42 protein-coding genes, 2 tRNA genes and 1 pseudogene (2 of these 45 running past the window's edge) are annotated in these 57671 nt (G+C 72.0%); 38 read left to right on the top strand and 7 right to left on the bottom strand.

Going from position 1 to position 57671, the window contains the following annotated elements:
* The 13 genes and pseudogenes from mrdA to IE142_RS02200 all read left to right on the top strand — a co-directional run.
* Nucleotides 1–1188, top strand: partial view of a penicillin-binding protein 2 gene (gene mrdA, locus IE142_RS02260; RefSeq protein WP_191884131.1) — the 3' portion only. The gene continues 1110 nt to the left of window position 1, outside the view; the window shows 1188 of its 2298 coding nt (coding positions 1111–2298); its start codon lies off the left edge, out of view; it ends in the stop codon at nt 1186–1188.
* Nucleotides 1185–2384, top strand: a complete 1200-nt coding sequence (rodA, locus tag IE142_RS02255) for a rod shape-determining protein RodA (protein ID WP_191884130.1) — start codon at nt 1185–1187, stop codon at nt 2382–2384. The genes mrdA and rodA overlap by 4 nt, the downstream gene beginning before the upstream one ends.
* 105 nt (nt 2385–2489) lie before the next feature.
* The gene (locus IE142_RS02250; RefSeq protein WP_191884129.1) at nt 2490–4448 is read left to right on the top strand and encodes a TIGR03960 family B12-binding radical SAM protein; all 1959 of its coding nucleotides are present in this window, start codon (nt 2490–2492) and stop codon (nt 4446–4448) included.
* 251 nt (nt 4449–4699) lie between these two features.
* Nucleotides 4700–5365 (top strand): annotated as a pseudogene (locus IE142_RS02245) (hypothetical protein); the annotation flags it as partial.
* A 153-nt stretch (nt 5366–5518) separates the two neighbouring features.
* Nucleotides 5519–6295, top strand: coding sequence for a TIGR03936 family radical SAM-associated protein (locus IE142_RS02240; RefSeq protein ID WP_191884128.1), 777 nt, complete (start codon nt 5519–5521; stop codon nt 6293–6295).
* Nucleotides 6296–6568: 273 nt separating this feature from the next.
* The gene (locus tag IE142_RS02235; RefSeq protein WP_191884127.1) at nt 6569–10849 is read left to right on the top strand and encodes a ribonuclease E/G; all 4281 of its coding nucleotides are present in this window, start codon (nt 6569–6571) and stop codon (nt 10847–10849) included.
* A 168-nt stretch (nt 10850–11017) separates the two neighbouring features.
* Nucleotides 11018–12079 (top strand): iron-containing alcohol dehydrogenase family protein, encoded by a 1062-nt coding sequence (locus tag IE142_RS02230; protein ID WP_191884126.1) that lies wholly within the window; start codon nt 11018–11020, stop codon nt 12077–12079.
* A gap of 203 nt (nt 12080–12282) precedes the next feature.
* On the top strand, nt 12283–12603 hold the full coding sequence (gene rplU / locus IE142_RS02225; protein WP_004931419.1) for a 50S ribosomal protein L21: 321 nt from the start codon (nt 12283–12285) through the stop codon (nt 12601–12603).
* Between the two features lie 14 nt (nt 12604–12617).
* A complete protein-coding gene (gene rpmA, locus IE142_RS02220; protein ID WP_003976205.1) occupies nt 12618–12872 on the top strand; it encodes a 50S ribosomal protein L27 in 255 nt (84 codons plus the stop codon).
* A gap of 111 nt (nt 12873–12983) precedes the next feature.
* Nucleotides 12984–14420 (top strand): GTPase ObgE, encoded by a 1437-nt coding sequence (gene obgE / locus IE142_RS02215; RefSeq protein WP_191884125.1) that lies wholly within the window; start codon nt 12984–12986, stop codon nt 14418–14420.
* Nucleotides 14421–14634: 214 nt separating this feature from the next.
* A complete protein-coding gene (locus IE142_RS02210) occupies nt 14635–16440 on the top strand; it encodes a stealth family protein (RefSeq protein WP_191884124.1) in 1806 nt (601 codons plus the stop codon).
* The gene (locus IE142_RS02205; protein WP_229830122.1) at nt 16440–17429 is read left to right on the top strand and encodes a hypothetical protein; all 990 of its coding nucleotides are present in this window, start codon (nt 16440–16442) and stop codon (nt 17427–17429) included. The genes IE142_RS02210 and IE142_RS02205 overlap by 1 nt, the downstream gene beginning before the upstream one ends.
* A gap of 7 nt (nt 17430–17436) precedes the next feature.
* Nucleotides 17437–20265 (top strand): stealth family protein, encoded by a 2829-nt coding sequence (locus tag IE142_RS02200; protein WP_191884123.1) that lies wholly within the window; start codon nt 17437–17439, stop codon nt 20263–20265.
* A 77-nt stretch (nt 20266–20342) separates the two neighbouring features.
* Here the strand turns inward: IE142_RS02200 and IE142_RS02195 are convergent, their stop codons facing one another.
* The 3 genes from IE142_RS02195 to IE142_RS02185 all read right to left on the bottom strand — a co-directional run bounded on the left by IE142_RS02195 (nt 20343) and on the right by IE142_RS02185 (nt 26735).
* A complete protein-coding gene (locus IE142_RS02195) occupies nt 20343–22076 on the bottom strand; it encodes an FG-GAP repeat domain-containing protein (protein WP_191884122.1) in 1734 nt (577 codons plus the stop codon).
* A gap of 210 nt (nt 22077–22286) precedes the next feature.
* Nucleotides 22287–24524, bottom strand: coding sequence for a bifunctional glycosyltransferase/CDP-glycerol:glycerophosphate glycerophosphotransferase (locus IE142_RS02190; RefSeq protein WP_191884121.1), 2238 nt, complete (start codon nt 24522–24524; stop codon nt 22287–22289).
* A 174-nt stretch (nt 24525–24698) separates the two neighbouring features.
* On the bottom strand, nt 24699–26735 hold the full coding sequence (locus IE142_RS02185) for a CDP-glycerol glycerophosphotransferase family protein (protein WP_191884120.1): 2037 nt from the start codon (nt 26733–26735) through the stop codon (nt 24699–24701).
* 345 nt (nt 26736–27080) lie between these two features.
* Here IE142_RS02185 and proB point away from each other — a divergent pair, with 345 nt between their 5' ends.
* From proB to IE142_RS02160, 5 genes are all read left to right on the top strand, one after another.
* Entirely contained in the window at nt 27081–28208 is a 1128-nt protein-coding gene (proB, locus tag IE142_RS02180; RefSeq protein ID WP_229830121.1) for a glutamate 5-kinase, read from the top strand.
* Between the two features lie 145 nt (nt 28209–28353).
* The gene (locus IE142_RS02175) at nt 28354–28830 is read left to right on the top strand and encodes a DUF8830 family protein (RefSeq protein ID WP_100048516.1); all 477 of its coding nucleotides are present in this window, start codon (nt 28354–28356) and stop codon (nt 28828–28830) included.
* A 461-nt stretch (nt 28831–29291) separates the two neighbouring features.
* Nucleotides 29292–30578, top strand: a complete 1287-nt coding sequence (locus tag IE142_RS02170; protein WP_191884119.1) for a glutamate-5-semialdehyde dehydrogenase — start codon at nt 29292–29294, stop codon at nt 30576–30578.
* Between the two features lie 100 nt (nt 30579–30678).
* The gene (locus IE142_RS02165; protein WP_191884118.1) at nt 30679–31248 is read left to right on the top strand and encodes an SCO2584 family spore wall biosynthesis protein; all 570 of its coding nucleotides are present in this window, start codon (nt 30679–30681) and stop codon (nt 31246–31248) included.
* A gap of 87 nt (nt 31249–31335) precedes the next feature.
* A complete protein-coding gene (locus tag IE142_RS02160; protein ID WP_191884117.1) occupies nt 31336–32406 on the top strand; it encodes an SCO2583 family membrane protein in 1071 nt (356 codons plus the stop codon).
* 60 nt (nt 32407–32466) lie between these two features.
* Here IE142_RS02160 and IE142_RS02155 read toward each other — a convergent pair whose 3' ends face one another.
* Nucleotides 32467–33618, bottom strand: a complete 1152-nt coding sequence (locus tag IE142_RS02155) for a M48 family metallopeptidase (RefSeq protein ID WP_191884429.1) — start codon at nt 33616–33618, stop codon at nt 32467–32469.
* 142 nt (nt 33619–33760) lie between these two features.
* Here IE142_RS02155 and IE142_RS02150 point away from each other — a divergent pair, with 142 nt between their 5' ends.
* From IE142_RS02150 to IE142_RS02110, 9 genes are all read left to right on the top strand, one after another.
* Nucleotides 33761–33922 carry a hypothetical protein gene (locus IE142_RS02150; protein WP_191884116.1) on the top strand — a complete coding sequence of 54 codons (162 nt, stop codon included), beginning with the start codon at nt 33761–33763 and terminating at the stop codon, nt 33920–33922.
* Between the two features lie 152 nt (nt 33923–34074).
* Nucleotides 34075–34242: a hypothetical protein gene (locus IE142_RS02145; protein ID WP_191884115.1), complete on the top strand. Its 168-nt coding sequence runs from the start codon at nt 34075–34077 to the stop codon at nt 34240–34242.
* Between the two features lie 73 nt (nt 34243–34315).
* Entirely contained in the window at nt 34316–35014 is a 699-nt protein-coding gene (gene nadD / locus IE142_RS02140) for a nicotinate-nucleotide adenylyltransferase (protein ID WP_191884114.1), read from the top strand.
* A gap of 16 nt (nt 35015–35030) precedes the next feature.
* A complete protein-coding gene (locus tag IE142_RS02135) occupies nt 35031–36791 on the top strand; it encodes an LCP family protein (RefSeq protein WP_191884113.1) in 1761 nt (586 codons plus the stop codon).
* An 81-nt stretch (nt 36792–36872) separates the two neighbouring features.
* A complete protein-coding gene (rsfS, locus tag IE142_RS02130; protein ID WP_191884112.1) occupies nt 36873–37319 on the top strand; it encodes a ribosome silencing factor in 447 nt (148 codons plus the stop codon).
* On the top strand, nt 37316–37987 hold the full coding sequence (locus IE142_RS02125; protein ID WP_043373019.1) for a histidine phosphatase family protein: 672 nt from the start codon (nt 37316–37318) through the stop codon (nt 37985–37987). The genes rsfS and IE142_RS02125 overlap by 4 nt, the downstream gene beginning before the upstream one ends.
* A 141-nt stretch (nt 37988–38128) precedes the next feature.
* Nucleotides 38129–38201: transfer RNA gene (locus IE142_RS02120), tRNA-Ala, on the top strand.
* 379 nt (nt 38202–38580) lie between these two features.
* Nucleotides 38581–38814, top strand: a complete 234-nt coding sequence (locus IE142_RS02115; protein WP_003976229.1) for a hypothetical protein — start codon at nt 38581–38583, stop codon at nt 38812–38814.
* Nucleotides 38815–38950: 136 nt separating this feature from the next.
* Nucleotides 38951–39023, top strand: a tRNA-Ala gene (locus tag IE142_RS02110).
* A 45-nt stretch (nt 39024–39068) separates the two neighbouring features.
* Here IE142_RS02110 and IE142_RS02105 read toward each other — a convergent pair.
* The gene (locus tag IE142_RS02105) at nt 39069–40679 is read right to left on the bottom strand and encodes an NADH-quinone oxidoreductase subunit NuoF family protein (protein WP_191884111.1); all 1611 of its coding nucleotides are present in this window, start codon (nt 40677–40679) and stop codon (nt 39069–39071) included.
* Nucleotides 40680–41933 (bottom strand): cytochrome b/b6 domain-containing protein, encoded by a 1254-nt coding sequence (locus IE142_RS02100; RefSeq protein ID WP_191884110.1) that lies wholly within the window; start codon nt 41931–41933, stop codon nt 40680–40682.
* A 534-nt stretch (nt 41934–42467) separates the two neighbouring features.
* Between IE142_RS02100 and leuS the strand changes: the two genes are divergently transcribed.
* The 9 genes from leuS to holA all read left to right on the top strand — a co-directional run bounded on the left by leuS (nt 42468) and on the right by holA (nt 54482).
* Nucleotides 42468–45356, top strand: coding sequence for a leucine--tRNA ligase (gene leuS / locus IE142_RS02095; protein ID WP_191884109.1), 2889 nt, complete (start codon nt 42468–42470; stop codon nt 45354–45356).
* Between the two features lie 171 nt (nt 45357–45527).
* Nucleotides 45528–46262: a hypothetical protein gene (locus IE142_RS02090; RefSeq protein WP_191884108.1), complete on the top strand. Its 735-nt coding sequence runs from the start codon at nt 45528–45530 to the stop codon at nt 46260–46262.
* 72 nt (nt 46263–46334) lie between these two features.
* Nucleotides 46335–47180 (top strand): DegV family protein, encoded by an 846-nt coding sequence (locus tag IE142_RS02085; protein WP_191884107.1) that lies wholly within the window; start codon nt 46335–46337, stop codon nt 47178–47180.
* A gap of 134 nt (nt 47181–47314) precedes the next feature.
* Nucleotides 47315–48442: a ComEA family DNA-binding protein gene (locus IE142_RS02080; RefSeq protein ID WP_191884106.1), complete on the top strand. Its 1128-nt coding sequence runs from the start codon at nt 47315–47317 to the stop codon at nt 48440–48442.
* The gene (locus IE142_RS02075) at nt 48439–51159 is read left to right on the top strand and encodes a ComEC/Rec2 family competence protein (RefSeq protein ID WP_191884105.1); all 2721 of its coding nucleotides are present in this window, start codon (nt 48439–48441) and stop codon (nt 51157–51159) included. Before IE142_RS02080 ends, IE142_RS02075 begins: the two co-directional genes overlap by 4 nt.
* Before the next feature lie 5 nt (nt 51160–51164).
* On the top strand, nt 51165–51992 hold the full coding sequence (locus IE142_RS02070) for an arylamine N-acetyltransferase family protein (protein ID WP_191884104.1): 828 nt from the start codon (nt 51165–51167) through the stop codon (nt 51990–51992).
* Nucleotides 51993–52245: 253 nt separating this feature from the next.
* Nucleotides 52246–53172, top strand: coding sequence for a YceI family protein (locus IE142_RS02065; protein WP_191884428.1), 927 nt, complete (start codon nt 52246–52248; stop codon nt 53170–53172).
* Nucleotides 53169–53414, top strand: coding sequence for a hypothetical protein (locus IE142_RS02060; RefSeq protein WP_191884103.1), 246 nt, complete (start codon nt 53169–53171; stop codon nt 53412–53414). Before IE142_RS02065 ends, IE142_RS02060 begins: the two co-directional genes overlap by 4 nt.
* Nucleotides 53415–53492: 78 nt before the next feature.
* Nucleotides 53493–54482 carry a DNA polymerase III subunit delta gene (gene holA / locus IE142_RS02055; RefSeq protein ID WP_191884102.1) on the top strand — a complete coding sequence of 330 codons (990 nt, stop codon included), beginning with the start codon at nt 53493–53495 and terminating at the stop codon, nt 54480–54482.
* 248 nt (nt 54483–54730) lie between these two features.
* On the opposite strand, the gene rpsT is transcribed toward holA, so the two are convergent.
* Complete coding sequence (rpsT, locus tag IE142_RS02050) at nt 54731–54997, bottom strand: 30S ribosomal protein S20 (RefSeq protein WP_019326438.1); 267 nt, start codon at nt 54995–54997, stop codon at nt 54731–54733.
* Between the two features lie 353 nt (nt 54998–55350).
* Between rpsT and lepA the strand changes: the two genes are divergently transcribed.
* Both lepA and IE142_RS02040 read left to right on the top strand, forming a co-directional pair.
* On the top strand, nt 55351–57219 hold the full coding sequence (lepA, locus tag IE142_RS02045; protein ID WP_043373050.1) for a translation elongation factor 4: 1869 nt from the start codon (nt 55351–55353) through the stop codon (nt 57217–57219).
* Nucleotides 57220–57514: 295 nt separating this feature from the next.
* A protein-coding gene (locus IE142_RS02040) for an AMP-dependent synthetase/ligase (protein WP_191884101.1) crosses the window boundary here: on the top strand, nt 57515–57671 show its start. Its footprint extends 1721 nt past the window's final position; 157 of the gene's 1878 nt are visible here — the first part of the coding sequence; it begins with the start codon at nt 57515–57517; its stop codon lies off the right edge, out of view.

The following is a 57671-nucleotide window of genomic DNA, read 5'->3' as shown; positions in this document are numbered from 1 at the left end:
GCCGGCTACGACTTCAACGGCGGCTACGACTGCTCCAGCTCCTACTCCGTCGGCGGTCAGGTCTTCAAGAACTTCGAGTCCGCGAGCTACGGCTCGATCGACCTCGGCCGCGCCCTGGAACTCTCCTGCGACACCGTCTACTACCGCCTGGCCCACCAGGAGTGGAAGAAGGACGGCGGGATGAACCCGAAGACCCCCAACGACTACTTCTACAAGGCCGCCCACGAGTTCGGCCTCGGCGAGAAGACCGGCATCGACCTGCCCAACGAGGTCAGCGGCCGCGTTCCCGACCGCCAGTGGAAGCAGGACTACTGGAAGGCCAACAAGGACGCCTGGTGCAGGACCGGCAAGAAGGACGGCTCCTACGTCGAGAAGCTCGCGTACGAAGGCTGCCTCGAGGGCAACAAGATGCGCGCCGGTGACGCCATCAACTACTCCATCGGCCAGGGCGACACCCTCGTCACCCCCATCCAGATGGCCACCATCTACGCGGCCATCTCCAACGGCGGCACCCTCTACGACCCGTCCATCGGCAAGGCGATCGTCAGCCCCGACGGCAAGGACGTGCAGGCGATCACGCCCCAGGCGCACGGCAAGCTGCCCATAAGCAAGACCACGCTGGCCCAGATGGACGACGCGCTCGCCGGCGTCGCCACCCGCGGCACCGCCGCCTGGCGGTTCGAGGGCTGGCCGCAGGACGAGATCCCGATGCACGCCAAGACCGGTACCGCCGAGGTGCACGGCAAGCAGACCACCTCCTGGTTCGCCACCTACACCGACGACTACGCGATCGTCATGACGATCTCCCAGGGCGGTACCGGCTCCGGCGCCTCCGGCCCCGCCGTCCGCAACATCTACGACGCGCTCTACGGCGTCTCGGACGACGGGAAGATCGACACGAGGAAGGCGCTGCTGCCGAAGCCGCAGGCGAAGCTGCCGACCATCAAGGCGGACGGCACGATCCCCGCACCCAAGGTCTCCAAGGACGTCGTCAAGGACCTCCTGCCCGACGAGAAGGCCTCCCCGGAAGAGGAGTACGCCCCCATCGACGAGCAGGGACAGGCCGCGACGACGCCGACGCAGAACGGCGACAACCGCGACACCCGCCGCCACCGGCGGCGCGGCGGCGGACGCGGCCGAGGGCGCGGCACGACGAGCGGCAGCGTAAGCCGGAGGGCACGCACATGACCGGCGCCAACAGCTTCCAGGTCTCCGGATACGGACCCGAGAAGGCCGGCTGGACCCGGGTCTTCGCCCGGGACGGCATGGCACGACGGCTCGACTGGCCGATACTGCTGGCCTCCGTCGCGCTCTCCCTGATGGGCTCCCTGCTCGTCTACTCCGCGACCCGCAACCGCACCGAGCTCAACCAGGGCGACCAGTACTACTTCCTCACCCGGCACCTGCTGAACACCGGCATCGGCCTCGCCCTGATGGTCGGCGTCGTCTGGCTCGGCCACCGCGCCCTGCGCACCGCCGTACCGGTCCTCTACGGCGCCTCCGTCTTCCTGATCCTGCTGGTACTCACGCCGCTCGGCTCGACCATCAACGGCGCCCACTCCTGGATCAAACTGCCCGGCGGCTTCTCCCTCCAGCCCTCGGAGTTCGTGAAGATCACGATCATCCTGGGCATGGCGATGCTGCTCGCCGCGCGCGTCGACGCGGGCGACCGGCCTCACCCCGACCACCGGACCGTACTGCAGGCCCTGGGCCTGGCCGTCGTACCCATGCTGATCGTGATGCTCATGCCCGACCTCGGGTCGGTCATGGTCATGGTCATCATCGTGCTCGGCGTGCTGCTCGCCTCCGGCGCCTCCAACCGCTGGGTCTTCGGACTGCTCGGCGCCGGAACCGCCGGCGCCCTCGCCGTCTGGCAGCTGGGCATCCTGGACGACTACCAGATCGCCCGCTTCGCCGCCTTCGCCAATCCGGCACTCGACCCCGCGGGCGTCGGCTACAACACCAACCAGGCCCGCATCGCCATCGGCTCCGGAGGCCTGACCGGCTCCGGCCTCTTCCAGGGCTCGCAGACCACCGGCCGCTTCGTGCCGGAGCAGCAGACCGACTTCGTCTTCACCGTCGCCGGCGAGGAACTGGGCTTCCTCGGCGCCGGTCTCATCATCGCCCTGCTCGGCGTGGTCCTGTGGCGCGCCTGCAAGATCGCCCGCCAGACCACCGACCTGTACGGGACGATCGTCGCCGCCGGCATCGTCGCCTGGTTCGCCTTCCAGACCTTCGAGAACATCGGCATGACCCTCGGGATCATGCCGGTCACCGGCCTGCCACTGCCCTTCGTGTCGTACGGCGGCTCCTCGATGTTCGCCGTGTGGATGGCGGTGGGGCTGCTCCAGTCGATCACCGTCCAAAGACCCATGTCGGCGTAGCAGGGGCCCGCTGCCGGGAGGCGGACAGGGTGAGCGGTAAGGGGGACCGTCCGGGCCGGGTTAGGCTGGATGGTCCCCCTTGTCAGCACACGAAGGTTCCGTGAGATGCCTGCCGAAGCCGCCGAGTCTGTGAAGTCTGTGTTTCCGCAGCTCGAAGCTCTGCTCCCGCATGTGCAGAAGCCGATCCAGTACGTCGGCGGAGAGCTCAACTCCACGGTCAAGGACTGGGAATCCTGCGACGTCCGCTGGGCCCTCATGTACCCCGACGCGTACGAGGTGGGTCTGCCCAACCAGGGCGTCATGATCCTCTACGAGGTACTGAACGAGCAGCAGGGCGTCCTCGCCGAGCGCACCTACAGCGTCTGGCCGGACCTGGAGGCGCTGATGCGGGAGCACTCCGTCCCGCAGTTCACCGTCGACAGCCACCGCCCGGTGAAGGCCTTCGACGTCTTCGGCCTCTCCTTCTCCACGGAGCTGGGCTACACCAACATGCTGGCCGCCCTCGACCTCGCGGGCATCCCGCTGGAGGCCAAGGACCGCGGCATCGACGACCCGGTCGTCCTGGCCGGCGGACACGCGGCCTTCAACCCCGAGCCGATCGCCGACTTCATCGACTGCGCCGTCATCGGCGACGGCGAGCAGGCCGTCCTGGAGATCACCGCGATCATCCGCGCCTGGAAGGCCGAGGGCCGCCCCGGCGGCCGCGAGGAGCTCCTGCTGCGCCTGGCGAAGACCGGCGGGGTCTACGTCCCCGGCTTCTACGACGTCGAGTACCTCCCCGACGGCCGCATCGCCCGCGTCGTCCCCAACCGCTCGGGCGTCCCGTGGCGCGTCTCCAAGCACACCGTCATGGACCTCGACGAGTGGCCCTACCCCAAGCAGCCCCTCGTCCCGCTCGCCGAGACCGTCCACGAGCGCATGTCGGTCGAGATCTTCCGCGGCTGCACCCGCGGCTGCCGCTTCTGCCAGGCCGGCATGATCACCCGCCCGGTGCGCGAGCGCTCCATCACCGGCATCGGCGACATGGTCGACAAGGGCCTGAAGGCGACCGGCTTCGAGGAGGTCGGCCTGCTGTCCCTCTCCTCCGCCGACCACTCGGAGATCGCCGACGTGGCCAAGGGCCTCGCCGACCGGTACGAGGAGGACAAGATCGGCCTGTCCCTCCCCTCCACCCGCGTCGACGCCTTCAACATCGACCTGGCCAACGAGCTGACCCGCAACGGCCGCCGCTCCGGCCTGACCTTCGCGCCCGAGGGCGGCTCGGAGCGCATCCGCAAGGTCATCAACAAGATGGTCTCGGAGGACGACCTCATCCGGACCGTCGCCACGGCCTACGGCAACGGCTGGCGCCAGGTGAAGCTGTACTTCATGTGCGGCCTGCCCACCGAGACGGACGACGACGTCCTCCAGATCGCCGACATGGCCACCCGCGTGATCCAGAAGGGCCGCGAGGTCTCCGGCTCCGGCGACATCCGCTGCACCGTCTCCATCGGCGGCTTCGTCCCCAAGCCCCACACCCCCTTCCAGTGGGCCCCGCAGCTCTCCGCCGAGGAGACGGACGCCCGCCTGCAGAAGCTCCGCGACAAGATCCGCGGCGACAAGAAGTACGGCCGCTCCATCGGCTTCCGCTACCACGACGGCAAGCCCGGCATCGTCGAGGGCCTGCTCTCGCGCGGCGACCGCCGCACCGGCGCCGTCATCCGCGCCGTCTACGACGACGGCGGCCGCTTCGACGGCTGGCGGGAGCACTTCTCCTACGACCGCTGGATGGCCTGCGCCGACAAGGCCCTCGCGCCCTTCGGCGTCGACGTCGACTGGTACACCACCCGCGAGCGCGGCTACGAGGAGGTCCTGCCCTGGGATCACCTCGACTCGGGCCTCGACAAGGACTGGCTCTGGGAGGACTGGCAGGACGCCCTCGACGAGACCGAAGTCGAGGACTGCCGCTGGACGCCGTGCTTCGACTGCGGGGTGTGCCCCGCGATGGACACGGAGATCCAGATCGGTCCGACCGGGAAGAAGCTGCTGCCTCTGACGGTCAAGAACAACGCTCCGACCGGCTGAAGCGGGGGAGCGTGTCCGGCCGGGGCGTGCTCTTGGTACGGCGCCGCCCTGGCCGTTGGCCGGTCCCCGGGGGCCGCACCGGCTTCTGAGTGGGGAGTTCCTTCAGTACGGTGATGATCGCCGATCTGGCCTCCGGCGACAGTTCGACCATGCGGCGGTCCCCCTCCGACCCGTTCCCACGACCCACCTGCCGTCGGCACGGCGGTCCGGCGTCCACGGTATCCGTGTACGGTCGCCGCGCGCTGCCTCTGGCAGGTCTGGCGTGGTTCGGGCGCGGGCTGTACTGCGGTCTCGCCCGGCTCGCGCGGTACCTCGTCGTCGTGCCGGCCGCGTGGGTCCACGCCTGGGTGCTGACGCCGGTCGGGCACGGGCTGGCCCGGTGCGGGCGCGGTCTGCTCTGGTGCGGCAGGGGAGTTGTGTGGTGCCTGGTCAAGGCCGTGACGGGTGTCGGAATGGTCCTGTACTGCACGGCCCGGGTGCTGCTGGTCCTGCCCGCCCTCGCCGTGTGGCGGTGGGTGCTGGTGCCGGTCGGCCGGGGGCTCGCGGTCATCGGGCGGGAGGTCCTGGACGCGCTCGGGCACGTCTGGCGGGTCGCCGGGTACGTCTCACGCGCCGTCGGGCGGTTCCTCGCCGCCGTCTTCCGGTGGACCGTCGCCGAACCGGCGCGCTGGGTGTACCGGAGTGTGCTGACGCCGGCGGGGCACGCCGTGCGGGACACCGTCCTGCGGCCCGTGGCCGAGGCGGCTCGGAGTGTCCGGCGGGCGGGCCGGCAGGCGCTCGGCTCCGTCCGGCTGTCCGTGCGACAGGCTCGCGCCGACCTGCGGCGGACGCTGTTCGGGGAGCCGGAGCGGACGCCGTCGGTGGACCGGCGGGAACCCTCGGGCGCGCGAACGCGTACTCTTGAAAAGAGGCCCTGACGCGAGACCTCCCCGCCGATGCGGGGACACCGGGAAGGCGTCAGCCGGATCGCCCCCCGCCACCGCGGGGACGCGTCCCGGTCCCGACCGCCGTACACAAGGAGAAGTCCCCTGGGCAAGCGACAGCCCGAAGGCCCGCCGCCCGTACCCGCGGTGCAGCGCATCCGACTGCGTTACACCAAGCGCGGCCGCCTCCGGTTCACCAGCCACCGTGACTTCCAGCGCGCCTTCGAGCGTGCGCTGCGCCGCGCCGAGGTGCCCATGGCGTACTCGGCGGGGTTCACACCGCACCCGAAGGTGTCGTACGCCAATGCCGCACCCACCGGCACGGGCAGTGAGGCGGAATACCTGGAGATCGCGCTCACCGAGGCGCGCGACCCGCAGCGGCTCAGGGAACTCCTCGACGAGTCCCTGCCCGCCGGGCTGGACATCGTCGACGCGGTCGAGGCCCGGACCTCCGGGCTCGCCGACCGGCTGACGGCCTCCGTGTGGGAGCTGCGGCTGGCCGGTGTGGAGTCCGCGGACGCCGAGCGCGCCGTCGAGGCGTTCAACTCGGCCCCGGCGGTGGAGGTCCAGCGCAGGACCAAGAACGGCGTCCGCACCTTCGACGCCCGCTCCGCCGTCGCACGTTTCGAGAGCGTCACCACGCACGGTTCGCCGGCTGATAGGCCGACCGACCAGCCCTGTGCGATACTGCGGCTGGTTGTTCGGCACGTGACGCCTGCCGTACGACCCGACGACGTCCTGTCCGGTCTTCGCGCCGTGGCCGACCTGGCGCCGCCGGTCCCCGCAGCGGTGACCAGGCTGGCGCAGGGGCTGTTCGATGAAGAGACCGGTGCGGTGACCGACCCGCTCGCGCCCGACCGCGAGGCGGAAGCGCCCGAGCCGCAACCGGCCGCCGCTTCCGCCGCCGCGAAGGCGCCGGTGTAAGGAAGGTTCCGCGTAGGGACGGACGTCGTAGCGCCGCCCTCGAACTCGGGAGCCACCTGGGTCGGGCAGCGCACCGACCACAAGACTTTCGCCAGGCCGTGCACGACAAGGGGTACGGAACCGGCGAGACAAGACACGAGAGCTTCCGAGCGGCGCCCGCGCCCCGGACGGCGGCGATCGCGCAACAGCGCGAGCCGCGGACGTCACCGGCGGTCGACCTGTCGATGCCGGACCGGGCGCGGCGCCCGGGAGCCTGACGGGAGAAACCCCCGCATGCTCGAACCGACCGAACCCACCGGGTCCGCGACCACCTCGACGGACACCGAGTCGAACACCCCCAGCGACACCCTGCCGCCGCGCCGTCGGCGCAGGGCCGCCTCCCGCCCGGCCGGCCCGCCGTCCGGCGCCTCTGAGGCGTCGGCGGAGAGCGTCGCACCGGCCGATGTGACGCCGGTGACCGGCGAGGCCGAGGAGACCGAAGCGGACGAGGCGGTCACCGAGGCCGCCGGGACGACGGCACCCGAGCCCGCACCCGCGGGCCGTCCGCGGCGCCGTGCCGTGCGACGCGCCTCTTCGCCCGCCGGGGCCCCGGCCTCGGTGGAGGCCGCCGAGACCGTCGTTCCCGCGTCGCCCGCGGCTGAGGCTCCCGCGCAGCCGGAGCCGGCCGTCGCTTCGGAGCCGGCCGTCGAGGATGCCGCGCCGCGTCGTTCCCGTCGTCGTGCCACGCGTACGGTGACCTCGCCCGCCGAGCCGGCTGCCGAGGTCGCCTCCCCCGCGGCTGAGGCTTCCGCGCAGCCGGAGCCGGCCGTCGCTTCGGAGCCGGCCGTCGAGGATGCCGCGCCGCGTCGTTCCCGTCGTCGTGCCACGCGTACGGTGACCTCGCCCGCCGAGCCGGCTGCCGAGGTCGCCTCCCCCGCGGCTGAGGCTTCCGCGCAGCCGGAGCCGGCCGTCGCTTCGGAGCCGGCCGTCGAGGATGCCGCGCCGCGTCGTTCCCGTCGTCGTGCCACGCGTACGGTGACCTCGCCCGCCGAGCCGGCTGCCGGGACCGCGCCCACCGCTGAGGCCACGGACGCCGAGCCGGTCGCCGCGCCGCAGGCGGAAGCCGCCGAGGACACCGCCGAGGACGCCGCTCCCCGTCGTTCCCGCCGTCGTGCCACGCGGCGCGTGTCCGCCCCGGCGGAGCCGGTCGCCGAGACGGACGCCGACGTGAGCGCGCCCGCCGCCGAGGCCGCCCCGGCACCCGAGACCACCGCCGCGCCCGCCGTGCCCGCCGAGGAGGCCGCCCCGCGCCGTGCGCGCCGCCGGTCCACCCGCAAGGCCGCCACCGGGTTCGCCGCGCCCGCCCAGAGCGCCTCCGCCGCCTCCGGGGAGGCGGACGCCCCCAAGCGTCCGTCGCGTCCGGCCGTGGCCGTCTTCCAGCCGCCCGTCTTCGCCGAGCCCCAGTTCCAGACGCCCGAGCGGGCCGCGGCCGAGGCCGCCGCGGAGGCCGCCGGGGCCACGCCGGCGCAGGCCGCCGAGGAGACCGAAACCGAGGAGTTCCCGGAGGAGCAGTCCGCCGGGTCGCGCCGCCGCCGTCGTCGCCGGGGCGCCGCCGAGGAGAGCACCGAGGACCGGGCCACCGCCCCCGCCGCGCAGGACGAGCCGGAGGACCGGGCCGACACCGACACCGACAGCGACGCCGACGAGTCGGGTGAGGACCACGACGACGCCGAGGGCTCCGACGAGTCCGGCTCGCGCCGCCGCAGGCGGCGGGGTGGCCGTCGCCGCCGTCGCGGCGATGCCGCCGAGGGCGAGCACGGCGAGGACACCGAGCACGTCGCCGCCGAGCAGGCCGCGCAGGACGCCGAGGACACCGCCGAGCAGGCGGAGGAGGACGCCGAGGAGAACGGCGAGTCCTCCGACGAGAGCGGCGGCTCCAGCAGCAGCCGTCGCCGGCGTCGTCGCCGCCGCCGGGCCGGGGACGGCTCCGGTGAGGCCGAGTCGTCCGCCGACGACCCCGAGCGCACCGTCGTCAAGGTCCGCGAGCCGCGCCCGAAGCCCGAGCCGTCCGACGAGGTGCAGTCCATCAAGGGCTCCACGCGACTGGAGGCCAAGAAGCAGCGCCGCCGCGAGGGCCGTGAGCAGGGCCGCCGCCGGGTGCCGATCATCACCGAGGCCGAGTTCCTGGCCCGCCGCGAGGCCGTCGAGCGCGTCATGGTCGTCCGCCAGCACGGCGAGCGCACCCAGATCGGCGTCCTGGAGGACGGCGTGCTCGTCGAGCACTACGTCAACAAGGAGCAGGCCACCTCGTACGTCGGCAACGTCTACCTCGGCAAGGTGCAGAACGTGCTGCCGTCGATGGAGGCCGCCTTCATCGACATCGGCAAGGGCCGCAACGCAGTCCTGTACGCCGGTGAGGTCAACTTCGAGGCGCTGGGCATGGCCAACGGCCCGCGTCGCATCGAGTCCGCCCTCAAGTCCGGCCAGTCGGTCCTCGTGCAGGTCACCAAGGACCCGATCGGTCACAAGGGCGCCCGCCTGACCAGTCAGGTCTCGCTGCCCGGCCGCTACCTGGTCTACGTGCCCGAGGGCTCGATGACCGGCATCAGCCGCAAGCTGCCCGACACCGAACGCTCCCGCCTCAAGACCATCCTCAAGAAGATCGTCCCCGAGGACGCGGGCGTCATCGTGCGCACCGCCGCCGAGGGGGCCAGCGAGGAGGAACTGCGCCGCGACGTCGAGCGGCTCCAGGGACAGTGGGAGGAGATCCAGAAGAAGGCCAAGGGCGGCAGCGCCGGCGCGCCCACGCTGCTGTACGGCGAACCGGACATGACCGTCCGGGTCGTGCGGGACATCTTCAACGAGGACTTCTCCAAGGTCGTCGTCAGCGGCGACGACGCCTGGCAGACCATCCACGGCTACGTGTCGCACGTGGCGCCGGACCTGGCCGAGCGGCTGTCCAAGTGGACGAGCGAGGTCGACGTCTTCGCCACGTACCGGATCGACGAGCAGCTCGCCAAGGCGCTGGACCGCAAGGTCTGGCTGCCCAGCGGCGGTTCGCTGGTGATCGACCGGACCGAGGCGATGGTCGTCATCGACGTCAACACCGGCAAGTTCACCGGTCAGGGCGGCAACCTCGAGGAGACGGTCACCAGGAACAACCTGGAGGCGGCCGAGGAGATCGTGCGCCAGCTCAGGCTGCGCGACCTCGGCGGCATCATCGTCATCGACTTCATCGACATGGTGCTGGAGTCCAACCGGGACCTGGTGCTGCGGCGCCTGCTGGAGTGCCTGGGCCGGGACCGGACCAAGCACCAGGTCGCCGAGGTCACCTCGCTGGGTCTGGTCCAGATGACCCGCAAGCGGGTCGGCCAGGGTCTGCTGGAGTCGTTCTCGGAGACCTGCGTCCACTGCAACGGCCGGGGTGTCATCGTCCACCTCGACCAGCCGACGGCGGCCGCCGGTGGCGGTGGCGGCAAGCGCCGCAAGCGGGCCCGGGCCGGCGCGGACCAGCCGCACGAGCACGAGGTCGTGGCCGGCGTCGAGACCGGTCCGACGGCGGAGCAGGAGGCGGACACCGAGTCCGAGGCCGAGGTCGCCGCCGAGGTGGCCGAGCCGGTCGCCCTCCCGGCGCCCGAGTTCACCCCGGACGAGGAGCTGTACAGCAGCGCTGCCGAGGCCGAGGCCGCCGCCTCGCGTGGTCGTGGCCGGCGCCGCACCAGCCGACGGGCGTCGGCCCCGGCAAGCGCCCCGAAGGGCGCGAAGGGCGAGAGCCCGGCCGCCGCCCAGGCGCCCACCGCGCAGGACGTCACGGCCGCCGAGGAGGCCGAGCGTCCCGTCGTGCGGGGGGAGTCCGCCGCCGAGGTGCTGGCCGAGCCCGCGGCGGTCGAGGACGCGGTCTCCGGCGCGCCCGCCCCCGAGGCCCCGGCCGCCGAGGAGACCGCGCCCAAGGGCCGCACCCGCCGCCGGGCCACCCGGAAGGTGTCCGCACCGGCCGGTTCGCCCGCGGGTTCGCAGGCCGCCGTCGTGACGGTCCCCGAGGCCGCGCCGGCCGAGCTGCCGCAGGCCCCCGCCGAGACGGCACCCGAGGCCCCGGTGGCCCAGGAGCCGGTCGAGCAGCCCGCTGCGCCCGCCGAGAGCGCCGCACCGGCCCGCCCGCGCCGGCGCGCCGTGCGCAAGGCCACCGCGCCTACCGCGCCCGAGGAGACGGCCGTCGTGGTCGTCCCGTCGGCCCCGGCACCGGACGCGGCCGAGCAGGCCACGGCCGCCGAAGGCGCGGGGACCGACGACGAGGCCGCCCCGGCCAAGAAGGCGGCGGCCCGCAAGACGGCCAAGAAGGCGACGGCGAAGAAGGCCGCCGCCAAGAAGACGACGACCGCCAAGAAGGACACCGCCAAGAAGGACACCGCCAAGAAGGCCACCGCCAAGAAGGCCACCGCCAAGAAGGCGGCCAAGACGACGACCGCCAAGAAGGCCACGGCGAAGACCACGGCCAAGAAGACGGCGTCGAAGAAGACCGCGGCGGCCGCTCAGCAGAGCCCGTCCTCGGTCACGGCCGCCACCGACGAGGGCTGATCCGGCACCCGCCCGATCAGGCACCTGCCTGATCGGGCACCTGTCGCAGAACGTGTGGTCCTGTCCGTCCGGAAGCCGTTCGGACAGGACCACACGTTTCCCCGGACGTGCCCGTGCGCATCATCACCGGACAGTCACCGATCCGCCCCCGTGAGGAGAGAAGATCACGTGCCGGTACTGACGAGGCTCATTCCCTCGCCGCTCGCCGTGGACATCCGGCCGGGCGCGCTCGACGACCTCGCCGACGTCCTGGCGGACGAGCGGATCTCCCGGTCCGGGCGGCTCGCCGTGGCGATCAGCGACGGTTCTGGGGCGCGGCTGCGCCGGAGACTGGAGCCGTCCCTGCCCGGCGCCGACTGGTTCGAGGTCGGCGGCGGCACGATCGACGACGCCGTGCGGCTGGCCGACGGGATGAAGTCGGGCCGCTACGACGCGGTGGTGGGCCTCGGCGGCGGAAAGGTCATCGACTGCGCCAAGTTCGCGGCGGCCCGGGTGGGCCTGCCCATGGTCGCCGTGGCCACCAACCTCTCCCACGACGGCATCTGCTCCCCGGTGTCGATACTGGACAACGACGCGGGCCGCGGTTCGTACGGCGTGCCGACGCCCATCGCGCTCGTCGTCGACCTCGCGGTGATCCGGGAGGCGCCGATCCGCTTCGTACGGTCCGGCATCGGCGACGCCGTCTCCAACATCTCGGCGGTCGCCGACTGGGAGCTGGCGCACCGGGTCAACGGCGAGAAGGTCGACGGTCTCGCCGCCGCCCTGGCCCGGCAGGCCGGCGAGGCGGTGCTGCGTCATCCCGGCGGCTGCGGCGACGACGGGTTCCTGACCGTGCTGACCGAGGGCCTGGTGCTGTCCGGCATCGCCATGTCGATCGCCGGGCACACCCGCCCCTCGTCCGGCGCCTGTCACGAGATCAGCCACGCGCTCGACCTGCTGTACCCCAGGCGCGCGGCGAGCCACGGCGAGCAGGTGGGCATCGGCGCGGCCTTCGCGACGTTCCTGCGGGGCGACCAGGAGGGCTCCCTGCTGATGGCCCGGACGCTGCGTCGGCACGGGCTGCCGGTGGTGGCCGAGGAGATCGGGTTCGGCGACGACGAGTTCGTACGGGCCGTGGAGTTCGCGCCGCAGACCCGGCCCGGCCGGTACACGGTCCTGGAGCACCTGGACCTGTCACCGGAGCGGGCCAAGGAGGCGTACGCCGAGTACGTCGCGTCGGTGGCCGACTGAGGCAGGCGGGGCCCGGTTTGACCCCTGTCATGCGGCCCCGTAACCTTGACCGTCGGCGTGTCGACTGACGCGTCACATCCCCGTAAACCTCATTCCTTCCGGATGCGGACCCCCGTGGGCCCGGGCCGGGAGAGGCCGCTCGCGCATGTCGCGGGCGGCTGGACTGCGGGGGTGCCGTTCCCGAGCGAGAGAGTGAGATCCGCGTGTACGCCATCGTGCGCAGCGGTGGTCGCCAGCACAAGGTTGCTGTCGGCGACATCGTTGAGGTTGACAAGATTTCCACCGCCAAGGTCGGCGACACGGTCGAGCTCTCGACCCTGCTCGTTGTCGACGGCGACGCTGTGACCAGCGACCCGTGGGTGCTGGCCGGCATCAAGGTCCAGGCCGAGGTCGTGGACCACCACAAGGGCCAGAAGATCGACATTCTGCGCTACAAGAACAAGACCGGCTACCGCCGCCGTCAGGGCCACCGCCAGCAGTACACGGCGATCAAGGTCACTGAGATCCCCGCGGCTGCGAAGTAAGGGACTGAGGAGACATGGCACACAAGAAGGGCGCATCGTCCACCCGGAACGGTCGCGACTCCAATGCCCAGCGGCTCGGCGTGAAGCGCTTCGGCGGTCAGGCCGTCAACGCGGGTGAGATCCTGGTCCGCCAGCGCGGCACCCACTTCCACCCGGGCGCCGGCGTCGGCCGTGGCGGCGACGACACGCTGTTCGCCCTGCAGGCCGGTGCGGTGCAGTTCGGCACCCACCGTGGCCGCAAGGTCGTGAACATCGTCCCGGTCGCCTGACCGGACACTTTCGCGAGGCGGGCCTCACTTCCCCGAGGGGAAGCGGGTCCGCCTTTCGCGTGTTACCCAAGAGACATTCCCCGCAGTAGGCAGTAACTGGAGGCACATCCCATGACCACCTTCGTGGACCGCGTCGAACTGCACGTCGCCGCGGGTAACGGAGGCCACGGCTGTGCCTCCGTCCACCGTGAGAAGTTCAAGCCGCTCGGCGGCCCGGACGGCGGCAACGGCGGCCGCGGCGGCGACGTGATCCTCACCGTCGACCAGTCGGTGACCACGCTCCTCGAGTACCACCACTCCCCGCACCGCAAGGCCACCAACGGCAAGCCCGGTGAGGGCGGCAACCGTTCCGGCAAGGACGGCCAGGACCTGATCCTCGCCGTGCCCGACGGCACCGTGGTCCTCGACAAGGCGGGCAACGTGCTGGCCGACCTGGTCGGGCACGGCACGTCCTTCGTCGCCGCGCAGGGCGGCCGGGGCGGCCTCGGCAACGCGGCCCTCGCCTCCGCCCGCCGCAAGGCCCCGGGCTTCGCGCTGCTCGGCGAGCCGGGGGACCTCGGGGACGTCGTCCTGGAGTTGAAGACCGTCGCCGACGTGGCGCTGGTCGGCTACCCGAGCGCGGGCAAGTCCTCGCTGATCTCCGTACTGAGCGCGGCCAAGCCGAAGATCGCCGACTACCCCTTCACGACGCTCGTACCCAACCTCGGCGTGGTGACGGCCGGTGAGACCGTCTACACCATCGCCGACGTCCCCGGCCTCATCCCGGGCGCCAGCCAGGGCAAGGGCCTCGGCCTGGAGTTCCTGCGGCACGTGGAGCGGTGCAGTGTGCTGGTGCACGTCCTGGACACGGCGACGCTGGAGTCCGACCGCGACCCGGTCTCCGACCTGGACATCATCGAGGCGGAGCTGCGCGCGTACGGCGGCCTGGACAACCGGCCCCGCATCGTCGTCCTGAACAAGATCGACGTTCCCGACGGCAAGGACCTCGCCGAGATGGTCCGCCCGGACCTGGAGGAGCGCGGCTACCGCGTCTTCGAGGTGTCGGCGGTGGCCCACATGGGCCTGAAGGAGCTGTCGTTCGCCCTGGCCGACCTGGTGGCCAAGGCCCGTGCCGCCCGCCCGAAGGAGGAGGCCACGCGGATCGTCATCCGGCCCAAGGCCGTGGACGACGCGGGCTTCACGGTCACCCGCGAGGAGGACGGCCTGTTCCGCGTGCGGGGCGAGAAGCCCGAACGCTGGGTCCGCCAGACCGACTTCAACAACGACGAGGCCGTCGGCTACCTCTCCGACCGCCTCAACCGCCTCGGTGTCGAGGACGAGTTGATGAAGGCCGGTGCGCGCAACGGTGACGGCGTGGCCATCGGCCCCGAGGACAACGCGGTCGTCTTCGACTGGGAGCCGTCGGTGACGGCCGGCGCCGAGATGCTCGGCCGCCGCGGCGAGGACCACCGCTTCGAGGCACCCCGCCCGGCCGCCCAGCGGCGGCGGGACCGGGACGCCGAACGGGACGAGGCGGAGCGGGAGTTCGACGGCTTCGAGCCGTTCTGAGTGGTGTGAGACACAGACCCCGACGCCTGGGAAGGCGTCGGGGTTGCACCGTTTCTTTGTCTCCCATATCACAGATGTCGATGGTTACCGGGTGGCTTCACCAAGGCGGACGTGACGTGAACGCGTTGCATACTTGACATGTCTGTATTCCGCCCGCGTCATCATCAAGGGGATCGTCGTCCTCGACACCGGTCCCGTCGGAGGAGCTCCCGCAGTGCGAAATCCTGAAGCACCCCGGTTGGTCGGTGTCTACCGTCGCGTAGTCCCGGTGGGTGCGCGTCGTGTGATCGCCGAGCACGTGGACAGCGGCTTCCGCCAGCAGGTCAAAGAGGGCATCGCCGCCGCTGCCGCCAAGCGGGACCAGATCAAGCGCGTGCGCGTCGCCCGCAGCAACCGGAAGCTGCTGGCCCGCCACGACCGGCGGGTCGTCAGCGTGGGCAGTACGCCGCGCATCGCCCACGTCGTACCGAGGGTCACGCCGCTGGAGGCCCGGCGCGCCAACCTCGAGGACGTGACCGAGGCGCTGCGGCACGCGGGCATCGACTACTTCTGCGTACGTTCGGCCTCCGAGACGTCCACCGCGGTGGCGGTCCGGGAGGACGACCGGGAGAGCGTGATCACCGCGCTGCGCCAGGCCTGCCGGGTCAGACCCGGTTACGTGGTACCCATACGCAAGGGCGAGCCTCTCGACGAGGCCGCCCTGCCTGCCTTCGGAGCCGGGCCGTGGAAGCGGGTGTCAGGATCCCCGGTCTTCCGCTGCACCTGGTACCGCACCGACGAGACCGGCCGCATGGTGTTCGGCCTGCGGTACGGCTGCGACATCGAGTTCTGGAAGCGCGAGGGCGACGAACTGCTCTCCCCCCGCCGCAACCCGGTCGCCGAGGCCGTTCCGGTCGACGAGGAGCCGACGGAGGCGGACGAGGCCCTCTTCACCGACCTCGCCCCGTTGCCGGCGCCCGAGGCCCCGCGGGACACCGAGACGCCGGAGGCCCGGGACGGCACCGGTGACGGCGGTCGCCCCGCGCGCGTGCGCACCCGCCCCGCCTTCGCCGCCGGAACGGTCGGACGCCGCACCTTCCCCATCGACGTGGTGTACACGTGGGTCGACGGCTCCGACCCGGAGTGGATACGCAGCCGGGCCGAGTTCTCCGACCGGCCCTACCACGAGGAAGCGGCCAACGCGGCGCGGTACCTCAGCAGGGACGAACTGCGCTATTCGCTGCGCTCCCTGAACCTGTACGCGCCCTGGGTGCGCAACATCTACCTGGTGACCGCCGACCAGACTCCCGAGTGGCTGAACACGGACCACCCGCGACTGAAGGTCGTCAGCCACAAGGAGATATTCAGCGAGCCGACGTCCCTGCCGACGTTCAACTCGCACGCGATCGAAAGTCAGCTCCACCACATCGACGGACTCTCCGAGCACTTCCTCTACTTCAACGACGACGTGATGCTCGGCCGGGAGACGCTGCCCCAGCACTTCTTCCTGCCCAACGGCCTCGGCCAGTTCTACCTGTCGCCCGCGCTCATCCCCTTCGGCGAGCCGAGCAGCGACGACCCGCCCGTCGCGGCCGCCGGCAAGAACAACCGCCGGCTGATCGCCGAGCGCTTCGGCGGCACCATCTTCCGCAAGATGAAGCACGTGCCGCACGCCCTGCACCGCAGCGTGCTGGACGCGATCGAGACCGAGTTCGCCGACGAACACCGGCGCACCGCAGCGAGCCGCTTCCGCAGCGCCGGTGACATCTCGGTCACCTCGTCGCTCCACCACTACTACGCGTTCCACACGGGCCGCTCCTTCCCGGGCGACCAGCTCGTCTACCGCTACCTCGACGTCGGTCGGCCGGGCGCCGAACGGGTCCTCGGCCGACTGCTCGCCGAGCGCGAGGCCCACGTCTTCTGTCTGAACGACACGACGTCCACCGAGGCCGAGCTCGCCCACCAGCAGACCCTGATGACCCGATTCCTGGACGAGTACTTCCCCTTCCCGAGCCCCTACGAGCGCGGTGCAGACGACTGATGAGACAACTACCCACCCCCCACCAGGTGATGCGCAAGGGCTACGCCGCCGTGCGTTCGGCGCGGTCGCGGCTGGACAGCCTCGTCCTGGTCCCGCCGAGCCCGGACGACTGGCCGCGCGTCGCGGCGGACCACCTGTCCCTGCTGGACGGCCGCACGCTCAACGTCTGCGTGACCGTGCCCGAGGACCTCACCGCGTCGGCCGCGTCGCTGGTCCTCGGCTCGGGCTCCTCCCCGGTCGTCGTCCCGCTGACCCTGGTGCAGCGTGGCGACGGACGCGTCGAGGCCCGCGGCACCTCGGTCATGGACCTGCTGGAGGGTGTCCGCGCCGACAGCCCGCCGGTGCCCGCCGGGATGCGCAGGTTCCTGCTGGAAGCCGGACAGTGGCGGATGTCCGCGGTCTTCACCGACGTCCGGGGCGAGGAACGCCGCTTCGCGCTGGCCGCAGCGCCCCGGCTGATGCCCGACGGCCCCACGCTGCCCGAGCCCGTGCGGGACGACGGCACCTACTGCCGCGTCATCGCGTCGAGCACCGGACGTGCGTACCTCTCCCTGGGCAGGGACCACGCCGAGGCCGAGGTCGTCTCCGTCGACATCGGCTGGTCGCGGGTCACGCTGCGGGGCCGCCTCGTCAACTCCCCGGCGGAGGCGTGCAACGGGGACGTGGAACTGATCCGCAGGAACGGCAAGGTGAGCCGGACGATCCCGGCCACCTGGCAGGGTGACGTCTTCACCTGCGCCGTCGACACCGCTGACTTCGGCGCCTCGGGTGCCAAGGAACAGATCTGGGACGTCCGCCTGCGACGGCCGCGCGGCCGGTCGCTGAAGCTGTGTCGGCGACGGACCGACGTACGCAGCCCCGGGGACGTGTTCCGGATGCCGAACCGGCTGCTGACGGCGGACGACGGCACCGCACTGCGGATCAACCCCTATTACACGCCCGTCGGCAGCCTGGCCTTCCGTGCCGCGCTCATCCCCTCTGGAAGTTGACAAAAAGATGAAAATCACCTTTCTCCTCACCTGGGGTGACGAGATGGGCGGCACGGAGCAGGCCGTCTACACCCAGGCGACCCACCTGGCCCCCCGGCACGACATCGAGGTGCTCAGCGTCTTCAAGACGCGCGAGCAGCCGTTCTTCACCGTCGACGAGCGGGTGTCGGTGCGTTACCTGGTGGACCGCACCGGCAAGACCGAGCGCCCGGTACGCGAGAGCGGCCTGAGCGCCGAGGAGTGCCGGCACCTCGCCGGGCTGCCGAGCGAGCTGATCAGCCCGAAGTGGGAGGCGACGTTCGACGCGCTCTCCGACGTCGAGATGCAGCGCGCGCTGCGGACCATCGACACCGACGTGCTGATCACCACCTCGCCCGCGCTGATGTCGGCGGTGGCCGACCTGGCGCCCTCCCGGGTGATCACCATCCAGCAGGAGCACCGCCCGTCCCAGTTGCGTGGCGGCACGGGCGAACCGCTGCTGCTGCGGGCGCCCGCCATCGACGCGCTCGTGGTGCTCACCGAGCGCACCAAGCAGTGGCTCGAGGAGTCCCTCGGCAAGGCCGCGCCCCGCCTCGCCGCCATCCCGAACGCCATCCCCGAGGGCTTCCGGCCGCGCTCCAGCCTGACCGGCAAGACGATCGTGATGCCGCGCCGGCTCGTGCCCGACAAGCAGGTCGACCACGCCATCCACGCGTTCGCCAAGGCGCTGCCGGACCATCCGGGCTGGCGGCTGCGCATCTTCGGCGACGGGCCCCAGATGTCCCGGCTGCGCAACCTCATCCAGGGCCTGGGCCTGCACGACTCCGTGGAGCTCCTCGGCCCCAGCCAGCACATGACCGAGGAGTGGGCCAGGGCCAGCCTGACCATCCTCCCGTCGCAGGACGGCGAGGCCTTCCCGCTGGTGCTGCTGGAGGCGTTCGCGGCCGGCGTCCCGGCGGTGGCGTACGACATCGTCACCGGCCCCGCCGAGATCATCCGGCACGGCGAGGACGGGCTGCTCGTGCCGCCCAACGACATCGACTCCCTGGCCGAGGCGATCTCCCGCCTGATGGGCGACGAGGAGCTGCTGCGCTCCTACGGCGAGAAGGCCTACGAGGGGTCCGCGCGGTTCGCGGCCGAGGTGATCGTCAAGCAGTGGGAGGAGCTCTTCACCGAGCTCGTCTCCCGGCGCGACGACCCGCGGCGGATGGCGGAGCGGGCCGACCGCATAGCCCACCGGGTCGCCCACGGCGGCGCGGGCCGCTTCCACGCCGCCGTCGCGGCGGACCGCACGGCGCCCTCCTCGGGCGACCAGCGGGCCCGGGAAGTCGTCATCGGTGCCTCCGACCGCTCCCTGGTGCGGGCCGGCGGCCGGCTGTCCGAGGTCCGTGACGACCTGCAGGGCTCGGAGATCATCCAGCGCAACTTCGAGACGGTCGTCGAGGCTCTCGAGTCGCACGGCATCCCGTACGTGCTGCTGCGGGACCGTGACGACAACCCCCGGCGCCGGCTGGCCGTCGACACGGTCGAGCAGGCCCGCGTCCGCAAGGCACTCGCCGGCGTGTACGAGGGCAAGGCGGTCTACGCCGAGCTGCTCAAGCCCCGTACGCACGCGCCCGGTGTGCTGCTCGCCGAGCGGCTCGAGGCGGCGGGCGAGGTGGCCGGTCTGCGGGTGTTCCGCCCGGTGGTGACCTCCAGCCGCACCCTGCGCTTCGGTCCCGCCTACGGCTGCGACATCGAGTTCTGGCGCCAGGTGCCGGAAGAGGAGGGCGGGGACGGCCAGTTCGTCGCGCCGCTCAGGCCCAGCGCCGTCGGCCCCAAGCTGCCGTCGCTGACCGCCGACGCCCGTATCCGCGTCCGCGACCGCGAGTACCCGACAGTGGAACCGCTGACCCGGAAACTGGTGAGCGACCTCACCTTCCCCGTGGACGCCGTCTACACCTGGGTCGACGACTCCGACCCCCGCTGGCAGGAGCGCCGCGCCCGCCGGCGCGCCGCCCTCGGGCTGGAGGCGGAGAGCTCCGGCGACGAGGCCGCCCGGTTCCGCAACCGCGACGAACTCCGCTACTCACTGCGGTCGCTCGCCATGTTCGCGCCCTGGGTCCGGAAGATCTACCTCGTCACCGACGACCAGACCCCCGAGTGGCTCAACGCCGAGCACCCGGACATCGAGGTCGTCTCGCACCGGGACATCTTCGCCGACGGCGACTGCCTGCCGACGTTCAACTCGCATGCCATCGAGAGCCAGCTGCACCACATCGACGGCCTGTCCGAGCAGTTCCTGTACCTGAACGACGACGTGTTCATCGGGCGCCCGGTCGGCCCCCAGCGCTTCTTCCTGCCGAACGGCGCGAGCCGGTTCTTCTGGTCCCCGACGACGGTGCCGATCGGTGAGCCGACCGAGGAGGACGAGGGCTACTTCGCCGCGGCGAAGAACAACCGCTCGCTGCTGGAGGAGCGGTTCGGGGTGACGGTGGCGAACAGCTTCGTGCACGCACCGCACCCGCTGCGCAAGAGCGTGCTGGAGCGCATCGAGGAGGACTTCCCGGAGAGCGTGGCCCGCACGGCCGCCACCCCGATGCGCGGCTGGCAGGACATCTCCATGGTGTCCTCGCTGCACCACCACTACGGCTACCTGACCGGGACCGCGGTGCCGAGCAGCATCCGGTGCGCGTACATCGACGTGGGCACCTACAGCCGCCACCCGGAACTGACGCGGTTGCTGGCCATGCGCGGTCACGACGTGTTCTGCCTCGGTGAGTCCCAGGACGCGGAGGTGCCGGAGCACGAGCAGGCCCGCATCGTCGACTCGTTCCTGCGGGCGTACTTCCCCGTGAAGAGCCCGTACGAGCGCTGACGCCGGACCGCCCGGACAACGGGGAAGGGGGCTGCCGACACGGACGTGTCGGCAGCCCCCTTCGTGCACCGTCCGCGTCAGTGCAGGTCGCGGTAGGTGTTCCAGCCGGTGCCGAGCTGCACCCGGGCCTTGAACCGCCCGTCGGTGTAGGAGGTGTAGCGGTACAGCTCGCCGCGGGAGTTCGCGGCGATCAGGTCGGCGCGGCCGTCGCCGTCGATGTCGCCGGGGGAGGCCAGCTTGTTGTACTGCTGCCAGCCGGAGCCCAGGTCCACCTTGCCCGCGAACGGCGAGGTGCTGACACCGGTACCGCGGTACAGGTACAGCTGCCCGCCCGGGGTGCGGGCGACGATGTCGGTACGGCCGTCCCCGGTGAAGTCACCGGCGCCGACGAGCTTGTCGTAGGCGTTCCAGCCGCCGCCGACCTCGAGCGGCGAGGAGAGGTACGCTCCGTGGCCCTTGCCCCGGAAGAGGTACAGGGTGCCGGAGGAGTCGCGGGCGAGGAGGTCGCCCTTGCCGTCGTCGTTCAGGTCGCCCGGGCCGAGGAACAGGTCGTACCGGCCCCAGCCGGTGGCCAGGTAGTCGTCGGCCGTGTCGGCGTAGTTGTAGAGCACGCCGTCGTACAGCTCCAGCAGGTCCGCGTACCCGTCCTTGTCGAGCGAGGACGCGTAGGCCACGTGGGCGCCCGCCCAGCCGCCCGTGTCACTGAGCTGGGTGCGGGCGGTCAGCTGGCCGTCGTTCTTCACGCCGTACCAGTAGAGCGTGCCGTCCGTGCTCATGCCGAGCACCGAGGCCTTGCCGAAGTGCGGGTACGCACCGCCGCCGGCGAAGAGGTCCACCGACTCGAAGCCGTAGCCCGTGTGCTGCTTGGCGTCGAAGTTCCCGGTGCCGTCGGCCCGGTAGAAGTACAGGTCGCCGGAGCGGGTGCGGCCGAGCAGGTCGCCGAGGCCGTCGCCGTCCCAGTCGCCGCCGGCGATGATCTGGTTGTAGCCGTTCCAGCCCTCGCCGATGTGGTCGCGGGTGGCGAGCGGGGCGGTGGCGCTGCCCTTGCCGGCGTAGAAGTACAGGGCGCCGAGGGGGGTGCGGGCCACGACGTCGCCGATGCCGTCGCCGTTCATGTCCCCCATGCCGACCAGCTGGTCGAACATCTGCCAGCCGCCGCCGACCTTCACCCGCCCGCGGAACGGGGATTCGACGCTTCCCGTGCCCTCGTACAGGTACAGGTCGCCGCCGTAGGTCCGCGCGAGCAGGTCGGGCCTGCCGTCACCGGTGACGTCCCCGGGCGTGAGGACCTTGTTGTAGATCTGCCAGCCCGTCCCGCTCCAGGTGGCGTAGCCGGTGCCGTCCACGCCCCAGCTCTGGAACAGGGACAGGGTGCCCGTCGGCGACAGCGTGAGGACCTCGGGGCCGCCGGTGCCGTCGAGGTCGCCGGGCGTGAGGATGTCCTTCTGCTTCTCCTCGTAGTCGTCGACGTTGACGGCGTACGGGGTGAAGTCGCGCGTGGTGGAGCGCCACGCGTACGTGCTGCCGTCCTGCAGGCGCACGAGCATGTCGGTGAAGCCGTCGCCGTCGACGTCGAAGCGTGGGCCGGGGGCAGCGGCGGCGGCGCGCATCCGCTCGGACTGCTTCGGCTGGGGCACGGCGCGGTCCAGCTCGGGAAGGGCGGACTTGGGCGTCGTCATCTCGACGTCTGGTGACGGCTTGTCGGCGGCGACGGCCGGGGTGGTGAGCAGCATGCCCGCGGCGACCGCGAGGGCGGTGCAGGCGAGCAGGCGGGAACGCCGGGATCTGCGGCGCGTGCGAGAAGTGGACAAGGTCCCCCCACAGGTGAAATCGAAGAGTCGGCACAGTGAAGAAGAGGTGATCACTGCCGATGATCGTCGGATTGTATGTGATCCCTGTGACAGGTTGGCCAGTTGTTTCCACGACAACGTCTCCTGGCGTGCGGTGACGCCAGGAGACGGAGGGTCCAGTATTTTCGCGACGGTGCCGCTGAGGTGGCCCGTGGCTCGGTTGTTACCCGGTCAGGGGTGTTCCGGCTCGGCCACCTCGAGCGCCTGGGCCGGGGTCGGGACGGGGCGACGCTCGTCGAACGGGACGACGGGCAGCGGCGTCTGCTCGCCCAGGAAGACGCGCCGCACGACGCGCTCCGCCGCGTGTCCGTCGTCGAACGTGCAGAACCGGCGGCGGAAGGCGTCCCGGCGCTCGGTCGTCTCCGGAGTGTCGTACATCCCCGAGACGAGCAGCCGCAGCAGTTCCTCCTGCGTGGTCGCCACCGCGCCGGGCGGCTCCTGCAGCAGGTCGAAGTAGGTGCCGCGCACCGCGGAGTAGGTCTCCCAGTCCGGGGCGTAGCTGATGATCGGACGGTCCAGCACGCCGTAGTCGAACATCGCCGAGGAGTAGTCCGTGATCAGGGCGTCCGCGGCGAGGTACAGCTCCTCCACCTTGGGGTGCCCGGAGACGTCGACGATCCGGCCCGTGCTGCGCAGCTCGTCGGCGTGGGCCGAGGTGCCGTAGAAGTAGTGGCCGCGCAGCAGCACGGTCACGTCGGGCCCGAGCTCGTCGGCGAGCCTGGCCAGGTCCAGCGGCGGAGCGAAGTCCGGCTGGTACTCGCGGTGGGTCGGCATGTACAGGAACACCTTCGCGCGGTCGGCCAGCCCCAGCGCCTCACGCGCCCTGCGCACGTCCTCGGAACCTGCGTTGACGAGGGCGTCGTTGCGCGGGTAACCCGTCTCCAGCGTGGTGTAGGAGCAGGGGTAGACCCGTTCCCACACCAAGGTCGAGAAGCGGTTGGAGCTGATGCTGAAGTCCCAGCGGTCGCAGCGCTTGAGGAGCTTGGAGAAGCTCATGTTGGTGGACGCCGGGTACTTCCGCTGGTCCAGCCCCATGGTCTTCAGCGGAGTGCCGTGGTGGGTCTGTACGTGGATCTGGCCTTCCCGCTTCACCACGTTGTCCCCGAAGTTCACGTTGTTGACCAGGTACTTGGCGCGCGCCATGACCGCCCAGTACTCACGCGATCCCACCCGCACGTAGTCCGTGCCCGCGGGCACCTGGTCCACCGCGTCCGGCCGGATCGCCCACACCCGGCGGATGTGCGGAGCGACACGGGCGAGTTCGGCCTCGATCGCCGCGGGGTTGCAGGAGACGCTGCGGTTCCAGTACGCGGAGAACACCGCGAGGTTCTCGTCGAGCGGCAGCCTGAGCTGGGAGCGGTAGAAGACCCCCATGGCGCGGCGCTTGGACCGGTTCACGGCGGCACGGGTGCGCTTCTTGACCTCCTGCCGGAGCCGCGCCGCGCGCGTCGCGCTCACCATGGTGTTGTACGCACCGCGCTCCAGCATGGCGTACTTGTGGCCCTGGCCGCCGGCCGGCCGCGTGAAGCCCTGGGGGACCCGGGCGCGGTAGTCGGCCGAGGCGCGGCGGAAGAACTCGGCCCGTGCCTTGTGCGGCAGGCGGCCCGGGTGCTCCACCACGGTCAGGTAGTGGTCGATCATCTTGCGGAACAGCGGGCCGCGCCACACGTCCAGTTCCTCGTGCGCGTCGAGGTAGTCGAAGACGCGGCGGTACTGGTCGAACACGTCGAAGTGCTTGCGGCTGACCGTCTTGAGGATGTTGCCGCCCTCACGGCGCTGCCGGTAGTACACGCAGACGCGGTCCAGGAGGGTGATCTGCTCGGCGCTGATCAGGGAGCAGAACGTCCAGGGGGCGTCCTCGTAGTACCCGGGCGGGAAGGTGAGCCCGGTGCGGGCGACGAAGTCGCGCCGGTACGCCTTGTTCCACACGATCTGGAGCAGGTCCAGCAGCTCCGGACGGTCCCGGAGGGAGAGGACGTCCGGTCCGTCGTTCGCCAGCAGGTCCGCGCGCTGATTGCGCCTGACCTTGCCGTCCCAGTAGGTGCGGGCGTAGTCGTAGATGAGTATCTCGGGGTCGCCCGTGGCGTCGAGACGGTCGGATATCGCCGTCAGCGCACCGGCGGACAACGTGTCGTCACTGTCCAGGAACAGTACGTAGTCGCCCTGCGCCTTCTCCAGTCCCGCGTTCCGCGCGCGCCCCAGTCCCACGTTCTCCGTGAGGTGAGTCACCTCGAGTCGCGCGTCGCGTGCCGCGTACTCGTCCAGGATGGCTCCGGAGCCGTCCGGCGAGCAGTCGTCGACCGCGATGACCTCGAAGTCCGTGTAGTCCTGCCCGAGCACGGAATCGAGGCACTCGGGCAGGTAGGCCTGCACCTTGTGCACGGGGATGATGAGGGAGAGCCTGGGCATCCTTTGCAACCTGTTCCAAGGGGGCTGGCGGGGGTTCCGAGACACCGTAGCGGGCCAGTCTGTGACGTGCCGCCAAGCGTAATGGCCACGATGTCGCCCTACGCCTCGCTTCGGTCGGATTGCGTTTTGAGGATTCACACATACATTGAGGCGCGCACACATATCGCGCACGGTTCACACGTGCCGCTCCCGGGCGGCGGCGGGCGAAGCGCCGGGCGACTGCTGCCGGGGGCCGGGCAGGGGCAGTTCCGTCGCGAGCCGCCCCGCCATCCGCGCCCGGTGCTCACCGGCCGTCGCGCACAGCGCCCGTACGGCCCTGGCGAAACGCTCCTGGGACGGTGGCTCGGCCGGGCCCAGCAGCCGCCGGGCCAGCGCTGCGCGTTCCGCCGCCCGTCCGTCGCGCTCGGGATGCCGGACCGCGTCCAGCAGCGCGGGCACCCCGGCCGCGTCCGGCGTCAGCACGGTCGCCGCCGCCACCGTCGGGAACGTCTTGCGGAACCCGTCCTCGGCCAGCCCGCTGGTGTTGGCCACCGCGTACGGCTTGCCGCTCGCCAGGAAGTCGCTGATGACACTCGACACATCGCTGATGAGCAGGTCGGCCCGGTTGAAGCAGGCGTACAGGGTCGGCCGGGCGTCCGTGACGACCTGGTGCTCCCACTCGGGCAACGAGGCCCAGTACGCCTCCTCCCAGGCGACCGCCGCCCCCGCCACCGCCGCGGCCCGCCCGGGCTCCGGCGCAGGCTGCCGCAGCATCCGCTCCGCCTGGTCGGCGGCCGAGCGGAAACCGGCGCTCGTGAGCCGGTCCAGCTCCGCCGTCCGGCGAGCCAGCTCACCCGCCGCCGACGCGTCCGGCCGGAGTCCGCTCCGCTCCCGGTTCGCGGCCCGCACCAGCTCCCGGATGCGCAGATCGGCGGCCCGGGCCCGCGGGTCCACCGACCCCGTCAGCGGGTGCGGCTTGTACAACAGCCGTACGTCCGGGTCGGCGAGCAGCGCCCGCACGACGTTCTCGCCGGCCTCGATCACCGACGTGTTGCCGGGATTGCCGTCCCAGCCCTCCCAGGTCGGCGCGTACAGCACCGTCGTGTACGCGCCGGGCGCGGGCGGCCCCGCGTACGGCCGTACGGCGTCCAGTTGCGGGCGGCCGATCTCCACCACGTCCTTGTCCTCGACGCCGACCTCCGCCAGCGCGTACCGCTCGCGCGCCGCCGGACCGGCCACCCACACCTCGTCGTACGCCTTCGCGTACGGGTTGCACGAGGACGGCTTGTCGCTCTCCCCGTGGTTGACGAAGGCGTGCTTGATCGTGGGGATGCGCAGGACCTGCGAGGTCTTGCCCGAGTTGGAGGGGTGCAGGAGGACGCGGAGGGTGGATTGCTCCAGGCGCATCAGCGTGGAGACCTTCGGCAGGCACACCACGGGGATGTCGGTCGCCGCGATCCGCTGCACCATGTGCCGCTCCCGCAGCACGATCACCGGCCGTCCCTCCAGCCGCGCCAGTGGCTCCAGCCACATGTTGGCCTGGTACGCCGAGGACGCCCCGCCCGAGAAGTACAGGCCGACGGTCGGCCGGTACTCCGCCAGCCAGCCGTCGAACCAGTCCAGGACCTCCTGCTCGCCCGCCGGCCGGCGCCCCGGCAGCAGCCGCAGCAGCAGCGCGCCGAGACCTGCCAGCGACACCGCCAGCGACAGTGCGAGGCCCGCCGTCCCGTACACCGGCGCGTCGGTGGCCGCCGTCACCAGCAGCCCGGCGGTGGCGGGCAGCCCCAGGACCGCCAGGCGGTGACCGGGGTGGCGCAGCAGCGCGGGCGGGGCGGGGGTCAGGCGCAGCGCGGAGGCGTCGACGTTCCGGGTCACGACGGGCAGTGTCCGGGTACGCCGGACCAGCACCGAGACCGCCTGGATCGCCCAGTGCAGCCCGTAGAAGACGAGCAGGGCGGCGACGAGCGGGGCGTACGCGGGTTCCCGGTGCTGCTCGCCGAGCCGCAGCAGGCCGACCACGAGCAGCAGGTCCCGCAGCACGTGCCGCACCGTGACGTCGGCGTGCGACTTGGCGAACAGCGACACCATGCCCCGCTGCCAGCGGTACAGCACTCCCTCGGCGGCCAGCGAACCGGTCGTCGCGGCGAGCAGCAGCGGCACGTGCGGCAGCAGCGCGCCCACGGCCTGCGCCGCCGAGGCGGTGGCCAGCACGCCGAGGACGAGCAGCTTCACGGCGGTCCGGCGGCGCAGGAGGGCGAGGCCGGGGACCCGGGGGCGCGGACGCCCGGGGCCGAGGCGGCGAGTGCCGGGACGGGGGGCACGGCGGGGAAGTCCGCGGCGGGGCAGGGATAGGGGCACTGCGGTCGCTCCAGGCTTGCTCGTCGCGCATCGGACATACGGGTTAACGCACGGCGACCTCCGGACGACACGCACGTGTTGTCCCGGCCCCTGACGCGGTAGCGGCAGGCCGTCCCGTCCGCAGCCTGGACGGCGGCGCGGGGCGCGCTCCGCGTCGCGTAGATTTCCTGGTGGGCGCCCGGACGGGCGCGCGTCGACGGGGAAGGACGGGCGGCAACAGTGGCTGGGGCAAGGCAGGCCGTGGGCGGGGCCCGCAGGATCGTCGTCAAGGTCGGTTCGTCCTCGCTGACCACCGCGGCGGGCGGTCTGGACGCCGACCGGGTCGACGCGCTCGTCGACGTCCTCGCGAAAGTACGCAGCGGCGGGGAGCGGGAGATCGTCCTGGTCTCCTCCGGCGCCATCGCCGCCGGTCTCGCCCCGCTGGGCCTGCGCCGCCGCCCGAGGGACCTGGCCCGCCAGCAGGCGGCCGCCAGCGTCGGGCAGGGCCTGCTGGTCGCCCGCTACACCGCGTCCTTCGCCCGCTACGGCGTCCGCGTCGGCCAGGTGCTGCTGACCAGCGACGACATGAGCCGCCGCGCCCACCACCGCAACGCCTCCCGCACCCTGGACAAGCTGCTGGCGATGGGCGCCTTCCCGATCGTCAACGAGAACGACACCGTGGCCACCGACGAGATCCGCTTCGGCGACAACGACCGCCTCGCCGCCCTCGTCGCCCACCTGGTCCACGCCGACCTGCTGGTGCTGCTGTCCGACGTGGACGGCGTCTACGACGGCGACCCGAGCAGGCCCGGCACCTCGCGGATCGCCGAGGTGCGCGCACCGGCCGACCTCGCGGACATCGAGATCGGCAGCGCGGGCAAGGCGGGCGTCGGCACCGGCGGCATGGTCACCAAGGTCGAGGCGGCCCGGATCGCCGCCGCCGCCGGCATCGCCGTGGTGCTGACCAGCGCCGTGCACGCGGCCGACGCCCTGGCCGGCGGCGACACCGGCACCTACTTCCACGCCACCGGCAAACGCTCCGCCGACCGGCTGCTGTGGCTCCAGCACGCCTCGACCCCGCAGGGGGCGCTCGTCCTCGACGACGGGGCGGTGCGCGCGGTCGTCGAGGGCCGCAAGTCGCTGCTGCCTGCCGGGATCGCCGGCGTCGAGGGCGAGTTCGCCGCGGGCGAGCCCGTCGAGCTGCGGGACGGGAGGGGCCGCGCGGTCGCCCGGGGACTCGTCAGCTTCGACGCCAGGGAGCTTCCCCGGCTGCTCGGCCGCTCCACCCGGGACCTGGCGCGCGAACTCGGACCGGCGTACGAACGCGAGGTCGTACACAGGGACGATCTGGTGATCCTGCACCCGTAATAGGTCGGAACGTCCCCGAATCGGCGGTGTACGTTCCGCAAAACCGCCCCGCGATCTTGCGCGGCCTGCTCAACTTTCCTCCAGGGACAGGCCCGGCCGACCGCTGGGCTCAGCAGTGTGCGTGAAGGAGGCCGTCGTGAGCGGAGTGCGCCCTGGAACGGCGGCGTCCCGCGCCCGCCCGGGCGGCGGCGCCCGCAAGGCGTCCCGTGCGGCCGGTGAGGAACGCCCCCTGACCAGCGTCGCGGCCGGCGACCGGTTCCGGGGCGAGGAACCCGAGCACACCCCGCGCCTGTGGCACGTCACCCTGAGCGTATCCGGTGCCCGCGCCCCGCTGCCCGAGGTCCGCCGCGCCCTGGAACAGCTCGCCCACGACCACCCCTTCCTGCTGACCAGCCGCTACGCCGACGACCACGCCGAGATCCGGTACTGGGAGGAGGCCCGCGACCTGCACGACGCCGCCGCCGTCGCCCTGCGCCTGTGGGGAGAGCACCGGCAGACCGCCGGGCTGCCGCCCTGGGAGATCGTCGGCCTGGAGGTCATCGACCGGGTGACCTACCACCAGCGCATCGCCGCCGGATACGGACCGGCCCCGGCTACGCCGGTCGGGGTGCACCCGTTCTAGCCGGGCCTCGCGCCGGCCCCCGTCCGCCCGGCGACGCGCGGCACGCGCTCGTGCCCCGGAGCGCGGCGCGGGGCCCGCCGGGACGCTCGGCGCGGTGTGGTCTCAGGCGCCCCGCTCCCGGTCGTGGTCGCGGTGGGTCCGTGCAGTGCAGAGCCCCATCGCCGCGCCCCGCCGGGGCCTGCCCGCCGCGACGCCCTGGTGGCGCGGGGCGCCCCGTCCCGGTCCGTGGTCGCGGTGCGGATCCCGAGGAGGGCGCTCGCCGCCTTGGGGACGTACGCTCCCCGCGGCCGGTACGCGCTCGCGCGGGGAGCCCCTGGCGCCACCCGCGGCCGGCCCCGCCTCCAGGGGGACGGAGGGAGTGCGGCCACGGGCCCCGGCCGTCCCGTTCCGCCCCGTCCGGCGCATGTCTCGCGGTTCGGGACGACCGGTGGCCGACCCGTACGGCCTACTACGCTTCCCCCATGACCACGCTCTCGCCGTACGACTCGATGTCCCCGGTCACCCAGGCCGCCTACCGGGCCAAGGCCGCCGCGGCCGACCTCGCGCCGCTGCCGCGGGCCGCCAAGGACGACGCGCTGCTCGCCGTCGCGGACGCGCTGGAGGTCCGTACCAGCGAGATCGTCGAGGCCAACGCCCAGGACGTGGCCAAGGCCCGCGCCGCCGGGACCAGCGAGGCCATCGTCGACCGGCTCACGCTCACCCCGGAGCGGGTCCGTGCCATCGCCTCCGACGTGCGCGACGTCGTCGCCCTGCCCGACCCGGTGGGCGAGGTCGTGCGCGGCAACACCCTCCCCAACGGCATCGACCTGCGCCAGGTCCGCGTGCCGCTCGGCGTGGTCGGCATCATCTACGAGGGCCGGCCCAACGTCACCGTCGACGCCGCCGCCCTGTGCCTGAAGTCCGGCAACGCGGTGCTCCTGCGCGGCTCCTCCTCCGCCTATCAGTCCAACACCGCCCTGGTCCGGGTCGTCCGCGACGCCGTGGGCGGGGCCGGTCTGCCCGCCGACGCCGTGCAGCTGGTACCCGGCGAGAGCCGCGAGAGCGTGCGCGAGCTGATGCGGGCCCGCGGCCTGGTCGACGTGCTCATCCCGCGCGGCGGCGCCTCGCTGATCAACACCGTCGTCCAGGAGTCCACCGTCCCCGTCATCGAGACCGGCACCGGCAACTGCCACGTCTACGTCGACGCGCAGGCCGACCTCGACACGGCCGTCGACATCCTCATCAACTCCAAGGCCCAGCGGGTCAGCGTCTGCAACGCCGCCGAGACCCTCCTGGTCCACCAGGACATCGCCGCCGAGTTCCTGCCCCGCGCGCTGGACGCCCTCGCCGAGGCCGGCGTCACCGTGCACGCCGACGAGCGGGTCATGACGTACGCCAAGGACTCGAAGGCGACCGCCGTCGAGGCCACGCCGGAGGACTGGGAGACGGAGTACCTGTCGTACGACATCGCCGCGGCCGTCGTCGACTCCCTCGACAAGGCCGTCGAGCACATCCGGCTGTGGACCTCCGGCCACACCGAGGCGATCGTGACGACCTCACAGCAGGCCGCCCGCCGCTTCACCCAGCTGGTCGACTCCACGACCGTCGCCGTGAACGCCTCCACCCGCTTCACCGACGGCGGCCAGTTCGGCTTCGGCGCCGAGATCGGCATCTCCACGCAGAAACTGCACGCCCGCGGGCCGATGGGGTTGCCTGAGCTGACCAGCACCAAGTACATCGTCACCGGCGACGGGCACGTGCGGCGCTGACGGCCGGCCCCGCGCCCGCGACCCGATCGGGACGTCTCACCCACCGGATGAATTTCTCCGCCGTCTGCCCAAATCGACCCCCCAGGTCTACTCTGGACCCGTGCCGGAGGACGTGGGGGGTAGGCCGTTCCCTGACGGCTGGGAGCCCGACGACGACCACGACCACGGGGTGTCGGACGAAGAGTTCGCCTCCGTGGTCTTCGACGAGGTCTTCGTACGGGCGGCCGCGGTGCACGAGCCGTCCGCCGTCGAACGCCTCCTGGCCGCCGCCGAGGCCAGAGCCGCGGCCACCGAGGCGGAAGCGGCCCGCCGCGGCCGCAGCAGAGCCGAGCGCTACGACGACGGGTACGGCGACTTCGGCCATGAACCCGACCTCGACGACCCGGACGACGACCGCGACCTCCTCGACCGCCCCTACGGCGCACCCGCGGCCTACGGCAAGAAGGTCCGCTGGCACCGGCCGGTCGCCTGGATGCTCGCCCTCGTGATGGGCGTCGGCATGGTCGCGCTGGCCTTCGCGGCGGTCTACCGCGGCGCCTCCTCGGGCGGCGGCGCCGAGCAGGTGCCCCCACCGGCCTCGACCGGCCCCGAGCAGGGCGGCACCATGACGCCGTCGGCCTCCGCCGACTACTCCCAGCCCGCCGTGCCGGTGCTTCCGCGCACCCCCTGACCTGCCGCCGCCCGGCGGTTCGAAGCCGTCCCGACTCGACCCGCGGCAGCGCGTTTACGCGACCCTCCGCAGACCTACTCTGAAGGTATGGCAGGGCTGGGCGACCCGCCCGGAGGGACGCCCGAGGGCTTCCCCGGAGGCGGAGAGGACGAGTACCGATCCGTCGTCTTCGACGAGTCGTTCGTCCGCGCTGCCCGCCTGGAGGAGTTCTCCGCCCAGGAGCGCATCGCCGACCACGCGCCCGCCGTGCGCCGCCGTACCCCGCTGCGCCGGGCCGGCCTCTCCCGGCAGGCGCTGATCCTTGTCGTACTCGTCGCCGTCGCCGTCGGCGCCGCCCTCTACATGGGCGTACGCCACCCGTACCAGAGCCCCGCCACCCAGCGGCCCGCCGAGCCGGTGCGGATGACCGTCGTCCCGCTCGCACCGCAGGGCGAGGTGCCCGGCGCGCAGGACGCCGCCCACCTGTACGAGCACAGCCCCGCCGCGGAGTTCCGGACCGCGGCCAAGGGCGTCCCGCTGCCGGGCCACCACCGCACCGCGCACTTCTCGGACGACCAGGTACTGAACGCCCTGACCACCGCCAAGCACTACGTCGTCCGCTCGGCGCTCGACCCCGACGTGCTCGGCGGCCGGGACGTCCGCTCGGTGCGGGCGCTGCTCGACCCGGACCAGCTGGAACAGTTCGACGAGAGCTTCGAGAGGCCCACTCCGGACGGCCGGAACGCGCCCACCGGATGGCTGGTGCGCTTCGACCCGGCCCGCGCCGAGCTGGCCGACGCGGAGATCCGGGTGCACGGCAGCATGCGGTTCACGGAGACCGACGCTTCCACGCTGGAGGTCTCCGCCGACCACACCATGGTCTACCCGCTGCGGCCCCCCGGCGACGACCGGGCCGAGACTTCGCTGTTCACCGTCCGGCGCGAACTGCTCTTCCGCTTCGACCGGGACGACCTGCGCCTGCAACAGACGCAGCTCGTCGCCGCCCACGTCCAGGCCGGACCGCTCTCCTGCGCCGACGACTCGGCCGGCCACCTGCGCCCGCTGCTCGCCGGCCAGACGGCCAGGACCGGCATACCCGCCGGCACCGACCCGTACACCGAGGACAACCCCACGGCCCTGTGCGGCACCCTGGCGACGGGCGCCCAGCCGGAGGTGTAGCCGCCCGGCGGCGCGGCCGCTCGACCGCACGCGCGGGGCGGCCGACGCCCCGAGGAGCCCTCAGGCGCCGCCGCCCGGCGGACGGTCGTCCGGCGCCTGGGACCCGCCCGGTGTCCCGTCCGGGCCCTCGGACGACGACGACCCGTCCGCTTCCTCGGGCGGCCTCGACTGCGAGGACGTGAAGCCGCCGAAGCCGCGCCGCATCCGGTCGCCGAGGTCCCCGGCGCCGCCGGCGATGTCGTTCACCAGCTTCATCAGCGGGTCCTTGGAGCTGCGCACATGGGTGGCGTAGCTGGAGGCCGACTCGCGGAAGGAGTCCCGCACCGAGGTGTCCTGGTCCTCCTCGCGCCGCGGGTAGTGTCCGTCCATGATCCGCTGGTAGTCCCGGGAGGCCGCCCACTTCTTCAGCTCGGCGGCCCGCACCGTGGTGAAGGGGTGGGAGCGGGGCAGCACGTTGAGGATCTTCAACACGGAGTCGCGCAGGTCGCCGCCCGCCTCGTACTCCTCGGCCTGCTCCAGGAACGCGTCCACGTTCATCTCGTGCAGGTGGTTGCCGCCGGCGATCTTCATCAGGCCCCGCATGGACGCCTGAAGGTCCTGGCCGACCAGCAGACCCGCGCGGTCGGCGGACAGCTCCGACTTGCGGAACCACTCGCGCAGCGCGGTCACGATCGCCATGATCGCCACGTTGCCCAGCGGGATCCAGGCGACCCGGACCGCTAGCGAGGTCAGGAACAGCAGGATGGTCCGGTAGACCGAGTGCCCGGACAGCGCGTGCCCGACCTCGTGCCCGACGACCGCCCGCATCTCCTCCTCGTCCAGCAGCTCGACCAGGCCCGTGGTGACGACGATGATCGGCTCGTCCAGGCCGATGCACATCGCGTTCGGCTTCGGGTCCTGGTTCACGTACATCGCCGGGACCTTCTCCAGGTCCAGGATGTAGCAGGCGTCGCGCAGCATGACGTTCAGATGGGCGAACTGGCGGTCCGAGACGCGCACCGAGTCGGACAGGAACAGCAGCCTGAGACTGCGCTCGGGCAGCAGACCGCTCAGCGCCTTGAACACCGTGTCGAAACCGCTCAGCCTGCGCAGCGCCACCAGCGCGCTGCGGTCGGCCGGGTGCTCGTACGCACGCGAGGAGATTCCGGGGAAGCGCCTGCGCTGCCTGCTCGGCACGCTCTCGTGCCCGTTGTGCTGGTGGCCGTCGGACATGTCTTCCCCCATGTGCGTGTGTGTGGCCTGTGCGTATGTCTGGGCCTTTGCGAACCCTTGTGCGGCCCTTTGCGCCCCCGAGGCCGAGCCCAGCCTAGGCGGAGATACCGTGGACGGGCAGTACAGCGAAGGAGTCCACGTCATGTCGCACACCCCCCACACCGACTGGCTCGCCGCGGCGGCGACCGCGGCCGAGCAGCAAGGGCCGGGGAATCTGCTCCGGATCGTGCTGATCGTGATGGTGGTGGGCTGTGTGCTGACGGGGTGGTTCCTGCTGCGGGGGTACAGCCGGAAGGACGACTGACGGGATCCGGAGGTTCCCCGGAAACGCACCGGAGCACCTCTGGCCGCCTCCGACCGTCCCCGACGGCGGAGTCGGCGTGATCGCCCGTGAGGCGCCCGCATACGATGAGGCGACGTCTTTATTCCGCCCACACCGGATAGGTCCTGCCGAAGATGAGCTTCCACAGCACCGCTGCCCAGATCGTGACCCTCGCCTCCGAGGGCGGCGAGGAGCACAGCGGCAACCACGAGAGCCTCAGCCCGTACGTCACCGGCATCGGCGCGTTCGTCATCCTGATGTTCCTGCTGTGGATCACCACCCGGTTCAACCGCGACCGCTGAGCGCGGGGGCCGTGTGCCCCGGGACCGTGGGCCGGGCAGGAGCCTTCACGCCGGGCCGGTAGGGTCTGCACGCATGGGAGAGCAGGACATGCCTACCGGTCCGGCACACGACACGGCGCACGCGCCGGAGCGCGGCACGCAGAACCGCGCAGTGCCCGCCCGCGCCGGCGGCCCGGCACCCTCGGGCAAGCGCCGCCTCGGCGTCATGGGCGGCACCTTCGACCCGATCCACCACGGCCACCTCGTGGCGGCCAGCGAGGTCGCCGCGCAGTTCCACCTCGACGAGGTGGTGTTCGTGCCCACCGGGCAGCCCTGGCAGAAGAGCCACCGCACGGTCTCCGCCGCCGAGGACCGCTACCTGATGACGGTCGTGGCGACCGTCGAGAACCCGCAGTTCTCCGTGAGCCGCATCGACATCGACCGCGGCGGCCCCACCTACACCGTGGACACCCTGCGCGACCTGAGCGCGCTCAATCCGGACGCGGACCTGTTCTTCATCACCGGCGCCGACGCCCTCGCCCAGATCCTCACCTGGCGCGACAGCGAGGAGCTCTTCTCCCTGGCGCACTTCATCGGCGTGACCCGGCCCGGTCACACGCTGACGGACGCCGGACTCCCCAAGGGCGGTGTCTCGCTGGTCGAGGTGCCCGCCCTCGCCATCTCCTCCACGGACTGCCGTGCGAGAGTCGCCAAGGGCGATCCCGTCTGGTACCTGGTGCCGGACGGAGTCGTGCGCTACATCGACAAGCGCCAGCTGTACCGCGGCGAGTGAGCCGAGAGGGGCACCGGTGAACGAGGGATACGACGCGGGATACGGCGGCGGGGACCAGTACGAACTCGTCGGCTACGACGAGTACGGCCGGCCCGTGTACCGCCAGGCACAGGGCCAGGCCCCGGTCCAGGCCCACAGCGGCGGCCAGCAGCCGTACGATCCCTACGACCCGTACCCGCAGCAGCACGGCGGCGGGCAGGCCCAGCAGGGCTACGGCTACGACCCGTACGCCACGGGCGGGCAGCAGCCCTACGACGCCCACGCCTCCCAGGCCGGCTGGGACACCGGTCAGCAACCGCCCGCTCCCGCCCACGAGGGCCACTCCGACGCTCAGTACGGGGACGGCCGGGCCGGACAGCAGTACGACCCCTACGACCCCTACGGTCAGGCGGTCACCGGCGGCCCGCAGCCCCAGGTCGCCGAACAGACCGCGCACATCCCGCAGCAGGCCGGCCCGCGCGACGAACCGGAGGCCTCCGGCGGAAGTGCCGAACCCGACCGGGAGTACCGGACCGAGCAGTTCGCCTTCGTCGAGGAGCCCACCGACGACTCCGAGGACGTCATCGACTGGATGAAGTTCACGGAGAACCGCACCGAACGCCGCGAGGAGGCCCGGCGCCGCGCACGCGCGCGTGTCGTCGCCCTGGTCGTCGTCCTGGCGCTGGTCGCCGTCGGCGGCGTCGGCTACCTCTGGTACGCCGGGAAGCTCCCCGGCATGTCCGCCTCAAACGACAAGACCGGCGGTACGACGACCGCGGGCGCCCAGAAGCGCGACGTGATCGCCGTCCACCTGCACGACACCGACGGCGGCGGCACCTCCACCGCGCTGCTCGTAGACAACACCACGACCAAGCAGGGCACCGCCGTCCTGCTGCCCAACACCCTCGCTCTGACCGCGGACGACGGCACCGCCACCACGCTCGCGAAGTCCGTCGACGAGGCCGGCCCCGACGCCACCCGAACCGCGCTCGACACGGTCCTCGGCACCGACATCGAGGGCACCTGGCGCCTCGACACCCCCTACCTCCAGATCCTGGTCGACCTGGTCGGCAACATCGAGGTCGACACCGACACCGACGTCCCCGACCCGGACGCCGATGAGAAGGGCGCCGCGCCCCTCGTCCGCAAGGGGGAGGCCCAGACCCTCAGCGGCAAGATGGCCGTCGCCTACGCCACGTACCGCGGCTCGGGCGAGGAGGCCGACGCCCAGCTGCAGCGGTTCGGGCAGGTCATGCAGGGCGTGCTGCGCAAGCTGTCCTCGGATCCGCAGGCCGCGACGACCACCGTCCAGACCCTCGGGCTGATCCTCGACCCGCCGCTGACCGAGAAGGACCTCGGCTCCTTCCTCGCGGGGCTCTCCGACCTCGCCAAGGGCGGCGATTTCCGGACCGCCCTGCTGCCCGTCCAGGACGACGGCAGGCTCAGCGCCGAGGCCGGTGACAGCGTCGTCAAGGACGTCCTCGGCGGCACCGCCAAGAGCCCCGACAAGGACGCCGCCGTCAGCGTCTCCGTCCGCAACGCCACCGGCGACGGGGAACGCACCGCCAAGGCCCGCGTCACCCTCCTCAACGGCGGCTTCACCTTCCTGGAGGGCGGCACCGCCTCCGGCACCCAGGCGACGTCGGAGGTCGTCTACGCCGAGGCCGCCGACAAGGAGAACGCCGTCCAGGTCGCCAAGACCCTGGGCCTGTCCGCCGAGGCGGTCGAGCAGGGCAAGGTCTCTGCCAACGCCAGGGTCTCGGTGGTGCTCGGCCAGGACTACGAACCGTCCTCGTAGGGGCGGACGCTTATCACGTGGGCCGCCGTCGGCGGTCGTGAGACCCTTGAGGTCAAACGACCGCCGACCGAAAGCCACGCAGTGACCGCGACCGACCGATCCATCGAACTCATCAACACCGCCGCCCAGGCGGCAGCCGACAAGCTCGCGCACGACGTCATCGCCTACGACGTCAGCGACGTGCTGTCGATCACGGACGCCTTCCTGCTGGCCTCCGCGCCCAACGACCGCCAGGTCAAGTCGATCGTCGACGAGATCGAGGAACGGCTCAACAAGGAACTCGGCGCCAAGCCGGTCCGCCGCGAGGGCGACCGCGAGGCCCGCTGGGTCCTGCTCGACTACGTCGACATCGTCGTCCACGTCCAGCACAGCGAGGAGCGCGTCTTCTACGCCCTGGAGCGGCTGTGGAAGGACTGCCCCGAGCTGGAGCTGCCCGCCGACGCCAAGGAGACCCGCGGCAAGGCGAAGGAGCACGCCGAGCGCCAGGCCGCCGAGGAGGCGACGGACACCGACGGGGACTGGCGGTGAGCGCCACCGGTGAGGTGACGGCCGGCCGGCCCGGCCGCGGCCGGCGCGTCATCCTGTGGCGGCACGGACAGACCTCGTGGAACGTGGAGCGCCGCTTCCAGGGCACCACCGACGTCGAGCTCACCGAGACCGGCGTCGCCCAGGCCCGTCGCGCCGCCCGGCTCCTGGTGCACCTGAAGCCCGACGCGATCGTCGCCTCCGACCTGCGCCGGGCCGCGCACACCGCCGCGGAGCTGGCGGCGCTCACCGGCCTGGACGTGACCCTGGAGGAGGGCCTGCGGGAGACCTACGCGGGCGTCTGGCAGGGCCTGACACACGACGAGATCATCGCCCGGCACGGCGAGGAGTACGCGGCGTGGAAGCGCGGCGAGCCGGTCCGCCGCGGTGGCGGCGAGCTGGAGACCGAGGTCGCCGACCGGGCCGCCCCCGTCGTGCTCCGGCACGCCGAGAAGCTCGCCGACGACGGCACGCTCGTCGTGGTCAGCCACGGCGGCACGATCCGCACCACCATCGGCCGCCTGCTCGGTCTGGAACCGCACAGCTGGGAGAGCCTGGGCGGCCTGACCAACTGCTGCTGGTCCGTCCTGGGGGAGGGCGCCCGGGGCTGGCGCCTGCTGGAGCACAACGCCGGCACTCTGCCGGAACCGGTGCTCGGCGACGACGACTGACCGGCCCCGGGCGCCCGGGACGTGTCCCGGGCGGGCACGGGAACCCGGATTTCACTTTCCGGCAGGTCGCAGGCTAAAGTTCTTCTTGTTCGCCCCGCCGAGCGGGGCGAAACACCACTCGGCCCGGCCGGGTGGCAGCAAGGGGCTATAGCTCAGTTGGTAGAGCGCCTGCATGGCATGCAGGAGGTCAGGAGTTCAATTCTCCTTAGCTCCACAGCCCAAGGACGAATCCCGTCCCCCTCGGGGGGCGGGATTTCTCGTTTGCGCGTCCACTTGAGCAACACGCGTCCCACAGGCGTATACCTCGGTGGACTCCGTGTCCGGACCGGTACTGAGGCGTCGCTGACCGTATTGGCCCGGTCGTGGCAGAATCAAACGGCCGGAAGGGGACCGCGACCCGACGGGAGGGAGTGGCGATGCCTGCGAGCATCCTCGAGGAGGTCGGTCACCTCCTCGGCTCAGCGGTGACACGGAACACGGCCACTCGTCTTCTCTGCCCCTCCTGTGGTTCCGGGCACGTGGCCCAGGTCCTCGGGGACAACGGCGGGATCTCATACGTGTGCACGGCCTGCGGCCACAGCTGGAGCTGATCGATGGGTGCACACAGGCGGAAGTGCGACTGGTGCGGCAGCGGCACCCCGATCGTGCGGGACATGGAGCCGGTGAACCCGGACTACCAGTACTGGTGCGAGGAGTGCGCGCGGGCGCTGATCATAAAGGGCGACCCGATCGAGACGTACCGCGAACTCGAGGGCGAGCCGATCTACGGCCGACTCCTGGAGGAGCACTGCACGCTCAAGCGGTTCTACTCGTTCGTGACGGCGTAGCGATCCCCGGCGCGCTCTCCGATACGGACGCCACAAGAGAGCAAAACGGGCAAACTGGAAACGATTTGGTGTTGGGCCCGGTGGACCGTGTAATGTTGGCGTCGCCGCCGGGGAAACCGGGCGGACGAAAGAGCAAGGGGCTATAGCTCAGTTGGTAGAGCGCCTGCATGGCATGCAGGAGGTCAGGAGTTCAATTCTCCTTAGCTCCACAGTGAACGAACCCCCCGGATCACTCCGGGGGGTTCGTTCTTGTGTCAGCGGCCGAGCGCCCTGCGTCCCCTGCCCGGGGACAGCTCCGGCAGGTTGGTGCGCGAGGAGGGGGCCTGGCCGCGGGTCTCCTCCTCGATGCGCAGTGCGAGCGCCGGACAGCGGCGCACCGCGCGGACCGCCTTGGCCTCCGCGAAGCGCGGTACGTCGGCCTGTGCGACGGTCGGGAAGCCGTCGGCGCCGAGCTGGAAGACCTCCGGGAGGATGTCCGCGCACAGCCCGTGGCCCCGGCACAGCGTCCAGTCCACGTGAATCCTCTGCCGGCTGGGCCCGTTCTCCCCGTCGCCGCCCGGGATGCCCGTAGGGGTCCCCCCGCCCTCCAGGAGCGGCAGGACACCTTGGACGGGCCGTCCGCAGCCGGTGCCCAGGACATGGGCGGCCAGGTCGTCCGTGAACGCCTTGACGGTCGACTCCAGGAACATCGCCGAGCCGTCCGGGTGCGAGCAGGCGCCGCGCCGCTTCACGTTCCGCGCGACCTGCTTGACCGCCTCCAGCGCGGCCGGACCGCCGCCGTTCAGGATGTCCTCGAGTCCCCGCGCGGCGGCCGGCAGGCCGAGGTAGCAGGGGCCGCACTGGCCGGCGCTCTCCTCCGCCAGCCAATGGGCCACCCGCAGTGACTCGCCCAGCGGGCAGGTGTCCTGACCGATCGGCAGGATCGCGCCCGCGCCGAGCGAGCCGCCCGCCTGCTGCAGCGAGTTGCGGGAGACGATCGCCTCGTCGACGGCCGCCGCGTCGATCCACTTGCCGTGGTAGCCGCCGGTCAGCACCCCCTGCGGCACCGGCGGGGCGCCGGCCAGCTGGAGGACGTAGCGCAGCGGAACCCCCGTCGGCACCTCGATCACCATCGGACGGGCGACCGCCCCGGACACGGTGAGCATGACGGTCCCCGGCTCGTCGTACAGGCCGGTGGTGCCGTAGCGCTCGGGGCCGATGCGGGCGGCGATCGCCAGCTGGGCGAAGGTCTCGGCGTTGGACAGCAGGGTCGGCGCGCCGCCCACGCCGCTCCTGGATGCGCTAACCTTGCGGCCGGGCGGGACGGCCGGGCCGCCGTCGATGGAGCGGATCAGCGAGGCCGCCGCGCCGGTGACCATGCGCACCGGGTTGCGCTGCACGCGCGCGCGGAGTGCGGAACGGCGTCCGTTGCTCAGCCCGCGCTCGGCGAGGGCGGCCTCCATGGAGCGCTGGGTGGACTCACGGGTGACGCCGATGACGAGGGTGCGGGCGCCCATGGCCTCGGCGCACAGCAGCGCGCCGTCCAGGATCAGGTGCGGGGCACGGTTGATGAGCACTGTGTCCTTGCGGCAGGCCGGCTCGTCCTCGCTGCCGTTGACGACCACGACCGGCCGTACGCCGCGCTTGATGGCGGACTCGGCGACCGAGCGCAGCTTCTTGTGGAAGGGGAAGCCCGCGCCGCCGCGGCCCCTCAGGTTGACGCGTTCGGAGAGCTGCGCCAGATGCTCCCCGCCCATCGGTTCGAGCGGCCCGTGCACCTTCAGGTGCATGGGCAGGTCCAGGCGCTCGACAAGGTCGAAGCCCGACGTGAGCTGGGGAAGGCCGACCACGCGGACTTCCGGGACGTCGGGCAGGGCCTCGTTCACTCAATGGCCTCCGGATGGCGTGTTCCAAGGTTCGCCCGAACCCGGTGCGTCGAAGTCCCAGGACGCGTCGCGGGACGACGCGCCCCGGGGTGCACCGGGGGTCGGTTCAGTGGTGGGACCGCTGTCGTACGTGTCGTTCGGGTAGTACGCGTCGTGGACGGCGTTCGTCTCACCCGTGTCGTACACGTCACTCGAGCCGTGGCCCGAGGAATGACCCGCGGTGTCCGTATTGCCATAGACGGGGATGGTGTGTCCCGTGTCGTTGAGCGGGTCGTACGCCGACGGGGGTGCCTCCCCGACCGGGGGCGGTGACGGTATCGGCCAGCTTCCCGACGTGCTGCCGCCACCGTCCGCGACGGGCACCGCCTCGGTGGGCCGCATGTCCGGTGGCAGCCGGGTGGCAGCGGTCGCGTCGGTCGTCAGCGGCCGGCCGCGTCCTCTGGAGGGGCCGGAAACGGCACGGTAGGCCGCCGCGAAGCCGCCGGCGGGCTCCGAGGGCGCGAGTCGCTCCGCGGGCTCGTAGAGTGGTGCGGTCGGGTACCTGCCGCGCGGCCTGGACGCCGTGGGGCTCTGGTGGCCCGGCAGCGCGGCGGCCGTGGCCCGGGACCGGCCCTCCGGTTCCTCACGGGCGTTCCGCTCGGCGGTGCCGAAGAAGGCGGCGATCCGGTCGGCGACCCTGCGCTGGCGGGGTGCCGCGCGCAGCGCCAGGGCCGCCATGACACCGAGTACGGACAGGCCGTACAGGACCGTGAACAGCGGCTTCGCCGCGCGACCCGCGTAGAGCCCGTGCAGCAGGGCCAGGCACCATGCCGGGTAGGCCAGCATGTGCATGGCCCGCCAGCGCGAGGCCACCGGCGCCGGGGTGGCGAAGCGGTTGCGCAGGGCGCCGGTGACGCCCACGAAGATCATGAGCATGCTGGCCAGGGTGCCGAAGCCGATGAGCACGGACCGGCCCCCGAACGCCTCGTCGTCCGTGGCGAGCAGGCCGAAGGGGATCACCGCGGCGACCCAGGTGGTGTGGTCCAGCGCCAGCTTGACCCCGATGTGCACCAGCAGGAGCACCACCGAGGTGACGGCGGTGCTCCGGTGCACCGCCTGGGCCAGGATGCGCCGGCGGGCGTCGAGGACGATCCGGTCCTGGGCGACCAGCCCCCAGATCACGGAGCAGCTCAGGAGGACGAGGGAGAGGACGCCGGCACCGAAGTCCAGGTACTCCGCGAAGGTGTCGTCCACCGTACTGTCGTTCGTCACCACGGCATGCCTCCCCACGTCAGGGACGCGCGGGGAGGGGGTGAGCTGTCGCTGCGGGGATGGATCAGGGGAGGGTTCATCGGGGCGACTCCGAGCGGTTCGGGAAAGCGGTCCCGCTGCCGCACTCTAAGTGGCGCCATACCCACGGGTACGGGGTTTGAGTTATTGCGTTGTTATCGAACGACAATGCGCTCGTGGTGTTGTCCTTTAGCGGTAGTTACGCGAAGTAACCTTTGGCCTTGGTCCAGGTTTCCGGCCGACGGGCGGAGTCCGGCGGCCGGTGGGCGGCGAACCAGGGCTCCGAGGGAAGCCCGTCGCGGCCCGCTCGGCGACTGCGGTACCCTGGCGCCATGCGTGCCGTACGCCTTCTGCTTAGCGAGCCGCGCTGATCAGTCCCGACCCCGGTCCGTTCCGGCGGTCGGAATCGGCGCGGCGTCCCCTCCTGTGCGAGGGGATTTTTCATTTCCCGGCAGTCGCAGCCGCTGGTCTTGAATGTCGCAGCCGCTGGCAGAGACGATCGATGGAGCTTTGAGGATCATGAGCGAGACGAACCCCGCGGCGACCGCCCCCGTGACGGCGGACGCCGCGCCGCACCGCTACACGGCGGCCATGGCCGCCGAGATCGAGGCACGCTGGCAGGACTTCTGGGACGCCGAGGGGACCTACGCGGCGCCGAACCCCGAGGGCGACCTGGCGGGCGACCCGGAGGTGGTCGCCAGGCCCAAGAAGTTCATCATGGACATGTTCCCGTACCCCTCGGGTGCGGGCCTGCACGTCGGCCACCCCCTGGGGTACATCGCCACCGACGTCTTCGCCCGCTTCCAGCGGATGACCGGCCACAACGTTTTGCACACCCTGGGCTTCGACGCCTTCGGCCTGCCCGCCGAGCAGTACGCCGTGCAGACCGGCACGCACCCGCGCGTGTCCACCGAGGCCAACATCAAGAACATGCAGAGCCAGCTGCGCCGGCTGGGTCTGGGCCACGACAAGCGCCGGTCGTTCGCAACGATCGACCCGGAGTACTACAAGTGGACCCAGTGGATCTTCCTGCAGATCTTCAACTCCTGGTACGACGACGAGGCGAAGAAGGCCCGCCCGATCTCCGAGCTGGTCGCCCAGTTCGAGTCCGGTGAGCGCGCCGTCCCCGGCGGCCGCGCCTGGGGCGAGCTGACCGAGGGCGAGCGCGCCGACGTCCTGGGCGAGTACCGCCTGGCCTACGCCTCCGACGCGCCCGTCAACTGGTGCCCCGGCCTGGGCACCGTACTGGCCAACGAGGAGGTCACCGCCGACGGCCGTTCCGAGCGCGGCAACTTCCCCGTCTTCAAGTCCAAGCTGCGCCAGTGGAACATGCGCATCACCGCCTACGCCGACCGGCTGCTGGAGGACCTGGACGAGCTGGACTGGCCAGAGGCGATCAAGCTGCAGCAGCGCAACTGGATCGGCCGATCCGAGGGCGCCCGCGTCGACTTCCCGATCGACGGCGAGCGCATCACGGTGTTCACCACCCGTCCCGACACCCTGTTCGGCGCCACCTACATGGTGCTGGCGCCCGAGCACCCGCTGGTCGAGAAGTTCACCCCGGGCGCCTGGCCCGAGGGCACGCACGACGTGTGGACCGGCGGTCACGCGACCCCGGCCGAGGCCGTCGCCGCGTACCGCGCGCAGGCCGCGTCCAAGTCCGACGTCGAGCGGCAGGCCGAGGCCAAGGACAAGACCGGCGTCTTCATCGGCGCGTACGCCACCAACCCGGTCAACGGCGAGCAGGTTCCGGTCTTCATCGCCGACTACGTGCTGATGGGCTACGGCACCGGCGCGATCATGGCCGTCCCGGCCGGCGACCAGCGCGACTTCGAGTTCGCTCGCGCCTTCGAGCTGCCGATCCGCTGCATCGTCGAGCCGACCGACGGCCGCGGCACCGACACCTCGACGTGGAAGGACGCACTCGCCTCCTACGACGCGAAGATCATGAACTCGTCGAACGACGAGGTCAGCCTGGACGGCCTGCCCGTCGTCGAGGCCAAGGCCCGCATCACCGAGTGGCTGGAGCGGTCCGGCGCCGGCCGGGGCACCGTCAACTTCCGCCTGCGCGACTGGCTGTTCAGCCGCCAGCGCTACTGGGGCGAGCCCTTCCCGATCGTCTACGACGAGGACGGCATCGCCCACGCCCTGCCCGAGTCGATGCTGCCCCTGGAGCTGCCCGAGGTCGAGGACTACTCGCCGCGGACCTTCGACCCCGACGACGCGGACACCCGGCCCGAGACGCCGCTGTCGCGCAACGAGGACTGGGTCAACGTCACCCTGGACCTGGGCGACGGCCCGAAGAAGTACCGGCGCGAGACCAACACCATGCCCAACTGGGCCGGCTCCTGCTGGTACGAGCTGCGCTACCTGGACCCGCACAACGGCGAGCGGCTGGTCGACCCGGAGACCGAGCAGTATTGGATGGGCCCGCGCGAGGGCCTGCCGCACGGTGGCGTCGACCTGTACGTCGGCGGCGCCGAGCACGCCGTGCTGCACCTGCTGTACGCACGCTTCTGGTCCAAGGTCCTGTTCGACCTGGGGCACGTCTCCTCCGCCGAGCCGTTCCACAAGCTGTTCAACCAGGGCATGATCCAGGCCTACGTCTACCGCGACGCACGCGGCATCGCCGTACCCGCCGCGGAGGTGGAGGAGCGCGACGGCGCCTACTACTACCAGGGCGAGAAGGTCTCCCGGCTGCTGGGCAAGATGGGCAAGTCCCTGAAGAACGCGGTCACCCCGGACGAGATCTGCGCCGAGTACGGTGCCGACACCCTGCGCCTGTACGAGATGGCCATGGGCCCGCTGGACGTGTCCCGGCCGTGGGACACCCGCGCGGTGATCGGCCAGTTCAGGCTGCTGCAGCGGCTGTGGCGGAACATCGTCGACGAGAACACCGGCGAGGTGACGGTCGTCGACGTGGCGGAGTCCGACATCGACGAGGACACCCTGCGCGCCCTGCACAAGGCCATCGACGGCGTGCGGCAGGACCTGGAGGGCATGCGGTTCAACACCGCCATCGCCAAGGTCACCGAGCTGAACAACCACCTGACGAAGGTAGGCGGCCCCGTCCCGCGGACGGTCGCCGAGCGCCTGGTGCTGCTGGTCGCGCCGCTGGCCCCGCACGTCGCCGAGGAGCTGTGGCGCAAGCTGGGCCACACCGACTCGGTCGTCCACCAGGACTTCCCGGTGGCCGACCCGGCGTACGTGGTCGACGAGACCGTCACCTGCGTCGTCCAGATCAAGGGCAAGGTCAAGGCGCGCCTGGAGGTCGCCCCGTCCATCTCCGACGAGGACCTGGAGAAGGTGGCGCTGGCCGACGAGAAGGTCGTGGCCGCGCTGGGCGGGGCCGGCATCCGCAAGGTGATCGTGCGGGCGCCGAAGCTGGTGAACATCGTTCCGGCGTGATGCCGGGGTAGTCCCCTAGGTGCTCTTCAGGGCCGGTTCAGGGATGAGTGCGGGCAGGTTCGGGGTTCCGTCGGAACCTCGGGCCTGTCCGCTGCGTTTACCGTGGAAGAGCGGCGCGGAGAGCGCCGTGGTCCGCCGGTGCGCGGGCCGGACGCTCGGAGGAGGAGCTTCGTGGAAGCAGTGATCACGGTATTCGCCCTGCTCTTCCTGCTCGCCGTCGTGCTGGGGGTCTACGCCACGGTCAAGGCCGTCGGCGCGGCCAAGCGCAGCGTGGACCGCGGCATCACCCAGGCCCGCCGCACCGTCGAGGACCACACCCTGCGGGCCAGGTCCCTCGTCCAGGTGGGTCCGGCGGCCGAGCTGGCCCAGCTGCGGCTGACCTTGCGCACGTCGATGCGGGCCACACAGGACGCGCTGCACGCGCGCGTGGCCGAGGACGAGTCCCTCAAGGAGTCCCTCGCACTCTTCGAGCGGCTCAGCGCGCACGGGTTCGAGCTGGACGGCGAGCTCAAGCGGCTGGAGTCCGAGCCCGACCGTGCCGCGCTCGCCCAGCGCCTGCCCGAGCTGCGGGAACGCACCGAGCGCATCACCCGCTCCGCCGAGTCCCTGCGCTGGGCGGCCCACGACCGGGCCCACCGCTTCGCCGACGACGACCTGGACTCGCTGAGCGCACAGATCGACGTCGAGGCCGGCGCCCTGCGGCACTGGACCGAGACGGAGCCCGCCGCCGCGCCGCCGTCCTGGCCCCAGGCGCCGGCCGCCGACGCCCCGCCCGCCCCGCAGAGTTGGCCTAAGGTCCCGCGGCCCGAGCCGGCCGAGGAGCCGGCGCGGCCGGTCATCGACCCACCCGCTCCGAGCCCCGTGTACCCGTGGCAGAAGAAGGCCCGCCCGGAGAGCACGACCTGATCACGGCCCGGTGGGCGCCGGTCGTCGGGGCCGGGCTGCCGGAGGGGCGCTACGGCAGGTAACCTCCAGCTCATGTCCCGCCATGTCGCGATCGTCACGGATTCAACGGCCTACCTCCCGGCCCGGACGATGGAGCGGCACGGCATCACCGCGGTACCCCTGACCGTCGTCCTCGGCGACCAGGCACTGGAAGAGGGCACCGAGATCTCGACCCGCTCGCTGGCCCAGGCCCTGCAGAAACGGCGGCCGGTCACCACATCCCGGCCCGCCCCCGAGCTCTTCGCCGCGGCCTACCGCCGGATCGCCGAGTCCGGCGCCGACGGCATCGTCTCCCTCCACCTCTCCGCGGAACTCTCGGGCACGTACGACGCGGCCGTCGTCGCCGCGCGTGAGGCACCGGTCCCGGTGCGGGTCGTGGACACCGGCATGATCGCGATGGCCCTCGGGTTCTGCGCGCTCGCCGCGGCGGAGGCCGCGGAGACGGGTGGCACGGTGGACGAGGCCGTGACGGCCGCCGAGAAGCGGGCCGCGGGCACCTCCGCGTACTTCTACGTCGACACCCTCGACTACCTGCGCCGGGGCGGTCGGATCGGGGCCGCCCAGGCACTGTTCGGATCCGCGCTCGCGGTGAAGCCGCTGCTGCGGCTGGACGGTGGCCGCATCGAGCCCATGGAGAAGGTACGCACGGCGTCCAGGGCCATCGCGCGGCTGGAGGAGATCGTCGCTGACCGCGCGGGCGGCGCACCCGTCGACATCGCCGTACACCACCTCGCCGCCCCCGACCGGGCGTCGGCCCTGGCGGAGCGTCTGCGGGACCGGGTGCCGGACCTGGCCGACCTGCATGTGAGCGAGGTCGGTGCGGTGATCGGGGCGCATACGGGGCCGGGGTTGCTGGGGGTCGTGGTCTCGTCGCGGTGAGGCGGCGCCGGGCTGCCCCGGTGAGGTCCGTCATGTCACCCGGGTGAGGGACGGAGTTGTCCACAACCCGCGAGTAGTCCCCGGAAAGCGAGCAAGATCATCGCGGGTCGGGCGAGGTGTCGGATCCTCCTCGCATGGCTCTTCGATCACGCTCACGTACAGCGAACGCGACCAGCGGCCCCGGCCGCGAACCGGCCTCCGACGGCCGGCTACGACACCGCCGCGTATCCCGCACCCGCTCGCGCTCTGGCTCCGGCCCGCCCGTGCGGGCACGGCACGGACGCCGTCGCGTGCCCGCGGACGACCTCCGTCTCCGCGCGGAGGCGATCTTCGGCGAACGTCCCGGCTCGCGGGGCGAGTCGGGGAAGGGCCCACCTGTCGAGGTGCGGCAGGCGGGAGAACGCGGGCGGGCAGAGGCCGGACCGGGCGCCGTCGAGGCCGCGCACGTCTCCGACGCCGCGGGTGCCGAAGTCGGTGCCGTGGGCGGCATGCGGACCGCGGGCGGTGCGGACGGCGACGCGGCCACCTGGCGGGAACGCGCCGGGCATGCTCTGCGGGAGCGGATGCCGGTGTGGCTGCAGACGCGGTGCGGGATGGAACGGCGCAGCGCAGCCGCGCTCACGGTGCTGCTCGTCGTCGCGGCGGTCTTCGCCGTGCAGCACTTCCGGACCGGCCGGACACAGCCCGTGTCGGCGCCCGAGGTGGTACGGGAGGCGGCGGCGTACGGTGCCGACGGGAGCGGTGAGGTGGCCGACGACGACGCAGCTGCCGAGGGCCCGACCGAGGGCACGGCGACGGCGACGACCGGGGCCGAAATCGTGGTCGACGTCGGCGGCAAGGTGCGCGAGCCCGGGGTCCACCGCCTTCCGGCCGGTTCACGGGTCGCGGACGCCCTGCGCGCCGCCGGGGGCGTGCGGCCGGGCACCAGGACAGACGGGCTGAACCGCGCTCGCTTCCTCGTGGACGGTGAGCAGGTGATCGTCGGCGCCCCCGCACAGGCCACGGGGGCCGTCCCCGGCGGTACCGCCCCGGGTGGCCCGGGTGGCGCGGCTGCGGGAGCGGCACCCGCGGCGCCGGTCTCCCTCAGCACGGCGACCGCCGACCAGCTCGACACCCTCCCGGGCGTCGGCCCGGTGCTGGCCCAGCACATCATCGACTACCGCGCCCGGCACGGCGGCTTCCGCTCGGTCGACGAACTGCGTGAGGTCAACGGCATCGGCGAACGCCGCTTCGCCGACCTACGGAACCTCGTGCGGCCATGAGCACCGGGACGGACGCGCAGACGGGTGCCGACAACGGCACGGACGCCGGGCGGCCGGCCACGCAGCGGTCCTCGTCCGACGGGACGGCGCCTGCGCGCGCGGCCGTGCACGCCGCGTCCGGGCACCGGCTCGGGGCGGCCCACCCCCGGCAGGAAGGGCCCGTGGATCTGCGGTTGGTGGCGCCCGCCCTCGCCGCCTGGGCCACGGCGGCGCTGACGCTGGACGCGCCCACCGGGTGGGCCGTGGGCACCGTGACGGTCGGTCTGGTCGTGGCAGGCGCACTGCTGCTGAGGGCGGGGAGACCGAGTCCCGCGCGCGGACGGCCGCGCGCGTCGGTCGCCGCCGTTCTCCTCTGCGTCGCCGCGTCCGCGGCCTCGGCCGGGCTGCACGGCGCCGACCTGCGCCGCGGGCCCGTACCGGAGCTGGCCCGGCAGTACGCCACCGTCACCGCGGAGGTCGAGGTCACCGCCGACCCCGGCCTCACCCGGCCCCGGGTCCGGGGCAACCGGGCGGTGCCGCCCACCGTGTTGATCGAGGGCGACGTACGACGGGTGACCGAGGCCGGCGGAAGGGAGGTGCTGACACGGACGCCGGTGCTGATGCTCGTCGACGTGGGCGGGGACGAGGGGTCGGACCAAGGGGGAGCGAGGGGACAGGGGCCTGCCCCACCGCGCGCCCCGGGCGACGTGCCGAACCCCCGTGCCGGTCCCGGCAGCGCGCACTGGCTGGAACTGCTGCCCACCACACGGCTCCGGGTCACCGCCCGCGCGGCGCCCCCGAGGACGCGCGGGGACCGCGTCGCCGCCGTGCTGCGGGTACGGGGCGATGGGAAGGCACCGGACGTGGTGGCCGGGCCGTCGGGCGCGCAGCGGTTCGCGGGACGGCTGCGGGCCGGTCTGCGGGAGGCCACCGACGGCCTGTCTGCGGACGCGCGGGCCCTGCTGCCGGGGCTGGTCGTCGGGGACACCTCGCGCATCACACCCGAGCTGGAGGAGGCGTTCAAGGAGACCGACCTCGCGCACACACTGGCCGTGTCCGGAGCCAACTTCACGATCGTGCTCGCCCTGCTGCTCGGACCGCCCGGGCTGGCCCAGCGCAGCGAACGCCGGGGGCTCGCACCACGTCTCGGTATCTCCCTGCGGACGACCGCGCTGCTCGGCGGGATGCTCGCGCTGGCCTTCGTCGTCGTGTGCCGTCCCGACCCGAGCGTGCTGCGGGCCGCCGCGTGCGGTGGCGTCGCCCTGCTGGCCCTGGCCACCGGGCGCCGCAGATCCCTGCTCCCGGCGCTGGCGACGGCCGTGCTGCTGCTGGTGCTGTACGACCCGTGGCTGGCCCGCAGTTACGGCTTCCTGCTCTCCGTGCTGGCCACCGGGGCGCTGCTCACGCTCGCCCCGCGGTGGAGCGCGGCGTTGCGCCGACGGGGGGTTCCTCCGCGGCTCGCCGAGGCGCTGGCCGCCGCCGGCGCGGCGCAGGCCCTGTGCGCGCCGGTCGTAGCCGTGCTGTCGGCGCGGGTGAGCCTGGTGGCGGTGCCGTGCAACCTGCTCGCGGAGTTCGCGGTGGCACCGGCCACGGTGCTGGGTTTCGCCGCGCTGGCGACGGCACCGGCGGCCATGCCGGTGGCCGAGGGCCTGGCCTGGTGCGGAGGCTGGCCGGCCGAGTGGATCGCGGCGATCGCCCGCACCGGCGCCGCGCTGCCCGGCGCGGGAGTGGACTGGCCGGGCAGCTGGGCCGGGGCGGCGCTGCTCGCGCTGGCCACGCTGGGGGTGCTGTTCCTGGTCCGGCGCCTGCCGGCGCGTCCCTGGTGGTGCGGTGCGGTCGCGGTGGTGCTGGTGCTGGCGGTGGTGCAGCCGCCGCCCTTGGCCCGGGTGATCAAGGGGTGGCCCCCGCAGGGCTGGCGGATGGTGATGTGCGACGTGGGACAGGGCGACGCGCTGGTGCTGGCGGCGGGTGGGGGCACGGGCGTGGTCGTGGACGCCGGGCCCGACCCGGCACTGGTCGACCACTGTCTGCGCTCGCTCGGCGTCACCCGGGTTCCGCTCGTGGTGCTGACCCACTTCCACGCCGACCACGTGGCGGGGCTGCCCGGGGTGCTGCGGGGGCGCTCGGTGGGGGCGATCGAGACCACTGCCCTCGAAGAGCCCGCGGACCAGGCCGGCTTCGTCCGCAGGCAGGCGATGGCCCGGGGGGTCCCCCTGCGGCACGCCGCCGCCGGGGAACGGCGGCGTACCGGTCCGCTGTCCTGGCAGGTGGTGTGGCCACCGCCGCCACCGAAGCCGTCGCCGCCGGCACCGTCGGGCGCGGTGCCGGGCTCACCGTCGAGTCCGCAACCGGCCCCATGGGAGGGCACGGAAGGGCCCAACGACGCCAGCGTCACTCTGCTGGTGCGGACGGCCGGGCTGCGTCTGCTGCTGCTCGGGGACCTGGAACCGCCGGCCCAGCAACGGCTGGCGAGTTCACCGGCGGCTGCGGCGCTGGAAGGGGTCGACGTCCTGAAGGTGGCCCACCACGGCTCCGCCCACCAGGATCCCGGCCTCATGCGCAAGGTGGCCCCGCGGCTGGCGCTCATCAGCTGCGGTGAGGACAACACGTACGGGCACCCGGCGCCCGCCACCGTCGAGGTGCTGCGGTCCGGCGGCGCGTTGGTGCTGCGTACGGACCGGGACGGGCCGCTGGCGGTCACCGGCACGGGCGGGGCGCTGCGGGTGGCGGGAGACTGAGGGCCATGGACACACCACAGGTCGACGCCTACCTCCGCCGGCTGGGAGCCGAGTACCCGGCGTGGCCCACCCTCGATGCCCTGCGCGAGCTGCACCTGCGTCATTTGCGGACGGTGCCGTTCGAGAACCTCTCCGTCCACCTGGGCGAGGAGATCGTGCTGCAGGAGGAGCGGCTGCTGGACAAGGTCGTGGGCGCAGGGCGAGGCGGGTTCTGCTACGAACTCAACGGTCTTTTCGGTGCGTTGCTGACCGCGCTCGGGTACGAGGTCACGCTGCTCGCGGCGCGGGTGTACGGGGAGGGGGGAGCACTCGGGATTCCGTACGACCATCTGGCGCTGCTCGTGCGAACGGTGGACGGAGGCGACTGGCTGGCGGACGTCGGGTTCGGGGCGCACAGCCACGGTCCGCTGGAGTTCGCGGAGCGGGGCGAGCAGGAGGACCCCGGGGGGACGTTCCGGATCGTCGAGGCGGGACCGGACGAGGCCGGGGTGCGCGGCGGGCACGACTCGCCCCGGGCGGCCGACCTGGACGTGCTGCGCGACGGGGAGGCCGTGTACCGGGTGGAACCGCGCCCGAGGGTGCTCGGCGACTTCGTGTCCGGCGCGTGGTGGCACAGCACCTCGCCGCGGTCGCACTTCCTGCGGTCGCCGGTGTGCTCGCGGCTCACGGAGGACGGAGGAAGGATCACGCTCAGCGGGCGCAGGCTCACGACGACCACCCCCGACGGCGGGCGGGAGGAGCGCGAACTGGCGACGGACGAGGAGGTGCTGGCGGCGTACCGGGACCGCTTCGGCGTCCACCTCGACGAGGTGCCGGCAGTACCCGGCGGATGACGGGACAGGGTCCTCGATGAGGAGAACGGCCCCGCCGACGAGGAGGCGGGGCCGGCCCGTGACGGAGCCGGGTGTCGCCCGTGAGGAATCGGGCCGGGATCGGTGAGATCGCCGACTCCCGGGCACTCGTGCGTACTCCCTGTACATGTGCCGGTTTCCCGTGATGTGGGTCCGTGTTGCCTCGAAAGCCCCATCGGTGATCGACTGTTTCTTCGTCAACGAATTCGTCAACGTCTCGCAGAGGGTGTCGCAGATGATCGGCCCCTTGCTGGGAAGCCGAACGAAGCGCATGCAACGGACGGGTCCCCTCGCCGCGGTGCCGACTCCGCCGAACGGGGGAGTACTCAGCTGCCGGGTCCTCGACCCCGTCGACGAGCCGGTGCCGAACGCTGAGTTCGCGGTCAGCGACACCATGGGGCGCAAGGTGATCGGTGGCGGGACGGACCCCTTCGGGTCGTTCCTGGCGACGGTGCCCGCGGGGGAGTACCGGCTTGCCGAGTCCGCCGAGGGCTACACGCCCTACCGGGCGTCCGCGACGGTCACCGGGGACGCGCCGGCGTCGCTCGGCGACGTGACCCTGCAGGTGGCCCAGCCCGCGCAGCTGCCGGCGCCGGGGGACCGGGAGATCGAGCCGACGCACTCCTCGATCGCGTTCACCGCGCGGCACATCGGGCTCTCCCGCGTCCACGGCCGGTTCAACGCGTTCGCCGGCGCGGTGCGCATCGGCGAGGACATGGATCAGTCGGCGATGCACGTGGTGATCGACGCGGCGTCCATCGACACCGACGTGAAGATGCGCGACGACCACCTGCGATCCGCCGACTTCCTGGACGTGCAGCGGTTCCCGACGCTGGAGTTCTACAGCGAGAAGTTCACGCACCGGGGCGGCAACCGGTGGGCGGTGACCGGCACTCTGTCCCTGCACGGAGTGACCCGCACGGTCACGCTGGACGCCGAGTACCTCGGCCTCGGCAACGGCATGGAGGGTGAGACGCGGGCGGCCTGCCGTGCCACCACCGAGTTGCACCGCGACGACTTCACGGTCAGCTGGCAGACGATGCCGGCGCGCGGCATCGCCGTCGTCGGCCCCGGCATCCGGATCGACCTCGACGTGCAGATCGTGCCCAAGAGTGACCTCCCGTTCCGGCTTTCGCGCGGTGCCCGACAATGGCATCCGTGAGTGACGTGAGACATGTGCTGGTGCTGCCCGACCGCGAGGCCGCCGAGGAGGTGGCCCAGGCGCTCGGGGAGCGGTTCGGCCTCGACGAGGAGCCCCTGCTGGTCCGGGACGCCCTGGCCGGCGAGGACGACGCCGAGGACGCCCAGTGGCTCGTGGTACTGCGTGACGAGGAGGAGCGCCTGGACCCCGGGGAGCTCGACGAGTTCGCGGGGGAGTGGGAGGGCTGGCGCGAGGAGCCGTAGGGCCTGCCGACGGTTCCCGTCCGCGCCGGCACGCCCGCCGGGGGGGCGTTGTCAGTGGTGCGTGCGATGCTTGTCGCGATGGCCAGGAAGACTGCGAATGACGACCCTCTCGCCCCGGTGACCCTTGCCGTGGGCCCAGAGGACCTCCTGCTCGACCGTGCCGTGCAGGAGGTGGTGGCCGCCGCGAAGGCCGCCGACGCCGACACGGACGTACGCGACCTGACCTCCGACCAGCTGCAGCCCGGCACCCTCGCCGAGCTCACCAGCCCCTCGCTCTTCGCCGAGCGCAAGGTCGTGGTCGTACGCAACGCGCAGGACCTGTCCGCCGACACGGTCAAGGACGTCAAGGCCTACCTGGGAGCCCCCGCCGAGGAGATCACCCTCGTCCTGCTGCACGCGGGCGGCGCCAAGGGCAAGGGCTTGCTGGACGCCGCGCGCAAGGCGGGCGCGCGCGAGGTGGCGTGCGCCAAGATGACGAAGCCCGCGGACCGGCTCGCCTTCGTGCGGGCGGAGTTCCGCGCAGTCGGACGGTCGGCCACCCCCGAGGCCTGCCAGGCCCTGGTCGACGCGATCGGCAGCGACCTGCGCGAGCTGGCCTCGGCGGTGTCGCAGCTGACGGCCGACATCGAGGGGACGATCGACGAGGCCGTCGTCGGGCGGTACTACACCGGCCGGGCCGAGGCCTCCAGCTTCACCGTCGCCGACCGGGCGGTCGAGGGACGGGCGGCGGAGGCCCTTGAGGCGCTGCGCTGGTCGCTGGCGACCGGAGTGGCGCCGGTGCTGATCACCAGCGCGCTCGCCCAGGGCGTGCGGGCCATCGGAAAGCTCTCCTCCGCCCGCGGCGGACGCCCCGCCGACCTCGCCCGCGAGCTGGGCATGCCGCCGTGGAAGATCGACCGCGTCCGGCAGCAGATGCGCGGCTGGACCCCGGACGGCGTGTCCGTGGCCCTGCGCGCGGTGGCCGAGGCGGACGCGGGGGTGAAGGGCGCCGGGGACGACCCCGAGTACGCCCTGGAGAAGTGTGTGGTGACCATCGCGCGGGCGGCGCGTTCCCGAGGGCGCGCGTAACCCGGGTCGGACAGGCGCGCGCAACCTGGGCCAGACGGACGCGCGTGATCCGTGCCGGACAGCCGCTCACACCGAAGGCCCCGGCGTCCGTCCTGGGGAAGGACGGCCACCGGGGCCTTCGGACAAAGCTCGCGGATCCATGCCCGCGTGGCGAACGCAGGCCGCGCATGGATCCTGGGTGCCGGACGGGAGCGGATGAGAGAGGGCCCGCCCTGGGTCCTTCCGGCGATTCAGATCAGGTAAGAGGTTCAGCCCTTGAGGGCGCCGACCTTCTGCGCCAGGGCCGACTTCTTGTTGGCGGCCTGGTTCTTGTGGATGACGCCCTTGGAGACGGCCTTGTCGAGCTGGCGCGCAGCAACGCGCTGGTACTCGGTGGCCTTCTCGACGTCGCCCGCGGCAGCGGCCTCACGAGCCTTGCGGATCGCGGTCTTCAGAGAGGACTTGACGGCCTTGTTGCGCAGCCGGGCCTTCTCGTTGGTCTTGTTCCGCTTGATCTGGGACTTGATGTTCGCCACGAATGAGCCTTTGCAGGTTCAGGCACGAGGCCGCGAGGCTCCCGTGCCGGTGATTTCTTGAAGGAGTGCCTCGCGCTGAGAGGGCATGAGACACAGCCCCCCACACTACCAGCGGCCGCTCAGCCCGCCCAAACCCGGCCCAAGCCCGGCCCCGCACCGGGCCCGCCCCGGCCCCGAACCCAGCCGGAGTCGGCACCCCAACGGCCCCCCCACCGGACTCGATCCGCCCCCGATCCCGCCCGCAACCCCTCCCAAACCCATCCCAGCCCCGCACCCGTGGGACGATGGAAGCTACGTATAGATCCGACCCGAGACCGCAGACACTGCGGACGCCTCAAGAATCAGGACCCTGCGTGCCCGCGATCCCTAGCCATGTGCCCGAGCCGAGCCGTACCGACCCGGCTCTGATCCGCAACTTCTGCATCATCGCGCACATCGACCACGGCAAGTCGACGCTCGCCGACCGGATGCTCCAGCTGACCGGTGTGGTCGAGCAGCGGCAGATGCGCGCCCAGTACCTCGACCGCATGGACATCGAGCGCGAGCGCGGCATCACGATCAAGTCCCAGGCGGTGCGACTTCCGTGGGCCCCGTCCCACGACGAGGGCAACACGCACATCCTCAACATGATCGACACCCCGGGGCACGTCGACTTCACCTACGAGGTCTCGCGCTCGCTCGCCGCCTGCGAGGGCACCATCCTCCTCGTCGACGCAGCCCAGGGCATCGAGGCCCAGACCCTCGCCAACCTCTACCTGGCGATGGAGAACGACCTCACGATCATCCCCGTGCTGAACAAGATCGACCTGCCGGCCGCGCAGCCCGAGAAGTTCTCCGAGGAGCTCGCCAACCTGGTCGGCTGCGACCCCGACGACGTGCTCAAGGTCTCCGCCAAGACCGGCCTCGGCGTCGACGCGCTGCTGGACAAGGTCGTCGCCGAGGTCCCCGCCCCGGTCGGCGTCAAGGACGCCCCCGCCCGCGCGATGATCTTCGACTCGGTCTACGACTCCTACCGCGGTGTCGTGACGTACGTCCGCGTCATCGACGGCCAGCTCAACAAGCGCGAGCGCATCCGGATGATGTCCACCGGCGCCACGCACGAACTGCTGGAGATCGGCACCAATTCGCCGGAGATGCTCTCCGCCGACGGTCTGGGCGTCGGCGAGGTGGGCTACCTGATCACCGGCGTGAAGGACGTCCGCCAGTCCAAGGTCGGTGACACCGTCACCAGCCAGCACAAGGGTGCCGAGGAGGCGCTCGGCGGCTACAAGGACCCCAGGCCGATGGTCTTCTCCGGCCTGTATCCGCTGGACGGCTCCGACTACCCGCTGCTGCGCGAGGCCCTGGACAAGCTCCAGCTCAACGACGCCGCCCTGGTCTACGAGCCCGAGACCTCCGCCGCCCTCGGCTTCGGCTTCCGCGTCGGCTTCCTCGGCCTGCTCCACCTCGACGTGATCCGGGAGCGCCTGGAGCGCGAGTTCGGACTCGACCTGATCGCCACCGCGCCCAACGTGATCTACCGCGTGGTCATGGAGGACGGCACCGAGGTCGAGGTCACCAACCCGAGCGAGTTCCCCGAGGGCAAGATCAACGAGGTGTACGAGCCGGTCGTGCGCGCCACGATCCTGGCGCCGACCGAGTTCATCGGCGCGATCATGGAGCTGTGCCAGACCCGGCGCGGCACCCTGCTCGGCATGGACTACCTCTCCGAGGACCGGGTGGAGATCCGCTACACCCTCCCGCTCGCGGAGATCGTCTTCGACTTCTTCGACCAGCTGAAGTCCAAGACCCGCGGTTACGCCTCCCTCGACTACGAGCCCACCGGCGAGCAGACCTCCAGCCTGGTCAAGGTCGACATCCTGCTGCACGGTGACAAGGTGGACGCCTTCTCGGCGATCACCCACAGGGACCAGGCGTACGCGTACGGCGTCCGGCTCGTCGCCAAGCTCAAGGAGCTGATCCCGCGCCAGGCCTTCGAGGTGCCGGTCCAGGCCGCCATCGGTTCCCGGGTGATCGCCCGCGAGACCATCCGCGCCATCCGCAAGGACGTCCTGGCCAAGTGCTACGGCGGTGACATCTCCCGTAAGCGGAAGCTGCTGGAGAAGCAGAAGGAAGGCAAGAAGCGGATGAAGATGGTGGGTTCCGTGGAGGTTCCTCAGGAGGCCTTCATCGCGGTGCTGTCGAGCGACGACAGCGCGGGGTCGGGCAAGGGCAAGAAGTAGCCGCCACACCGCACCCGCCGCACGCCGAGTCCGGGCAAATCGGCCACCTAGGGGCCCGTCGTACGAAAGTGCGGCGGGTCCCTTCGCACGTCACGGGCGCGCATCTGTAGGAAGTGACAGGGTGCGGACTCTTACGCCGAGGCCACTCGCCCTTTACGCTGATGCCTGCCCCGTAGTTACTCGTGAGTTAAACAAGTGATCGGGCAACCGTCCGAGCCCCAGCCCGACCACCGCCCGAGAGTGAATCCAGCCGCACCTGAGCAAGCCGCGCCGTCGCGGGCCCACGGAGGATGTCGTGAGCGACACACAGACACTGATCGAGAACCGTCCGCCCTCCGTGGCGGGGCTCTTCCTGGAGCGGGTGGCGGCCACGCCGGACGCCGAGGCGTACCGCTACCCGGTGCCGTCCGCGTCGGGTGAGGGACCGGACGACTGGAAGTCGCTGACCTGGG

Origin of the sequence: Streptomyces mutabilis, from assembly GCF_014649815.1 — a bacterium.
Taxonomy (GTDB): domain Bacteria; phylum Actinomycetota; class Actinomycetes; order Streptomycetales; family Streptomycetaceae; genus Streptomyces; species Streptomyces mutabilis.
Note: the sequence above shows the minus strand (reverse complement) of the source record. Positions and strands in the feature narration are given on the sequence as shown.

What these genes read in the sequence shown, in the direction of transcription:
- rpmA (WP_003976205.1), top strand. Translation starts at nt 12,618, where the DNA reads ATGGCACACAAGAAGGGCGCATCGTCCACCCGGAACGGTCGCGACTCC.
- leuS (WP_191884109.1), top strand. Translation starts at nt 42,468, where the DNA reads ATGAGCGAGACGAACCCCGCGGCGACCGCCCCCGTGACGGCGGACGCC.
- IE142_RS02200 (WP_191884123.1), top strand. Translation starts at nt 17,437, where the DNA reads ATGAAAATCACCTTTCTCCTCACCTGGGGTGACGAGATGGGCGGCACG.
- IE142_RS02190 (WP_191884121.1), bottom strand. Translation starts at nt 24,524, where the DNA reads ATGCCCAGGCTCTCCCTCATCATCCCCGTGCACAAGGTGCAGGCCTAC.
- IE142_RS02115 (WP_003976229.1), top strand. Translation starts at nt 38,581, where the DNA reads ATGGGTGCACACAGGCGGAAGTGCGACTGGTGCGGCAGCGGCACCCCG.
- nadD (WP_191884114.1), top strand. Translation starts at nt 34,316, where the DNA reads ATGGGAGAGCAGGACATGCCTACCGGTCCGGCACACGACACGGCGCAC.
- IE142_RS02155 (WP_191884429.1), bottom strand. Translation starts at nt 33,618, where the DNA reads ATGTCCGACGGCCACCAGCACAACGGGCACGAGAGCGTGCCGAGCAGG.
- IE142_RS02160 (WP_191884117.1), top strand. Translation starts at nt 31,336, where the DNA reads ATGGCAGGGCTGGGCGACCCGCCCGGAGGGACGCCCGAGGGCTTCCCC.
- IE142_RS02250 (WP_191884129.1), top strand. Translation starts at nt 2,490, where the DNA reads ATGCCTGCCGAAGCCGCCGAGTCTGTGAAGTCTGTGTTTCCGCAGCTC.
- IE142_RS02150 (WP_191884116.1), top strand. Translation starts at nt 33,761, where the DNA reads ATGTCGCACACCCCCCACACCGACTGGCTCGCCGCGGCGGCGACCGCG.
- holA (WP_191884102.1), top strand. Translation starts at nt 53,493, where the DNA reads ATGGCCAGGAAGACTGCGAATGACGACCCTCTCGCCCCGGTGACCCTT.
- IE142_RS02235 (WP_191884127.1), top strand. Translation starts at nt 6,569, where the DNA reads ATGCTCGAACCGACCGAACCCACCGGGTCCGCGACCACCTCGACGGAC.
- obgE (WP_191884125.1), top strand. Translation starts at nt 12,984, where the DNA reads ATGACCACCTTCGTGGACCGCGTCGAACTGCACGTCGCCGCGGGTAAC.
- IE142_RS02075 (WP_191884105.1), top strand. Translation starts at nt 48,439, where the DNA reads ATGAGCACCGGGACGGACGCGCAGACGGGTGCCGACAACGGCACGGAC.
- IE142_RS02080 (WP_191884106.1), top strand. Translation starts at nt 47,315, where the DNA reads ATGGCTCTTCGATCACGCTCACGTACAGCGAACGCGACCAGCGGCCCC.
- IE142_RS02085 (WP_191884107.1), top strand. Translation starts at nt 46,335, where the DNA reads ATGTCCCGCCATGTCGCGATCGTCACGGATTCAACGGCCTACCTCCCG.
- IE142_RS02205 (WP_229830122.1), top strand. Translation starts at nt 16,440, where the DNA reads ATGAGACAACTACCCACCCCCCACCAGGTGATGCGCAAGGGCTACGCC.
- rodA (WP_191884130.1), top strand. Translation starts at nt 1,185, where the DNA reads ATGACCGGCGCCAACAGCTTCCAGGTCTCCGGATACGGACCCGAGAAG.
- IE142_RS02070 (WP_191884104.1), top strand. Translation starts at nt 51,165, where the DNA reads ATGGACACACCACAGGTCGACGCCTACCTCCGCCGGCTGGGAGCCGAG.
- IE142_RS02170 (WP_191884119.1), top strand. Translation starts at nt 29,292, where the DNA reads ATGACCACGCTCTCGCCGTACGACTCGATGTCCCCGGTCACCCAGGCC.
- IE142_RS02145 (WP_191884115.1), top strand. Translation starts at nt 34,075, where the DNA reads ATGAGCTTCCACAGCACCGCTGCCCAGATCGTGACCCTCGCCTCCGAG.
- IE142_RS02065 (WP_191884428.1), top strand. Translation starts at nt 52,246, where the DNA reads ATGATCGGCCCCTTGCTGGGAAGCCGAACGAAGCGCATGCAACGGACG.